Raw genomic sequence first — 48,650 nt, forward strand, 5'->3', positions numbered from 1 at the left:
GTCGAAGGATCCATCGCCGAGGACAGCTCCGGTGCGCTGCGGAGCGTGACGACCGTCCTCGCGGAAGTAGCCGTGGCCGACGTCGCCGGGCACCGGCGCGTCGAGCTCGACGTCGAGGAAGAAGGCCATGTCGTGACACGCCACCACGTCGGCAACCGAAGCAGGGCTGACGGTGAGGTCGCTGCCGGCACAGGTCACGTCTGCATCCACGTCCGGAAGGGACAGCTCGAACGTGGTCGGCAGCACCACGGTGGCGCCGAACCGAGGCGCGTAGGCCTCGACGACCTCGCGCGCGATGGGACGGTCGGCGGCCCAGGCGCTGCCTCCGGCGACCACCAGCGTCAGGTCGCCCACTGCGTGTCCGCCGACACCCTCAGTCACCGCGGAGGCGAGATCCTTGCGCCACACCTGCCGGTAGTCGATGTCGAAGGCGTCGAAGAACTGGAACGTCGCCACCCTGCCGATCGCTTCGCCCCAGTCGCCGGTGAAGGGTGCGTAGATCACGGGTCGTCCACGAGCCGAGGACCGGATCGTGTCGGCCAGGTCGGAGAAGCACGACTCCTCTCGCAGGTGCCGACTCGAGCGACGCACGTGTCCCACTTCCGTTCACGACCAGCACGACACGTGCGGATCCTCGGCCAGCGACGATACAGACCAACGCGGCGACCCGACCGACGACGCGCGCATCCGGGGCTCCGCAGGCGAGACTCGCAGCGGGGAGTGATGCGCGCCATGCTTGATCGTTCTTTCAGACGATCGGCCAGTTTCGAGTTAGTATTCTCAGGTTGATCTCAGATGGACCGGGGGACCATGCGCTGGACACGACCTGTCAGGCGAGCGCGTCAGCCTGCACGCGGCGTGGCTGCTGCCGCCCAGGTGCAGGGCAGCTCTGGTGACAGCCTTCCCTCGATCAGCGTCGTCGTCCCCGTCCACAATGTCGAGCGGTACCTGCTCGACGCGGTGCGCAGTGTGCAGCGCCAGACGTATCGAGACCTGCAGATCATCCTGGTCGACGACGGCTCGACCGACCGCTCCGGCTCGATCTGCGACGAGATCGCCGCCGAGGACGAGCGGGTCATGGTCATCCACCAGCCGAACGGTGGGCTCTCGCACGCGCGCAACGTCGGCCTGGCCGCGGCGACCGGCGAGTTCGTCGCCTTCGCCGACAGCGACGACCTGGTGCACCCCACGGCGTATGAGCGCATGCTCTCGACCTTGATGGTCAGCGAGTCGGAGTTCGCGACCGGCAACGTACGGCGGTTCAACTCCACCCGTAACTGGCAGGCCTGGAACCAGCGCGAGTCCCACCGTCGGCGGCGCCTCCGCACCAACCTGGCCCAGCATCCCGAGCTCGTCTACGACACCGTCGTCTGGAACAAGCTGTTCCGGCGCACGTTCATCGACCGCATCGACCTCGCGTTCCCCGTCGGGCGGCTGTACGAGGACATGGCGCCCATGTCGCGCGCCTACGTGCTCGCCGAGTCCGTGGACGTGCTCCCCCAGCCGGTGTACTCCTGGCGCGAGCGGGACGAGGGCGGTTCGATCACCCAGCGTCGCAACGAGCTGCCCAACATGCAGGCCAAGCTCGAGGCGATCGCCGAGATGCACCAGATCCTGCGGGCCGACCGCGAGACCTCGATCAGCGACCACCTCTTCCTCAAGCTGTTCCACGGAGACCTGTGGGTCTTCGCCCGCCACGTCGGTGACGCGGACGAGGCGTACTGCGACCTGTTCACCGAGGTGGTCCGCACCTACTGGGCCCGCACCTCCGAGCAGCTGCGCAACAGGATCCACGACGGGCACCGACTGTTCTTCTCCTCGACGGTGGCCTTCGGAGCAGCCACCGCCGCCGACATCTACGCCTGGTTCCTCGCCAGTGGCACCGAGCGGCTGACCGACGTGCGCAGCGGCGAGCTGGTGCTCAGCAGCGCCAACTACCCGTCCCGCCTGCCTCCGCTGTCCCGCCCCAGCCGCACGCTCATCAGCGGGTCGCAGGTCAAGCACAAGCTCACCGCCATGCGCTGGCGCGGCAACGTGCTCGAGATCGAGGGTTGGGCCTACGTTCCCTACACCGTCGACGCCGGTCAGCAGACCCTCGAGATCAGCGCCCTGAACGTCGCCGACGGCACCCGGGTCGAGCTGCCGCACAGCCGACGCACCGACCACTCCGTCGACGTGCTGGCCAAGGACGCCATGCGCACCTACGCCGACTCCGCCTTCACCGCCGTCCTCGACCTGGACGATCCCCACGTGGCCGAGGCCATGAGCTCGGGACGTTGGGTCCTGGTGGCCACCGTGGTCGCCGGCGAGGTGAAGCGGTCGACCGAGCTGGTCGAGCAGGACCGGAACGGCACCCTGCGCACCGTCGCCGCCCACGAGGTCGGCGCCGGCCTCGTGGTCGACCCGCTCGTGGAGCCGCGCCAACCCGTCACGCTCGTGCTGCGCCGCCCCAAGGTGCGCGCCACGCGCGTGCAGCTGTCGCACCGCCGACTCACGGTCGACCTGAGCTCCACCCTCACGTCGCCGCTGGTGGCGGCGTGGCTCGACCACCCGCACCCGGTGGAGCGCAGCGAGGCCACGCTCACCCAGCGCATCACCCGTGGCTACCGCCTCCGCGTCGACGTCCCCCCGCCCACCACCCGCGGCAACCTGGTGCGCGGCCTCAAGGTCCGCACCGCCGCGGGGCGGGTCCTGCCCGTGGACCTGCCCGAGCACCTGGTCACCGCGCAGGACGACGTGACCACGAGCGTCATGCGCACCCGCCGCGGCATGATCGCGGTGAGCGACGAGCGCAGCTCGGCCACCATCGAGGCGCTCGACGTGGTCAGCGCCACGAGGGTGCGCCTGTCGGGCACGACCCCTGGGTCGCGACTCCAGCTGGCGGTGCACCGGGCCGAGAACCAGCCGAGCGCCTGGAAGGACCTCGAGGTGGACGGTTCGCGCTTCTCGACCACGGTCGACCTCGGCTTCACCGACTGGTACGGACGCCGCAGGCCGCTGCCCGCGGGCCGCTACTCCCTCACGCTGCGCGATGCCGAGACGAAGGAGCCGTGGACCCTGCGCACGGCGCTGCCCATCGTCGAGACCTACCCGATCCAGCGCGATGACTTCGACGCGCACCTCACGGTCAAGGCCACCACCACCGGTCGGCTCAGCCTGATCCTCGACGCTCCCGTGCCGGAGCCGGACCGCAGCGTCTACAGCCGGCGCCAGTCGCGCATCGCCTTCGGCGAGGACGCCCAGGTCGAGCCGGAGGAGGCGGTGTTCTTCTACGTCGACCTGGGGTCGAACGCCTGCGACAGCGCCCTGGCCATCCACCGCGAGCTCCTGCGCCGCGACACGCACCTCACGCTCTACTGGGGCGTCGACGACCACTCCGTCCAGGTCCCGCCCGGCGGCGTCCCCATCGTCAAGCACAGCACCCAGTGGTACGAGAAGCTGGCCGCGGCCCGGTTCCTGGTCAACAACTACGGCGGCATCGACGGCTACGCCCCCCGCGAGCACCAGCGCTACCTGCAGACCTGGCACGGCACGCCCTACAAGTACGTGGGCCGGTCCCAGGTCGAGCACCAGCGGATGAGCGCCGAGGAAGCAACCGTGCGCCGCGCCGAGGGCGGACACTGGCACGCGATGATCTCGCCCAGCCCCTACTTCACCGACCTGGTCCCCCGGGAGTTCTCCTACGACGGGACGGTTCTCGAGACCGGCTACCCCCGCAACGACGCCCTGGTCGACACCACCCTCGACGAGCGCCTGCGACTGCGCGAGGAGTTGGGCATCCCGCAGGACAAGAAGGTGCTGCTGTACGCGCCCACCTTCCGTGACCTGAACCGCGAGGGCTGGACCGCTTCCCTGTTCACCGGGCTCGACCTGTCGGCGCTCACCCGTCACCTCGGCGACGACTGGGTGGTGCTGCTGCGCGGCCACAGCTTCAACGCCCGGCACGACCTGAGCGACCGGTCCACCGCCCAGGTCATCGACGTCACCCATCACCACGACATCAACCACCTGTACCTCAGCGCCGACGCCCTGCTCACCGACTACTCCTCGGCCATGTTCGACTTCTGCCTGACCGGTCGGCCGATCCTCTACTTCGTGCCCGACTTCGCCCAGTACGTGCGGGCCCGGGGTGTCTACTTCGACCTCGAGCCGATCGCGCCCGGGCCGTGGTGCAGCACCCAGCCGCAGCTGTTCGCCGCGCTCGACGCCCTCGAGTCCTACGACCAGGAGTACGGCGCGCGCTACGCCTCGTTCAAGGAGCGCTTCGCTCCGTGGGACGACGGCAAGGCGGCGCGACGGGTCGTCGACCAGTTCTTCCTCGACTGAACGCTGCTGCTACTCCAGCAGGGAGCGCAGCTCCTCGGGGAGCGCGTCCGACGAGAGCTGCCACTGACCGTCGGCGAGGCCGTAACCGTCGTCCCACCCGAGCTTGCGGGTGTAGCCGGACGACTGGGTGCCGTTGAAGGCCCACCACGCGAAGCCGATACCGGTGGTCTCGAGGTTCGACGACATGCGGGACAGGAACTTCGCGCGGGAGGGATCGCAGTCGGGCTCGCCAGGATGCTGCACGCACGACCCGAACTCGGTCAGCAGCACCGGAGCAGCGAAGTCGTTGCGTGCGTCGTTCATCCCGCCCCAGCGGGTCTGGATGCGTCGGTTGAACAGCGACTGGCTGCTGAGCGCCTCGTCGGAGTGGCGCCAGGCGTAGTCGTGCACGGCGTACACCAGCTTGTCCTGGCGCGGGATCTCCAGCGGGTCGCGGAACTGCTCGATCAGCTTGGAGTTGTGCTCCAGGCCGCCGACCACCACGAGCAGGCGGGGTGCCACCGAGTGCACGGCCTCGACGCCTAGCGTTGCCGCACGCTTCCAGTCCGTCTCCTCGTCACCGCTCCCCCAGGTGGGCATGCGGTCGGTCTTCACGTCGAACCGGATCTCGTTGCGCAGCTCGGCCGCGATCACGGCCGGCTGGTCCTCGTACCGCTTCGCCATGAGCGTCCAGTGCTCGAGCCACTCGCTCTCGGGGTGCTCGGCGGTGTACCAGAGACCGTTCCCGTCGCGGATGTTGCAGCACCAGTCGGCGGTGGAGTGGTGGTTGTCGAGGATGATCCTGAGGTCGGCGTCGGCCAGTGCCTCCACGACCGCGTCGTACACCTCGAGCGCGGTCTTGCCCTGGAGCTCCGGGTTGGCAGCGACCCGCGACTGGTCCGGCACCTCGTCGTCGCGCACCATCTCGTTCGACCACGGCAGCCGCACCGTGTTGAAGCCGGCGTCGGCGATCTCCTCGGCCATGTCGGCCAGCGGGCGACGGTCCAGCCCTCCGGCCACCTGGTCCGCCGTCTCTGCGCCGTACCAGTTGACCGCACGGACCGAGAACTGCGTGCCGTCCTCCTCGACGATGCGCATGCGGCCCTCGATCTCGGCGGCGCGGAGTCCACCCACAGGTGGGAGGGTCGGCGTCGGGGACGCGCTGGGGGTGGACGTCGTCTCCGCTGGTGCGGCGACGTCGCGGTACGGGCCGACGTCGAGAAAGCGGGCCCCCACCACGCCCACCAGCGCCACGATGAGGAGCGCCACCACGGCCACGAGGCCCTTCCACGTGGTGGAAGGGCCTCGACGGCGATGGGGAGAGGTCACGCGAGTCTCACTGCCGCGCCGGCCAGGTGATGCCACTGCACGAGCCGGACTTCTTCCAGATGTTGATCCAGTCGGCCTTGTACTTGTTGTAGACACCGGCGTCGTTGCGGATCCGCAGCGTGGTCTCGTCGCTGATGTTGAAGCCGGACCAGTCGAGGTTGCGCGGGCCGGTCCAGACCGAGTAGTTCGTGTCGCCCCGCGACGTTGCCTGGTCGAAGAGGATGTTCTTCGTGTGGATGTAGGAGCCGCAGCGCAGGTACGTCGTCCCGCCGAGCTGCTTCTTGAGCCCGTCGTACGTCGGCTTGTCCGTGCCGAAGACGTGACCGCCGGACGGGATCGGTCGGCTCATCACCACGTAGACCTTGCAGCCCTTGGACTTCAGGTCCTTGACGGTGTCGACCCACTTGTCCCCGACCGTGCTCTGACCGAGCAGCACGGCGAAGCGCACGACACCGGCGTTCTCCGTGCACGAATAGCTGTTCAGGCGGTCGAGGATCGGGTCGTAGCCGGACGTCGGCGAGAACGAGATCGAGGTCTTGGCCGACCCTTCGGTGTTGGACCCTGCCGACTCGTTGTTCGCCACCGTGGGAACCCAGAGGCCGGTCGTGCCCGTCGTGGTCAGGCGAATGGCGTCGTTCCCGGAGTTGTTGGGCCAGGCCTGCGAGGTCGACGTACGGGTCGCCGCAGCGATCATCTGGTTGAGCCGTCCGCTCGCCCGCGCGTAGACCGCGTCGTCGCTCCACAGCGCTGTGGTGGAGTTCCAGTAGTCGCGCAGCTGCCAGTACGACCAGTTGGAGGTGGAGACGACGGTGACCGGCTTGCCTGTCTTGCCTGCCTTGCTGATCGTCATCAGCTTCTGGTGGTTGTCGCCGAGGAGGTTGTTGTCTCCCTGCAGCTCCCGCTCGTTGAGGCAGGCGTCCTTGCACTGGTAGTAGCCGCCCTCGTTGCGGGCGGCGATCTGCTTGAGCCACTCCGTCGTGTAGGCCTGCTTGCCGGTGCTGTCGTCGACCACCATGCTGACCTTCACCTTGCGGGTCGCGCTCACGTAGTCGAGCGCGCGCAGGATCGGGTTCACCATCTCGGGAGGGTTCTTGTAGAGCCCATCGTCGTCGATGTGCCACATGGCCAGCTTCAGCTCGGCGCCGGTGTCGGCGGCGCAGATGGTCTTGACCAGCTGGTCGCGCAGCGCCTTGGACCGCTTGGTCCTGTCGGCCGTGGAGTACGCGCCGGGGTTGGAGAACGCGGGCTGGATGCCCGCAGGGCGCGAGGGGTAGGTGGTGCAGCTGACCACGTGCACGGCGGGAGTGGTGGAGTACCCGATGGCGTAGAGGCCGACCAGCTTGGTCGACACGCGGTACTGCCACCGGCCGGGGGGCGTGGAGACGGACCCGAAGCTGACGGTCCGGTTGGCACCGGTGGAAACGGTCGTGGCGGTCTTGACCGTGGCCCACTGGGTGCCGGTGATCTTGCCCGACGAGCTGCGGGTGGGCACCCGTCGCTGCAGGTAGGCCGGGTTGCCCTTGACGCCGTACGACAGGACGGCCGAGAAGGTGATGCCGCTGCGGCTGTAGATCTCCTCGTTCGTCGCCACGGCGGTCTTCTTGCCGCTGATCGTCTTGCTCAGCGAGACCGACACGGGCCGGTAGGAGTTGACCTGCCGGGCGGCCGACTGGGTCGAGCCGACGCGGACGCGATAGTTGCGGAAGCCGTCGACGTACTTCTTCCCGTCGGCTGCGCGCTCGGCCGAGACGATCGTGATCTTCCAGGTTCCGCTCGAGGTGGCCTTGGTGGTGGCCGCGGGCAGTGGGACCTTGGTGCTGGCCGTGGTGCTGGGCGTCGGGATCTTGTGTGCCCCCTGGTAGAGCTGCACCGTGGAGCCGGCGGGCGCCTTGCCGGAGAACTCCACCGGCGAGCCCTCCCGGACCTTGGTGAGGTTCGACGTGATGGTCACCGTGACGGCCGAAGCCGGGGCGGCGACCAGCAGTCCGCCGAGCAGCGCGAGCAGCGGTGCGAGCACGGCTGCGCGCATGAGTGAGCGGACAGACACAGGGGTACGACCTTCCAAGCCCGAGACGAAGTCTGGATGATCGTACCAAGATGACCGCCGCGCACCGACCGGTTCGCGCACATCTCCCCTGCCCTTCAGGGCGGTCGACCGTCGGACTTGCCGGTCCCCACCTGGTTGCCATGCTGGGGGTTGTGGCTGCGGAGCGCCGACCATCGCGCAGCTCCCGCCCCGACCGACCCTCCCCACGAACAGGAGCACACCATGACCGTGCGTGACATCGCCCTGAACGACGGAACCACCATCCCCCAGCTGGGGTTCGGCGTGTTCCAGATCGATCCCGCCGAGACCCAGGCGGCCGTCGAGAAGGCCCTCGAGGTCGGCTACCGCCACATCGACACCGCCAAGATCTACGGCAACGAGGAGGGCGTCGGCGCGGCGCTCGAGGCCACGGGTCTGGCCGACGAGGTCTTCGTGACCACCAAACTGTGGAACGACGACCAGGGACACGAGTCCACCCTGCGGGCCTTCGACGCCAGCATGGGCCGGCTCGGTCTCGACGTGCTCGACCTCTACCTCATCCACTGGCCCACGCCGGAGAAGGACCGCTTCGTCGACACCTGGAAGGCGTTCGAGCAGCTGAAGGCCGACGGCCGTGTGCGGTCCATCGGCGTCTCGAACTTCCGCGTCCAGGACCTGCAGCGCCTGGCCGACGAGGGCCTGACCACCCCGTCGGTCAACCAGGTCGAGCTGCACCCCGCCCTCACGCAGGACGTGCTGCGGGCGTTCCACTCCGAGCACGGCATCGTGACCGAGGCCTGGAGCCCGCTGGCCCAGGGCGCCGTGCTCAGCGAGCCCGCCGTCGTCGAGATCGCCGAGGCGCACGACGCCACGCCCGGTCAGGTCGTCCTGGCCTGGCAGCTGGCGCTCGAGAACGTCGTGTTCCCCAAGTCGGTCACGCCCGAGCGCATCGCCGAGAACTTCGGCGCCACCGAGGTGCAGCTGAGCGACGACGAGCTCCAGCGCATCAGCGCCATCAACCGCGACGAGCGCACCGGACCCGATCCGTCCGAGTTCAACTGACGATGTCGGTCGTCGGGCCGGTCCAGGCCCGGCGGCCGGTCCGTCAGCCGGCGATCTTCGAGACCCGCAGGAAGTCGTCGGCCAGCTTGGTGTTGCCGAGCGCGTTCGGGTGGGTCTTGTCCAGCGTGAACAGGTCGTCGAGGAAGCGGACCGTCACGTAGGTGAAGCCACGCTTCTCGGCCTCGCGCTTCTGCGCCTTCCACATCCAGGAGTGGACGCTGCGTCCGTCGGTGCCCCACGGCGTGGTCACGTAGACCTCGTTCGCCGGGATCCCCTCGGCCTTGCGCGCCTTGTCCAGCTTGGTCATGTAGTTGCTGATCGCCAGCTCCACCTGGGCGCGGGGACTCGTGACGTAGCCCTGCCCCTGACCCCCGCGGCAACGGTGGTAGTCGTTGCGGCCGGTGGCCACGATGATCTTGGCCGGCTTGATGCGCGCGATCTCCGAGAGCCGCTGGTCGAAGCGGGTGCCACCGCACTTGTTGCCGCGGGCCCACATGCCCGAGCCCGACTCGGCCGAGAGCACGGCCCGCATGTCGGCCTTGGCCGCGACCTTGGACCACCAGCCCTGCGACGGCGACCCGGGCTGGTCGGAGAACCAGGCGCTGGTGGAGTCACCGAACACCAGGAGCGGCTCGCCCGGCGCCGGCGCCGAGGCGGCCCTGGCAGCCTTGCTGGCGGTGGCGGTGGCGGTGGGGGTCGGGCTCGGCTTCGGCGCACTCGTGGTGGGCGCGGGGGTCGGCGTCGGCTCCGCAGTGGGCTCCGGCTCCGCGGACGGCTCGACCTCGGTCGTCGGCGCGGGCGCCGAGACGGCCGCCGACGGCGTGGGGTCGGCCGTCGGCTCGTCGGAGATGGCGGGCACCGTCATGACGGTGAACAGACCTGCGGTGACTGCGCCGACGGCAATCAGGTTCTTCGTGAGCGCGCGCGCGTCGAGCATGTGTCTTTCCCAACCCCGAGATGATCGTGACGGTCAAGGGTCACACATGCTCGCTCGTGCGCGTCGGGGAGCACACGAAGATGGTTCGATCGGACTAGTAGGCGTCGGGGCGCAGGTGCCCAGACGCGACGAGACCCTGGCCATCCCCCCGAACGGCCAGGGTCTCGTCGTGTGTGATGGACCATCCCCCCGAGATGCTCCACCGTCCGGCCCGTCCCCCGACAGGCCGGAAGTCTCAGTGCGTCATGCGGCCGCCACCGCGGTGAGGGGCTGGATGCCGTCGGTGTCGAGCGGCTGGATGCCGTCGGTGTCGAGCGGCTGGATGCCCTGGGTGACGAGCGGCTGGATGCCGGCCTGGGGCGCTGCCTGCGCGGTGGCCGGCACGAGCACCAGCGACGCGGTGGCCGCGAGCACGGCGACGCTCGAGGCGATCAACCTGCGCGTGCGGATCGTCGTCACTCCGGAGTCCTTTCGTCCATCCCCTTGGTCACAGGAGACTACACGGAACTAGTTCTTTAGGACTAGACCTGACTAGTCACTCTTTTGTCCGGTCCCGTGTCGGGACCTTCGGCGCCCGGAACCGGGCACGGCGGCGACTCGCCCGGACCGGTGGCGTCCGTCACGTCTCGTAGGGTGGACCGGTGACCACCGCCGAACTCGCCCGCGCAGCCGCGGAAGCCCTCGCCGACCGCACCGACGGAGCGACCCACGACGTCGCCCTCGTGATGGGATCGGGCTGGCTGCCCGCCGCCGACGCCCTCGGGACCCCTGACCACGAGATCGCCCTGGCCGACCTGCCCGGATTCAGTGCACCGGCGGTCGCCGGCCACGGCGGCACGGTGCGCTCGGTCAAGATCGGAGAACGCCGCGCCCTCGTGTTCCTCGGGCGCACGCACTTCTACGAGGGCAAGGGCGTGGCGGCCGTCGTCCACGGCGTCCGGACCGCGGCAGCAGCCGGCGTCCGCACCGTCGTGCTCACCAACGGCTGCGGCGGGCTCGACCCCAGCTGGACGCCCGGCACCCCCGTGCTCATCAGCGACCACATCAACCTCACCGCCACCTCACCGATCGAGGGCGCGAACTTCGTCGACCTCACCGACCTCTACTCCGCGCGCCTGCGGGCCCTGTGCCGCGAGGTCGACCCCTCGCTCGACGAGGGCGTGTACGTGCAGTTCCCCGGCCCGCACTACGAGACGCCCGCCGAGATCGCCATGGTGCGTGCCATCGGCGGCACCCTCGTCGGGATGTCGACCACGCTCGAGGCGATCGCGGCACGCGAGGCCGGCATGGAGGTGCTCGGACTCTCGCTCGTGACCAACCTCGCCGCCGGCATCTCCGGCGAGCCCCTCAACCACGAGGAGGTCCTCGAGGCCGGCAAGGCGGCCGCGAGCCGCATGGGCGCCCTGCTCGCCGACGTCATCCCCCGGATCTAGTCGGCGCCCCACCCGACCTGCACCGCTCCCACCAGCACCGCCCGCCAGGAGGCACCATGCCCGTCGTCGACCTCGCCCTCGACTGGATCGACCAGGATCCTGACCCGGTCACCCGTGCCGAGCTGCAGGCTCTCGTCGACGCCGACGACCTGGACGCGCTGCACGACCGCTTCGACGAGCGGCTGCAGTTCGGTACGGCCGGGCTGCGCGGCGCACTCGGCGGTGGGCCGAACCGGATGAACCGGGTCATCGTGGCCAAGGCGGCGGCGGGTCTCGCGGCCTACCTGCTGCGCGAGACGCCCGACGACCCGTCGGTCGTCGTCGGCTACGACGCCCGTCACAACTCCGACGTGTTCGCCCGCGACACCGCCGAGATCATGCACGCGGCGGGCGTGCGGGCCTACCTGCTGCCCACCCACTTGCCGACCCCCGTGCTGGCCCACGCGATCCTGCACCTCGGCTGCTCGGCGGGTGTCATGGTCACGGCCTCGCACAACCCGCCCCAGGACAACGGCTACAAGGTCTACCTCGGCGACTCCAGCCAGATCGTCCCTCCCGCCGACACCGACATCTCCGCCCTCATCGACGCCGTCGGGCGGGTCGACGAGCTCCCGCGCAGCGACGACTACACGACGGTGGGCCCCGAGGTGGCCGAGGCGTACGTGCAGGCCGTCGTCGACCTCGCGCACGACGGGCCGCGCGACGTGGTGGCCGTCTACACCCCGATGCACGGCGTCGGCCGGGACACGCTGGTCGAGGTCGTGCGCCGTGCCGGCTTCGCACCGCTCCACGTGGTCCGCGAGCAGGGCGACCCCGACCCCGACTTCCCCACCGTCGCGTTCCCGAACCCCGAGGAGCCCGGCGCCATGGACCTGGCGCTCAAGCTCGCGTCGGAGGTGCAGGCCGACGTGATCGTGGCCAACGACCCCGACGCCGACCGCTGCGCCGTCGGCGTCCGCGACGGCGAGGGGTTCCGCATGCTCACCGGAGACCAGACGGGCGTGCTGCTCGCCGAGCTGCTGCTGCGGCGTGGCGCGATGGGCACGTACGGGTCGTCGATCGTGTCGTCGGACATGCTCGGCCGCCAGGCTGCCGCGCACGACCGCCGCTGGCAGCAGACGCTCACGGGCTTCAAGTGGCTGGGCAAGATCGACGACCTCGTGTTCGGCTACGAGGAGGCGCTGGGCTACAGCGTCGCCCCGCACGTGGCCCGCGACAAGGACGGCGTCTCGGCGATCCTCGCGGTGCTCGAGCTCGCCGCCGAGCTGAAGGCCGAGGGCCGGACGCTGCTCGACCTCCTCGACGACCTGTACCGCGAGCACGGTCTGCACGCCACGGGCCAGCTCTCGGTCCGCGTGGAGGACCTGTCGATCATCGCGACGGCCATGAGCACGCTGCGCAGCACCCCGCCCCGCCTGCTCGCTGGGCTCGAGGTGACGTCCGTCGACGACCTGGCCGACGGGTACGCCGGCCTGCCCCCCACCGACGGCATCCGCCTGGGCCTCGGCGACGCCGCGCGCATCATCTGCCGTCCCTCGGGCACCGAGCCGAAGCTCAAGTGCTACGTCGAGGTGGTCGTGCCGGTCACCGACTCGGTCGAGGTCGCCCGCGAGGAGGCGTCGGCCACGCTCGAGGCCGTCAAGACGGACCTCGCCGTCGCTCTCGGCCTCGCCTGATCCACCCGCCCGACCCCACCCATCGGTGGATCCTCAACCGCAGGGGCACTGCTGCGGTTGACGATCCACCGATGCGGGGCTCCGGACCTGGTCAGCGGGTGCGGTAGAGGGTGACCCCGGGCTTCACGCGGCGGTCGCCGGAGTAGACGAGGGTCAGGGTCCGCTTGCCCTTGCCGACCCCGGAGAGCCGCACCGAGGCCGTGCCGCCCACGACCTTCGCGACACCCACCGGGCGCCAGCCGTCGAGCACGAGCAGCACGCCGCCGTCGGCCTTCACGTCACCTCCGGCCACCGTGGCCGTGAGCGTGACCTTGGGCGGTGCGGTGTAGCCGGTCACGGCGATGCGCGTGGGGCCGACCTGCGGCTCCTTCTGCTTCGCCGTGAAGCCGACGATCGCCGGGTCGTGGTCGCTGGCGCGGTAGGGGCTCGTGTCGTACAGGCGCGTGACGTTGTTGTCGTAGCGGCTGTACTCACGCCCCAGCGACTCGTCGGCGTTGATGTCCCACACGTCGGCACCGGTGACCTTGTCCACCGCGGCCGGCGAGGCGAACACGTGGTCGAGCGAGCCGAGCAGGCCACCGAACTGGTACGTGGTCTTGTCGGTGTACTTCGCGGGGACGTTCACGTAGCCGGCGTCCTCGAGGACCGCGATCGGGTCCTCCTTGCTGTAGCTGTTGAAGTCGCCGGTCAGGAACACCGTCTCGGTGCCGGCCTCGGCCTTCTGCTCGTCGGCGAACGCGACCAGCGCGGTGGCCTGGCGGACGCGCGACGCGTTCGACGCACCCTGGCCGTCGCCGGTGTCGGCGTCCTCTCCGGAGCCCGAGCCCTTGGACTTGAAGTGGTTCACGACCACCAGGAAGTCGTCGCGCTCCGTGCCGCCGACGGGGCGGAACTCCTGCGACAGCGGGTCACGGGCGTTGTCGAACGCGGGGTCGTCGTCGATGACGGACTCCCCCACCGGCTCGACGACACCGACGCGGTGGATGAACGCCGTGCGGATCACGTCCTCGCGCTCGGGCACCCGGGTGGGCGACGCGACGGCCGCCCACTCCTCGCGGCCGGCCTTCTCGTTGAGCGCCGCCACGAGGGCACGCAGCGCGGTGTCGCGGTCCATGCCGAAGGCGGCGGAGTTCTCGATCTCCTCCAACGAGACGACGTCGGCACCGAGGGCGTCGATGGCGTTGACGATCTTGGCCTGCTGACGCTGCAGGTTCGCGTCGTCGGCAGCGCCGCGGGGGCCGTCGTTGGTACAGGAGTTGACGGTGACCCGGTTGCCGTTGCGGTCCGAGTAGTAGGTGCACGTGCCGGCACCGGACTTCTCGTACGCCTCCCCGGTGAGGGTGAAGTAGTTGAGCACGTTGAACGACGCGATCTTGACGTCGCCGCCCACGTCCTTCGGAGCGGCGACCCGCGTGCTGCCGATGCTGATCGGCTCGTCGCCGTCGGCGGTCAGCTGCTGGGTGGGCTGGAGCCGCCACAGGCTGAACCGGTAGTCGAGCACCAGGTCGTCGCCGGTGAACGTGACCGGGGCACCGGCGCGCACCTCGTTGTCGGGACGCAGCCACGGCACCGGCGTGTTCTTGCCGCCGCTCGTGAAGTTGATGCCTGCGCCGTCGTCGACGGTGATGAGGCGCTGCGCGTTCTCGGCCACGACGGCGTCGTACTCCGCCGATCCCGGGCGGGCGACGTCGGTGGGCTGCGGCAAGCCGGTGTCGCCGGCGGCGAGACCGATCTCGCCGAACGTGTTGGTGCCGAAGTTGTTGGTGATCGTGTAGCGACCCTCGGGCGCCACGAGCATGCCCTCCAGGCTCTCGCGCTGCGCCTCGCCCAGCGGCAGGGTGAGCGGCGTGGGCTTCACGGCCTGGGCCGGGTCGGCGAGCTGCTTCCAGCCACCGGCCCCGGGCGACACCTGGGTGAGCCCGAAGCTCTCGGCCACCGTGCCGGTGACCTCGACGTGGTCGCCGATCTCGACGTCGGCCGCCATGGCGGCCGACGCGACGAAGACCCCGTCCGAAGCCGTCCGGTCCGCGGGAGCGGTGCCGCCCGTGCCCTCGGTCTGGAGGTAGAGCCCGTCGAAGCCGCCCGACGGGTAGGCGGCGGTGACCACGCCGCTGGTGGTGACGGTCCGACCGACCAGCGGGCTGGCGGAGCCGGTGCCCTGGATCTCGGCGATCGTGACGTCGACCGGAGGCTCGGGCGGCGTGCCGCTCCCGTCGCAGTCGGTGCCACAGGCCTGCGGCGTCGGCGCACCGCCGCGCAGGTCGGCCGCGTTGTCGTCGGTGTCCTGCGCGTCCGTGCGCTGCAACGACGAGGTGACCGAGTACCCCGAGGGGGCCGGACCGCTCCCCTCGTAGGTGGCGGACGCGCCGTAGCCGACGAGGTCGACGAGCTGGTCGGAGCCGAGCACGCTCGCTCGGTCGCCGCTCAGCGCCGACGTGGAGCGGACGAGCGCCAGGGTGCCGCCGTTGGCGTTGCCCGAGAACGCGATCGCCGACGTGACGTCGGGCGTGGGCAGCGCCTGGCCGTTCGAGGCGTTGGCGTTGCCCGAGACCAGCAGCGTGCCGCCGGGCTCCACGTGGTGGTCGCCGAGGGCGATGACGCCGGTGAACGCGCCGGTCGAGGAGTACGAGCGGTACTGCAACGACCAGCCGGACACGTCGATCGGCTCGTCGGTGGGGTTCTCGATCTCGACGAACTTGTTGAGGTAGGTGGCCCCGCTGCTGCCACCGTTCAGGTAGGCCTCGCCGATCACCAGACCGTCGCCGTCGGGTGCGGCCTGGACCGGCGAGGCGGCCATCAGGCCGGCGACCAGTGCGGCGCCCGCCGTCAGGACGGCGCCGGCGCGCACGCCGCGCATCAGCGCTTCTTCTTCGCGACGACGGTGACCTTCAGGTCACGCTCGACCGGGGCGTAGGTGTCGTCGCCGCTGTAGGCAGCCGTGAGCACCTGTGACCCCGCCGGCAGCCGTCGGGTGTCGAGCAGCAGGACGGCGACGCCGCTGCGGGTCAGCCTGGCCGACCCGAGCTTCGTGCCTGCGGCGTCGGTGACCGTCAGGCTTCCGGTCGGGCGTCCCTCGCCGCCCTTGACGCGGGCCACCAGCAGCGACGGCGAGCCCTGCTTGACGAGGGGAAGGGTGACGACGTCGAGCCTGGCGTCGGCGCCGGACTCCTCGATCGAGAACGGCGGCAGGACCGCCGTGGTCCCCGTCGGGGTCGCCTCGACCTCGACGCGCACGTCGCCCGTGACGCCGTCCGGCAGGGTGCGCTCGACGGTGACGGCGCCGTCGCTGACCGGGAACTCGCCCAGGTCGTACGGGGTGTCGCCGGAGTAGAGCGTGGCGGTGACGCTGCGGGTCTGCGGGCTGCCGAGCGACGTCAGGTCGAGCTTCGGCAGCGTGAACGAGACCGTGCCGCCCTCCTCGTAGGAGGACTGGAGTCCCTCCACCTGCACGGCGTGCCGGGCGAAGCTGGGGGCGACGGGGCTGTTCTCGCCCAGGTAGTCGATCCAGACCTCGTAGTCGAGCAGTCCGGTGTCGACCGCCGTGCCCTCGGCGAAGGTCCGGAAGTTGTCACCGCCGGAGGCCAGGAACGACGGCACCGCGACCTTGTACGTCGTGTCGGCACCGACCTGCTCGCCGTCGACGCGCAGCGACGTGATGCGCTCGCCCTCGGGCCGGGTCGGGTCGAAGGTGTAGGCGACGTTGCTCGAGGTGCCGAGCTGCAGGTAGGGGCGCGAGGGCACGTTGCCCGCGGCGTCGCGCTGCCACTGCTCCTCGAAGACCTGCGTCAGCTGGGCCCCCGTGAGGCTGACCGAGCTGAGGTTGTTGGTGAAGGGCAGCACCGCGTTGGCCTCGGCGAACGTGACCACGCCGTCGGCGTTGGAGCCGCCGGTGCCCTTGAACACCAGGTCGCTGCGCAGGCCGCCGGGGTTGACGACGGACAGGTCGGCGCCGGCCGGGGTGTCCTTCACGCCGGCGAGCTGGGCGTCGGCGACCAGGTTGCCGAGGGTGGACTCGCTGGAGCGGTCGTCCCGGTTGCCGCCGGCGTAGGCCGTGGTGACGTCGGCCGTCACCTCGGCGACGGGCTTGCTGCCGACCTCCTGGGCGTTGGCGAGCGCGGCGTCGACGATGGTCTTGACCTCGGCCACGCGCGGGAACCGGCTCACCAGGGTGGCGTCGTCGGTGGTGGTGCGTGCTGCGTTGGTGGCGGTGCTGGTGACGTCGCCGGTGTCGCCGTCGACGGTCAGGTCGATGCTGCCGATGAACTCGCCGTAGCTGCCGGTCTGCAGCACCGGGCGGGTCTTGCCGGCCTCGCCGGGCACCGGGGCCTGCCAGGCGTACTGCTTGTGGGTGTGGCCGGTGAAGATCGCGTCGACCTCGGCGTCGGTCTTCTGCACGATGTCGGCGAAGGCGCCGCCTGCGGCCACCTCCTGCTCCAGGGTCGCGCCGTCGGGCGTCCCGGCCCCGGCTCCCTCGTGGTACGCCGCGACCACGACGTCGGGCGGGGTAGCCGACGCCTCGAGCTCGGCGACGGTGTCGTTGACCGCCTCGACCGGGTCGGTGAACTCGATGTCGGAGATGCCCGACGGCGAGACGAGCGAGGGCGTCTCCTCGGTGACCGCTCCGACGACGGCGACGTCGAGCCCGCCGACCTCGAAGGTCTCGTACGCGGGGAGCGCCGGCTCGCCGGTGGCCTTGGAGACGACGTTGGCGCCCAGGTAGGAGAAGTCCGCCCGGTCGGCGACCCGGCCGGTGAGGTCGGCGAACCCGCGGTCGAACTCGTGGTTGCCGACGGTCGAGACCTTCAGGTCGAGAGCGTTCAGCACGTCGATGGTGGGCGCGTCCTGCTGCGTGGCGGACGCGAACAGCGAGGCGCCGATGTTGTCGCCGGCCGACATGAAGAGCGTGTTCGCCTCGCCCGCCTCGGCTCGCAGCTGCTCGACGGTGCCGGCGAACTTCACCGTGTTGGCGTCGATACGACCGTGGTAGTCGTTGATGTCGAGCAGCCGGATGGTGACGTCGTCGGCGGCCTGGGCCGGGGCCGCGGCGATGACGCCTGCTCCGAGCGCGAGGGTGGTGCCGAGGGCGAGAGCGGGTGCGGCCGCAGCGCGGCGCAGACGTGTCTTCACGTGAGAGCGGTCCTTCGGGTCGTCGAGTCGGCCCCCCGATGGCACGACTGCGCCCGGACCAGCTCTGGAACGTGCCTCGATTCCACCCGACGACCACCTGTGGCGTCAACGCCCCTCACGTGACGAATGGGTGAAGTCGCGGTGTGGGCGCCTGCGTCGGCGTCTCGTAGGCTCACCCCTCGTGGGCGTCGTGATCGTGGCCGGGCCGTCGGGTGTCGGGAAGTCCCACCTCGGGCAGGTGCTGGGGTGGTCGGTGCTGCGCCTCGACGACTTCTACCGCGAGGGCCACGACCCCGACCTGCCGCGGTCGAGCCTGGGCATCCCGGACTGGGACCACCCCGGCTCGTGGGACCCCGTCGCCGCCGTCGGCGCCATCGCCGAGCTGTGCGCGAGCGGCGAGGCGGACGTGCCCGTCTACGACCTCGCCTCGAGCGCCCGTACCGGCACGCAGCACCTCGTGGTGGGCGACCAGTTCATCGCCGAGGGCCTGTTCGCCCCTCAGGTCGTGTCCGCCTGTCGCGAGGCGGGCCTGCTCGACGCGGCCATCTGCCTGCGTCGGCACCGGCTGGTCACCTTCGCGCTGCGCCTGGCACGGGACCTGCGCGAGGGCCGCAAGAGCCCCTGGGTGCTCGTGCGGCGCGGCTGGCGCCTGAAGAACGACGACGACCGCGTCGTCGCGCAGGCCGTGGCCGCCGGCTGCGAGCCGATGACCCCCCGCCAGGCCCGGCGGATGCTCCGCTCTCCCACCTGAAAACCCGGCGAGACCGTCCGACCTCGTCAGGTCGGAGGTAGGTGACGCACCTCATCGCGTCCGGATGAGGTGCGAGACCTACCTCCGACGGCGTCGTTCGGTGCGAGACCTACCTCCGACGGCGTCGTTCGGTGCGAGACCTACCTCTGACGGCCCGGGGCCGCCGGTGGGGGCGGGGGCGGGGGTGGGTCAGAGCGCGGCGTAGCGCGGCTTGATGACGTCGTCGATGAGGGCGAGGCGCTCGTCGAAGGGGAGGAAGGCGCTCTTCATGGCGTTGACGGTGAACCAGCGCAGGTCGTCGGCGTCGTAGCCGAACGCGTCGACGAGCAGCTGCATCTCGCGGCTCATCGACGTGCCGCTCATGAGCCGGTTGTCGCAGTTGACCGTCACCCGGAAGCCGAGCTCCTTGAGCAGGCCGATCGGGTGGTCGGCGATGGAGCGCATGCCGGGCACCGCCGACGTCTGCAGGTTCGACGACGGGCACATCTCGAGCGGGATGCGCTTGTCGCGGATGTAGGCCGCCAGCCGGCCCAGCCGCGGGCCGCCCTCGGCCGCGAGGTCGATGTCGTCGATGATCCGGACGCCGTGGCCGAGCCGGTCGGCGCCACAGCGCTGGATGGCCTGCCAGATGGACGGCAGGCCGAACGCCTCGCCCGCGTGGATGGTGAAGTGCGCGTTCTCGCGGCGCAGGTACTCGAACGCCTCGAGGTGCAGGATCGGCGGGAAGCCGTCCTCCGCACCGGCGATGTCGAACCCGCAGACGCCACGGTCGCGGTACTCGACGACCAGCTCGGCGATCTCGAGCCCGTGCTGGGCGTGCCGCATGGCGGTGAGCAGCTGGCCGACGACGATCGGCGTGCCCTCGGCCGCGGCCTCGGCCCGGCCCTCGTCGATGCCGGCCTGGACGGCCTCGACGGTCTCCGACAGGCTCATCCCGCCGCGCAGGTGCTGCTCGGGCGCCCAGCGCAGCTCGGCGTACACGACGCCGTCGGCCGCGAGGTCGAGGACGGACTCGCGGGCCACACGGGCCAGGTCCTGCGGCCGCTGCATGACGGCCACGGTGTGCTCGAACGTCTCGAGGTAGCGCGGCAGCGAGCCCGAGCTGGCGGCGTCGGCGAACCACAGTCCCAGCTGGTCCGCGGGCGCGGGGAGCGCGTGGCCGACCTCCTCGGCGATGGCGGCGACGGTGGCGGGTCGGACGCCGCCGTCGAGGTGCTCGTGCAGCGCCACCTTGGGCGCGCGTCGGATCTGGTCGGCGGTGAGGGTCACGAACCCATCGTGGCACGCGCCACGGACCGGGCTCGCGAACACGCCCTTGACACGTCCTGATCCTGTGACTACGGTCACTGTCATCGATAACACTGTTATCGATGACAGTTTGGTTCCGAGCTCGACGAACCACCGACGGAAGACAGGTCATGGCCAACATCCAGGACGTCGCGCGGGCGGCCGGTGTCTCCACCGCCTCGGTGACCCGCTACCTCGCGGGTCAGCGCATCCGCAGCGAGGAGGCCGTCCGCCGTGCCATCGACGAGCTGGGCTACCGACCGAGCCAGGTGGCGCGCAGCCTCAAGTCCGGCCGCCACCACTCCATCGGCGTGATCGTCCCCGACATCGCGAACCCGTTCTTCGCCGGACTCGTCAAGGGCATCGAGCGCGAGGTCCGCCCGCACGGCCTGCAGGTCATCCTCGGCAACAGCGACGAGGACGCCGAGCACGAGGAGGCGTTGGTGCGCGAGCTCTCGCAGCGGACCGACGGCCTCATCATGGCGCCGCTCTCGGAGAACGACCAGATCCCGAACCTGCTCGGCGAGCACGGCATCCCGCTCGTGTTCGTCGACCGCGAGACGTCCACCGGCCCCGACGTCGACCGCGTCCTCGTCGACAACGCCGCCGGCATCCGGCAGGCCGTCGACCACCTCGTCGACCTCGGCCACACGCGGATCGCCACGATCAGCGGTCGACTCGACTCGACCCCGGGCCGGATGCGCCACGAGGCGTTCCTCGCGGCTCTCGCCGAGCACGGCATCGCCGTCGAGGACGGGCTCGTGCGGTACGGCGACTTCCGCGAGGAGAGCGGCCGCGAGCAGATGACGGCGCTCTGGCGGCACGCCGCTCCCCCGACCGCCGTCGTGATCGCCAACAACCTCATGACCGCCGGCGCGCTCGTCGCCCTGGGCGACCTCGGCGTCCGCGTGCCCGACGAGCTGTCCGTCGTCGGCTTCGACGACCTCCCCCTCGCCACCCTGCTGGACCCGCCGCTCACCGTCGTGTCCCGCCCCGACGTGGAGGAGGGCGCCGCCGCGGCGCGCCTCCTCGTCGCACGGCTCACCTCCACCGAGCCGATGCCCACCGCGCACCTGACGCTCCCCGTCGAGCTCGTCGTGCGCGGCTCCACCTCCACCCCTCCCAGGAGCATCGCCACCCCATGAGCCCGTCCACCCCGTCCGGCGTCCTCGTCATCGGCAGCATCACCGCCGACGTGACGACCTTCTCGCAGCGCCTGCCCCGTCCCGGCGAGACGATCCTCGGTGACGACCTCACCCTCGTCCTCGGCGGCAAGGGCGCCAACCAGGCCGTGGCGGCCGCGCTCGCCGGCGCCGACACGCAGATGGTCGGCTGCGTGGGCACCGACGCGTTCACCGAGCTGACCCGGGGCGGTCTGGAGTCCTACGGCGTCGACGTGTCGGCCGTCCGGGTCGTCGACGGGCCCACGGGCGTCGCGCACATCCGCGTCGACGCCTCCGGCGAGAACGACATCGTCATGGTGCCGCTCGCCAACGCCCACCTCGGCGTCGCCGACGTCGACGCCGGGGTGCAGGCCGCTGCCGGTCGCGCCTCGGTGCTCCTCACCCAGCTCGAGACCCCCGTCGACGTCATGGTCCGCGCCACCCGAGCCGCCCGCGCCGCCGGGATGATCGCCATGCTCGACCCGGCTCCGGCTGCGCCGCTCGACGACGCCGTGTGGGCCGAGCTCGACGTGGTGACGCCCAACGAGACCGAGGCCACGACGCTCACCGGCATCCCCGTCACCGACATCGCCTCCGCCGAGCGCGCCGGCCGCTGGTTCGTCGAGCGCGGGGTCGCCCACGCCGTCGTCACGCTCGCGAGCAAGGGCGTGGTGGTCGTCGACGCCGACGGCGCGCGCCACTTCCCCGCGACGGCGGTCGAGGCGATCGACACGACCGCAGCCGGCGACGCGTTCGCCGGCTACCTCGGGGCGGGTCTCGCCTCGGGGCTCTCGCTCGACGCCGCACTCCCCCGCGCCATGGCCGCCGGCGCGCTCGCGGTCACCCGACGCGGCGCCTCGCCCAGCCTTCCGGCCGGCGCCGACGTCGACGCCTTCCTCACCTCGAACACCACCACGACCCGGGAGCTGACCCACTGATGCGCAAGAACTCCGCCACCCTCAACGGCCAGCTCTCGCGGGTGATCTCCGAGACCGGCCACACCGACCTCGTCGTGGTCACCGACGCCGGCCTGCCGATCCCGCTCGGCGTCGAGCGCGTCGACCTCGCCGTGCGCCCCGGCCTGCCGGCCTTCCTCGACGTGCTCGACACGGTCCTCGACGAGATGGTCGTGGAGGGCGCCACGATCTCCGAGGAGATCCGCGACCACAGCCCCGACCTGCTGGCCGCGCTCGAGGAGCGGTTCGCGGCGCTGGACGTGCCGATCACGCTGGTGCCGCACGTGGAGCTCAAGGCCCGCAGCCACGAGGCCCGCGCCGCCGTGCGCTCGGGGGAGTTCACCCCCTACGCCAACGTCATCCTGCACGCCGGCGTGGCGTACTGAGGCCGGCCATGCGCATCCAGCTGCACGACATCCACAAGAGCTTCGGCGAGACCGAGGTGCTGCGCGGCATCGACCTGACCGTCGAGGGCGGTGAGGTGCTGGCCCTCGTCGGCGAGAACGGCGCCGGCAAGTCCACGCTCACCCGCATCGTCTCGGGCGCCTACCGTCCCGACGCCGGCCGCATCGTGGTCGACGGCGAGGAGGCCTCCTTCGGCGGGCCGCAGGACGCGATGGCCCACGGCATCCAGGTGATCTACCAGGAGTTCCGGCAGAACATCTTCCCGCACCTGACAGTGGCCGAGAACCTGTTCACGCTCGACGAGCAGGCCGAGTTCGGCCGCCTGTTCGTCAACAAGCGGAAGATGGCCGCGAAGGCACGCGAGCTGCTCGACCTCATCGGGCTCGACGTGGACCCGAGCACGACCGTCGACCGGCTGTCCGTCGCCCAGATGCAGATGCTCGAGATGGCCAAGACGGCCGGGCACGACGCCCGTCTGCTGATCCTGGACGAGCCGACGGCCGCGCTCGACGAGCACGAGTCCGACCTGCTCTTCGCCCAGATCGAGCGGCTGCGCGCCTCCGGGGTGGCGATCGTCTACATCAGCCACCGCCTCGAGGAGGTCTTCCGGCTGTCGCAGCGCGTGGTCGTGCTCCGCAACGGTGCCGTGGCGCTGGAGTCGGCCACCGCCGAGCTCACCGAGCACGACGTCGTGACCGCCATGGTCGGCCGCACCATCGACGACTTCTACCCCAAGGAGACGCACACCCGCGACGAGGTCGTGCTGAGCGTGCGCAACCTCGCGGGACCGGACTTCTCCGACGTCTCCTTCGACGTGAGGGCCGGCGAGGTGCTCGGCATCGGCGGCGTGTTCGGCTGCGGCAAGGGCAGCGTGCTGCGGGCCCTGTTCGGCCTCGTGCCGGCCGACGCCGAGACCGTGAGCGTCGGCTCGGCCGCCTACCGGCCGTCCGCGCCCCAGACCGCCATCGACGCCGGGATCGGCTACGTGCCGCCGGACCGTCAGGCCGAGGGCCTGTGCCTTCAGCAGTCGGTCTCCGACAACATCTCGATGGCGAGCCTCTCGCGCTACACGACCGGCCCCTACGTGAACCGCGGCCGCGAGCGCGCCGAGACCTCGCGCATCATCGAGCAGCTGTCGATCCGCACCGCCTCGCCGGCGGCTCCCGTGGGCAGCCTGTCGGGCGGGAACCAGCAGAAGGCACTGTTCGGCGGCTGGGTCCTGACCCACCCGAAGGTGCTGATGATGGAGGAGCCCACCCGCGGCGTCGACGTCGGCGCCAAGGCCGAGATCTACCGGATCATCAACGAGCAGGCCGCGGCCGGAGTCGCCGTCGTGCTCGTCTCGTCCGACCTCCCCGAGCTGGTCGCCATGTCCGACCGGCTCCTGGTGATGCGACAGGGCCACGTGGTGGCCGAGCTCACCGACGACGACCTCACCCAGCAGAAGCTGCTCGAGCACGCATTGGAGAGTGCAGCATGAAGACGATCACCTCGGGGCTCACGTCCCTGAACCGAGAGCTGCGGGCGGTCTGGATGCTCCTGTTCGTCGGCCTCATCCTGTTCATCGCCACCCCGTTGTTCCTCACCGGCGACAACCTGCTGAACGTGCTGCTGGCCGCGTCGGTCACGGCCCTGCTCGCCGCCGGCCAGACCTACGTGATCATCCTCGCCGAGATCGACCTCTCGGTCGGCGCCGTGCTCGGCATCTCGAGCATCGTCACCGCCTTCACCCTGCAGGACCAGCCACTCGTGGTCGGGCTGCTGGTCGGCTGGGGCGTCGGCGCCGCGGCGGGCCTCGTGAACGGCCTGCTCGTCACCAAGCTGAGGATGCCGTCGTTCATCGCCACCCTCGCGATGATGTCGGTGCTCGCGGGCCTCACCCTGCAGCTGAGCCAGGGCAACCCCGTCTCCATCAACAACGACGCGTTCCTCGCGATCGGCCAGTCGAGCATCCTCGGCGTGCCGAACCCGGTGTGGATCATGCTCGCCGCGTTCCTCGTCTTCGGGCTCCTGCTCTCCCGCTCGCGCTACGGCCGCCACGTCTACGCCGTCGGCGACAACGAGGACGCGGCGCGCCTGGCCGGCATCGAGGTGCACCGCGTCAAGATCCTCGCGTTCGTCATCAGCGGCCTGCTCGCCTCGACGGCCGGGTTCATCCTGGCCGCGCGGCTCGGAACCGCCCAGCCCACGGCCGGCAGCGGGCTCGAGCTCGCCGCCATCGCCGCCGTCATCATCGGCGGGACGAGCCTGGCCGGCGGACGCGGAGCCCTCGTCGGCACGCTCATCGGCGCCCTCCTGCTGGGCGTCATCGACAACGGCCTCAACCTGCTCGACGTCTCCCCGTTCCTGCAGGGCGTCGTCAAGGGTCTCGTGATCCTGCTCGCGATCTTCCTGGATCGCAACTCCGATCGTGTCCGGGCGCTCACGCGTCTGGTCCGTCCCCGACGGCCTGGCTCGGGCGCCGACGCGGACACCGCCTCACCCACCACCACTGGAGGAACCCCGTGAACACCTGGAAGAAGACTGCCGCCCTCACCGCGGCGCTCGCGCTGACGACGTCGCTCGGAGCCTGCGGGCGAGGCGGCGACGCCGCCGGCGAGGAGTCGGTCAAGGCCACGCTCGTCATCAGCACGCTCAACAACCCGTTCTTCGTGTCCGTCGTCGACGGCGCCAAGGAGGCCGCGAAGGACTCCGGTGTCGACCTCGACGTCCAGAACGCCAACAACAGCGACCAGACCGCGCTGAACGCCACCACCACGGCGCTCACCAAGAAGCCGTCCGTGCTGATCATCGACCCGGTGGGCAGCGAGTCCGGCGGCACGATGACCGAGGCGGCCAACAAGGCCGAGGTGCCCGTCGTGGCCTTCGACCGCGCACCCGACAGCGGCGAGCTGGAGAGCTTCATCGGCTACGACGCCGTGCAGGCCGGCAAGGAGGCCGCGAAGTCCCTCGCGGAGTCCATCGGCGAGAAGGGCAAGGTCGTGGAGATCCAGGGCATCCTGGGCACCAACGTCGCCCAGGACCGCAGCAAGGGCTTCAACGAGGGCATCAAGGCCTACCCCGACATCGAGGTCGTGGCCAAGCAGTCGGCCGACTTCGACCGCGGCAAGGCGCTCGACGTCATGACCAACGTGCTCCAGGGCAACTCCGACATCGACGGCGTCTACGCCGCGAACGACGAGATGGCGCTCGGCGTCGTCGCCGCCCTCAAGGCGCGCAGCCTCGCGGGCAAGGTCAAGGTCGTCGGCAACGACGGCATCGGTGACGCCCTCAAGGCGATCGAGGACGGCACCATGTACTCCACGCACGCCGAGTCGCCGTTCGTCCTCGGCAAGGAGGTGCTCGGCATCAGCCTGAAGGTCGCGAACGGTGAGACCGTGGAGAAGGACACCGTCCTGCAGGGCCGTCTGGTCACCAAGGACCAGGTGGCAGACTTCTGCTCGTTCCTCGCCGACGAGGGCGACGACGACACCTGCAAGGACATCGGCTGACCGCTGGCCCCTCGGGCGGTGGTGGTCACGTCGAGGTGACCACCACCGCCCCATCCCTGTCGCACCCCCGCTGTCGCACCCGCACCACCGTCCGGAAGGACACCTCATGACCCCGACGTCCACCACCGACGCGCCGACCGCCCCCGACTCCCCGAGCACGCTGCGCGCAGCCGTCGGGCTCGGCGGCACCGACACCGCGGCGCTGCGCACGTTCCTGGACGGCCTGCCCGCCGTCGACCCCGTCGGCGTCGAGGCGCGGGCCGCCCAGCTGGCCACGCGCTCCATCAAGAAGGACACCAAGCGGGCCCTGATCGACCTCGCCATCTCGATGGTCGACCTGACCACGCTCGAGGGCGCGGACACCCCGGGCAAGGTCCGGGCCCTGTGCCGCAAGGCCGTGAACCCCGACCGCGAGGTCGAGGGCACGCCGTCGACCGCGGCCGTGTGCGTGTACCCCGACATGGTCGCCGTCGCGGCCGAGGCGGTCGCCGGCACCGGCGTCAAGGTCGCGTCGGTGGCCACGGCGTTCCCGGCGGGGCGTTCGTCGATCGAGGTCAAGCTCGCCGACACCCGCCTGGCCGTCGAGGCCGGCGCCGACGAGATCGACATGGTCATCGACCGTGGTGCGTTCCTCGCCGGCGACTACGGCCTGGTGTTCGACCAGATCGCCCGGGTGAAGGAGGCCGCCGGCTCGGCGCGGCTCAAGGTGATCCTCGAGACCGGCGAGCTCGCCACCTACGACAACGTGCGTCGTGCGTCGTGGCTGGCCCTGATGGCCGGTGGCGACTTCATCAAGACCTCGACGGGCAAGATCTCCCCCGCCGCCACCCTGCCCGTCACCCACGTGATGCTGCAGGCCGTGCGCGACCTGCACGACCTCACCGGCGCCCAGCGCGCCGTCAAGCCCGCGGGCGGCATCCGCACCACCAAGGACGCGATCGCCTACCTCGTCGCCGTCCACGAGGTCGCCGGCCCGCAGTGGCTCGACCCGCACTGGTTCCGCTTCGGCGCCTCCGGCGTCGTCAACGACCTGCTGATGCAGCGCCGCACCCAGACCAACGGCCACTACAGCGGCCCCCGCTACGTGAGCGTCGACTGACCATGCGTCCGTCCGCCGCCCAGCACCACCCGAAGAGATGAGCAGCCCCATGGATCTCGACCTGACCTACGCCCCGGCCCCGGAGTCGGCGGCGATCGCCGCGATCAAGCCGCGGTACCAGATGTTCGTCGCCGGCGAGTTCGTCGACGGCGGCGGCGACGACCTGACGTCGCTCAACCCCGCCACCCGCGAGCCGCTGACCACCGTCAGCACGGCGACGGCGGCCGACGTCGACCGCGCGGTGGCCGCAGCCCGCAAGGCCTACGACGGCCCCTGGTCGCGCATGGGCGGGGCCGAGCGCGGCAAGTACCTGTTCCGCATCGCCCGCGCCATCGCCGAGCGTGCGCGCGAGCTGGCCGTGGCCGAGTCGCTCGACAACGGCAAGCCGATCCGCGAGACCCGCGACTTCGACGTCCCGACCGCCGCCCAGCACTTCTTCCACCACGCCGGCTGGGCCGACAAGCTCGGTCACCTCGGGCTCGGTCCCGCCCCGCGCCCGCTCGGCGTGGCCGGCCAGGTCATCCCGTGGAACTTCCCGCTGCTCATGGCCGCGTGGAAGATCGCCCCTGCGCTGGCCGCCGGCAACACCGTCGTGCTCAAGCCGGCCGAGACGACGCCCGTCACGGCACTCATCCTCGCCGAGATCCTCGCGGACGCCGAGCTGCCGCCCGGCGTCGTCAACATCGTCCCCGGTGCCGGCGACGTGGGCAGCGCCATCGTCAACCACCCCGGCGTCGACAAGGTCGCGTTCACGGGCTCCACGCCCGTCGGCAAGCGCATCCAGTCCGAGCTGGCCGGCACCGGCAAGAAGCTCACCCTCGAGCTCGGCGGCAAGGGCGCGAACATCGTGTTCGCCGACGCCGCCGTGGACCAGGCCGTCGACGGCATCGTGTCGGGCATCTTCTTCAACCAGGGCCAGGTCTGCTGCGCCGGCTCACGCCTGCTCGTGCAGGAGTCCGTGGCCGACGAGGTCGTCGAGAAGCTCAAGAGGCGCATCGAGACGCTGCGCGTCGGTGACCCGCTCGACAAGAACACCGACGTGGGCGCCGTGAACTCCCAGATGCAGTACGACAAGATCACGAACCTCGCCCAGGTCGGCGCCGACGAGGGCGCCACGGTGTGGACGAGCAGCTGCGCGCTCCCGGAGAAGGGCTGGTTCGTGGCCCCCACGGTGTTCACCGACGCCACCGCGTCGATGCGCGTGGCCCGCGAGGAGATCTTCGGCCCGGTGCTCACGACGCTGACCTTCCGCACGCCCGAGGAGGCGCTCGCGAAGGCCAACAACACGCCGTACGGCCTGTCGGCCGGCGTCTGGACCGAGAAGGGCTCGCGCGCCATGGGCATGGCGGCAGGCCTGAAGGCCGGCGTCGTCTGGGACAACACGTTCAACAAGTTCGACCCCACCGCCTCGTTCGGCGGCTACGGCGAGTCCGGCTTCGGACGCGAGGGCGGCACCGCCGGCATGGCGGCCTACCTCGACACCGACGACGAGGGAGCACTCTGATGGCACGACTGTCCGTCGCCAAGACCTACAAGCTGTACATCGGTGGCGCGTTCCCGCGCTCGGAGTCCGGCCGTACCTACCAGGTGCACGACCAGAAGGGGTCGCTCATGGCCAACGCCGCCCTCGCCTCCCGCAAGGACGCCCGCAACGCCGTCGTCGCCGCCCGGTCCGGGTTCTCGAAGTGGGCCGGCGCCACGCCCTACAACCGCGGCCAGGTGCTGTACCGCGTGGCCGAGATGCTCGAGGCCCGCCGGGCCGAGCTCGTCGACCTCATCGTCCAGAGCCGTGGCGCGACCGCGGCCCAGGCGCGCGCCGAGGTCGACGCGTCGATCGACCGCGTCGTGCACTTCGCCGGCTGGACCGACAAGCTGCCCGCCGTCTTCGGTGGCGCCAACGCTGTGTCGGGCCCGTACTTCAGCTACTCCGCACCCGAGCCCACCGGCGTCGTGGCCATCGCGGCGTCGCCGACGTCGGCCCTGCTGCCCCTCGTGGCGGCCGTGCTGCCCGTGCTCGCCGGCGGCAACAGCGTGGTCGTCGTGGCGTCCGAGGCCGACCCGACGGTCGCCGTCACCTTCGCCGAGGTCCTCGCCACGAGCGACGTGCCCGCCGGCGTCGTGAACGTGCTCACCGGCCGGGCTGCCGAGATGATGCCCTGGCTCGCGAGCCACGCCGACGTCAACGGTCTCGACCTCACCGGCATGACGGCCGACGACCGTGTGGAGCTGGAGCGGTCGGCGTCGGGCACCGTGAAGCGGGTCTACTCCCCCCGCCGCGAGCCCGACTTCACCGCCGCCCCCGGCACCGCCCGCCTGCGCGCGTTCCTGGAGATCAAGACCGTCTGGCACCCCGTGGGCGCCGTGTCGCTGGCGGGTGGGTCGGCGTACTGACGTTCGTCGCGTCCTCCGGCTGAGTCCTGACCGGGGCTGCGCGGCCTCGTTCGGGCTTCCGCCTGCTGGTGCGTCGCTGCCGGTGGGCCTTCACTCGCTGCTGCGTCGCTGTGGCTCGCGTCGGGGTGATCTCCGAAAGGGCCTCGACCGGAGCGGTCTCGTCCCGGCTGGGTCTGCGGTGCGCGGCCACGATTCTCCATCTGCGCGTGATCCACCCACGATGCTTCCTTCTCGTGGACCGTGCCTCACGAAGGAAGCATCGTGGCGACGAAAAGGACCCTGTACGGGCAGTAATTCTCCCTTCTCGTGGACCGTCCCACGCAAAGGGAGAATCCCTGCCCACCCGACGCACGAGATGCCCCCTGCGGACGCAGGATTCTGCCTTCACGTGCAGAAACCCGAACGATGCTGCGTTCACCACGGGATCCGACCACCAACGCAGCATCCTTCGCCCCTTCATGCACCAACGCAGAATCCTGCGTCCCCCGGGCCACCCCCCGAGAGCCCACCCGAACCCGGACCCATCCGCCGGTCGAGGCCCTTTCGGAACGCAGGTCCAGTCGCAGCCACAGCGACGCAGCACCGAGCGAAGGCCCAGCCGAGCCAGCGCAGCACCGATCGAACGCCCAGACGAGTCAGCACAACACGCAGCGAAGCTCAGACCGAGTCAGCGCAGCACCGAGCGAACGCCCAACCGAAGCGACGCAGCAGCCGCCCCACGGCCCCCGTGCGGACGACCGCTCAGGCGCCGTTGGCCTCGATGAGGACGGTGACGGTCTCGGCGACGCACGCCGGCTTGTCCTTGCCCTTGATCTCGATCTGGTGGCGCAGGGTCACCTGCTGGCCGCGCTCGACGTCCTGGACGTCCAGCACCGTCACGCGGTTGCGCAGCTTCGAGCCGACGACCACCGGCGTCATGAACCGCACCTTGTTGAGGCCGTAGTTCACCCGCGCGACGTCGCCGGCGAAGGCGTAGACCTGGGCGCCCAGGAAGGGCAGCAGCGACAACGTCAGGTAGCCGTGGGCGATCGTGGTGCCGAACGGTCCCTCGGCCGCCCGCTCGGGATCGACGTGGATCCACTGACGGTCGCCGGTCGCGTCGGCGAAGAGGTCGATCCGCTCCTGGGAGATCTGGACCCACTCGCTCACGCCCAGCTCGTCACCCACGGACCCGGCGACCTCGTGACGGTCGTTGAGCACACGCATGCAGTCGACCCTAACCAATCCGGTCGATGACCACATCCGCGGACGCGCCGCCGACGCCCGACGCGGTGGCCTCGACCCGCACCGCGCCCTCGAGCGCCTCGAGCGCGCGCTCGAAGCGTTCGGGCGTGTCGGTGTGCAGGGTCATCAGGGGCGCACCGGCACGAACCTCGTCGCCCGGCTTGGCGTGCAGCTCGATGCCGGCACCGGCCTGCACGTCCTCCCCCGGACGGGACCGACCCGCGCCGAGACGCCACGCCGAGACGCCGACGCCGAACGCGTCCAGGGTCGTGAGGACGCCGTCGGACTCGGCAGTCACCACGTGCGTCTCGCGGGCCGTGGGGAGCGGAGCGTCGGGGTCGCCACCTTGGGCGGAGATCATGCGCCGCCAGGCGTCCATCGCGCGACCGTCGGCCAGGGCGTCGGCCGGGTCGACGTCGGTGCGTCCGGCCGCCGCCAGCATCTCGCGGGCCAGGGCGAGCGTGAGGTCCACGACGTCGGAAGGCCCGCCCCCGGCGAGGACCTCGACCGACTCGCGGACCTCGAGCGCGTTGCCCGCGGTGAGGCCGAGCGGGGTGGACATGTCGGTCAGCAGCGCCACGGTGGTCACGCCTGCGTCGGTGCCCAGCGCCACCATCGTCTCGGCCAGCTCGCGCGCGTTCTCCTCGGTCTTCATGAACGCGCCCGACCCGACCTTCACGTCGAGCACGAGCGCGCCGGTGCCCTCGGCGATCTTCTTGCTCATGATCGAGCTGGCGATGAGCGGGATCGCCTCGACGGTGCCGGTCACGTCGCGCAGGGCGTAGAGCTTCTTGTCCGCGGGCGCCAGGCCCGTGCCGGCCGCGCAGATGACGGCGCCGACGTCCTCCAGCTGCGCGAGCATCTCCTCGTTGCTGAGCGCGGCGCGCCATCCGGGGATCGACTCGAGCTTGTCGAGCGTGCCGCCGGTGTGCCCGAGCCCGCGGCCCGAGAGCTGCGGCACGGCCACGCCGCACGCCGCGACGAGCGGGGCGAGCGGGAGGGTGATCTTGTCCCCCACACCGCCCGTGGAGTGCTTGTCCGCGGTCGGACGGCTGAGGGACGAGAAGTCCATCCGCTCGCCGCTGGCGATCATGGCGTTCGTCCATCGGGCGATCTCGCGCCGGTCCATGCCGTTCAGCAGGATCGCCATGGCCAGGGCCGACATCTGCTCCGGTGCCACCACCCCGCGGGTGTAGGCGTCGACCACCCAGTCGATCTGCTCGTCGGTGAGGGCGTGCCGGTCGCGCTTGGCCGCGATGACCGCAGGGGCGTCGAAGCGCTCGGTGCCGGAGGGGGGCGGGGTCTGGCTCATGTCAGGGTCACCTCGAGGGACTCGTAGCCGCGCAGCACCCAGGTGGGCCGCCGCGGGGCGACGCCGGTGAGCGCGATCGTGGGGAAGCGCTCGAGGAGCCGTCGGACGGTGATCTCGAGCTCGACGCGCGCGAGCGGCGCGCCCAGGCAGAAGTGCAGGCCCATGCCGAAGCCGACGTGGGGGTTGGGGTCGCGCGCGACGTCGAAGTCGTCGGCCCGCTCGAACACGTCGGCGTCGCGGTTGGCCGAGCCCATGAGGCAGGCCACCGTCTCACCCGCACGGACGGTCACGCCCGCGACCTCGACGTCGGTGGTGGCCGTCCGCTCGAACATCTGCAGAGGGGCGTCGTAGCGGATGAGCTCCTCGAGCGCGGTGGCCACGCTGACCTCACCCCCGGTGACCCGGGCCAGCTGGTCGCGGTGCGACAGCAGCGCGTGCATGCCGTTGCCGAACACGTTGACCGACGCCTCGTGGCCGGCGTTGAGCAGGAGGACCACGGTCGCCACGAGCTCGTCGTCGCTGAAGCCCTTCCCGTCCTGCCGCTCCCTGACCAGGTCGCTGACGAGGTCGTCGCCCGGCTCCCGGCGGCGCAGCTCGACGACCTCGCGCACGTAGGCGGCGAACTCGCTGCTGGCCGTCACGGCCGCGGCGCGGACGTCGTCGCCGACACCCTGCTCGTACATGTGCACGATGGCCTGGGACCAGTCGCGCAGCCGCTCGTGGTCCTCACGCGGCACACCGAGCAGGTCGGCTATGACGAACACCGGCATGGGCTCGGCGTAGCGCGCCAGCAGGTCGACGGGCCGACCCGCACGGAGGTCGTCGGCGAGGTCGTCGAGCATCTCGTCGGCGAGCACCTCGATGCGCGGGCCCATCCGCTCCACGTGGCCGCGGGAGAACGCACCGGCCAGCAGCCGACGCATGCGGGTGTGCTCCGGGGGCTCGTTCTCCATGAGCTGGTTGCGGTGCAGCGTGTTGAACGGCTCCATCTGCTCGGAGGGCTCCCAGTCCGTCCAGAGCCGACCGAGGCTGCGGTTGCGCAGCACGGCGCTCACCGCCGCGTGGGTGGTGGCCACCCATCGACCCTCCCGCTCCGACCGCAGCATCGGCCCGGCGGCGCGCCACCGGGCCAGCAACGGGTACGGGTCGTCGAGCAGGTCGGGGCTGGTGAGGTCGGGGACGACCGTCACTCCTCGCCCCCCTGACCGGGAGCGCGGTCGTCGGCCCCCTCGCCGGAGGCGAGATCATCAGCACCGAACGCATCGGGCAGGACCTCGTCCATGGTCCGCACGCCCGAGGCGGTGAGCAGTTGCATGGCCGGACCTCCGTTCTCCCACAGGAGCTGACGGCACCGGCCGCACGGCATGAGCGGACGGCCCTCGCCGTCCACGCACGCGACCGCGACCAGACGGCCACCGCCCGTGGCGTGCAGCGCGGAGACCATGCCGCACTCGGCGCACAGGGCCACGCCGTAGGCCGCGTTCTCGACGTTGCAGCCGAGCACCACCCGGCCGTCGTCGACCAGGCCGGCCACACCGACCTTGTAGTGCGAGTACGGGGCGTAGGCGCGCTGCATGACCTCGGTGGCGTACCTCGTGAGGGCGCCCCAGTCGACGGGGTCGTCGGCGGTGCTGATGCCGAGACCGAACGATTCGGCCACTAGCCCGCACTCCCCTTGCGGTACGGCTTGCCGTCCGCGGCCGGCATGCGCAGGCGTTGGGAGAACAGCGCCAGCACGAGCAGCGTGGTGAGGTACGGCGTCATGCCGGTGAGGTCCTCCGGGACCGAGCTGGTCAGGAAGTACCAGCCGGCCACGACGACGCCCAGGAGCGCCGCCACGAGGGACGACCGACGTCCGTGCTGGCGCCACTGCCAGATGGCCAGCGCCACGAGGCCGACGGCGACGAGCAGCAGCAGCCCGTGGATCGTGTCGCCACCGCCGCGCAGGCGCAGCGTGTCGGTGTAGCCGAACAGGCCGGCGCCGGCCAGCAGGCCGCCGGGACGCCAGTTGCCGAAGATCATGGCGGCCAGGCCGATGTAGCCGCGACCGCCGGTCTGTCCGTCGCGGAAGCCGTTGGCCGCCACGAGCGCCAGGAACCCGCCGGCCAGACCCGCGAACGCACCGGAGGTGACCACGGCGACGAACTTGTAGCGGATGACGTTCACGCCGAGCGACTCCGCCGCCGCCGGGCTCTCGCCCACCGAGCGCAGCCGCAGGCCGAACCGGGTCCGCCACAGCAGGTACCAGGTGAGCACGAACAGGGCGAGCGCGATGAGCGTGAGCACGTTGAGGTTCGACACGAGGGCACGCAGGAGCGCGGCCAGGTCGGACAGGAAGAACCAGTTCTTGGCCTCGAGGTCGCCGAGCGGGTCGGCGAGCGCACTGATGGTGATGCTCGGCAGGTCGTCGATGCGCGGCGACTGCGTCTGACCACCGCCGGGCACGCCCGTGAACGCGAGCACCGCGAGGTACTGCACGGCGCCGAGCGCGATGATGTTGATCGCGACGCCGGAGACGATGTGGTCGACGCCGAAGATGACGGTGGCCACGGCGTGCAGCAGCCCGCCCAGGGCGCCGAAGCCGATGGCACCCAGCACGCCCCACCAGGGACCCACGAAGTAGCCGTAGTAGCCGGCGCCGAAGGTGCCGAGGATCATCATGCCCTCGAGGCCGATGTTCACCACGCCCGCGCGCTCGGCCCACAGGCCGCCCAGGCCGGCCAGACCGATCGGCACCGCTGCCACGAGGGTCGCGCGCAGCGTGCCCGAGGAGTTGAGGTCGTCGGCTCCGGTGATCACCCGCAGCGCGGAGAACAGCAGCAGCAGACCCGCGATGCCGAGCAGCACCACCGGGAACGTGATCCGCGACCTCGTCGCGGGAGCCGTCGGCGCGCCGCCGACCGGTGGAGTCGCGATGCTCATCGACTCACTCCTTCCGTCGTGGGGCCGGTCGGTCTGTCGTCGTCGAGGGTCGCGGCCACCTGGCGCTGCTCGAGGCGCACACCGTAGCGACGCACCACCTCGTAGGCGATGACGACGGTCAGCACGATCGTCCCCTGCGTGATCTTGACGATGTCGGGCGAGACGTCGAGCAGGATCTGCAGCGGGTTGGACTGCTCGTCCAGGAAGGCGAACAGCAGTGCGCCGAGCGCGATGCCGATCGGGTGGTTGCGACCCAGCAGCGCGATCGCGATGCCCGCGAAGCCGAGGCCCGACTGGAAGGTCGAGCCGTACGCGAAGGCCTCGCCGAACAGGATCGGCAGACCCACGAGGCCCGCCGCCGCACCGGACAGCAGCATCGAGACGAGGACCATCTTCTTGACGTCGATGCCGGAGGCCACCGCGGCGCTCTCGGAGAGGCCGGTGGCCCGCAGGTCGAAGCCGAACCGGGTCTTGTTGATGACGAGCCAGTACGCGACACCCACGAGGATCGCGAGGAACACGAACCCGTAGACCTGGTTCGGCGCCCCGGGGAAGAGCGTGAAGCCGGGGATCCGGCTGCGCTCCGGGATCTCCTTGGTGGCCACGATGTTGGAGCCCGGGTCGCTCACGGCCGCCTTGCGCAACATGAAGGCCACGAGGGCGGTCGCGATCGCGTTGAGCATGATCGTGGAGATCACCTCCGAGACGCCGCGCGTGACGCGCAGGAGCCCGGCGATGCCGGCCCAGGCCGCACCCACCAGCATCGCGGCGAGGATCGCGGCGGCCGTGTTGAGCCAGCCGGGCAGCCACGCCTCGCCGGCCACGACCGCGGCGGCGAACGACGCCACGCGGTACTGGCCGTCGACGCCGATGTTGAACAGGTTCATCCGGAAGCCGATGGCCACCGCCACGCCCGACAGGTAGTAGACGGTGGCCGCGTTGACGATGTTGGTGAGCCCGCGTGCCTCGGGCACGCTGAGGATCTGGCCCCACACACCACCGACGGAGTCGCCGGCCACGACGAGCACCAGGCTCGTGATGAGGAACGCCGCCACGAGGGCGAGGACGGGCGCGGCCGCCGCGAGGGCGATGCGCTTGAGTCGCTGGTCGGTCATGCCGGACCTCCTTCGTCGGCACCGGTCATGGCCGAGCCCAGCTGCTGGGGGGTGACGGTGGCGGGGTCGAACGTGCCGACCAGGCGACCGCGCAGGATCACCCGGATGGTGTCCGAGAGGCCGATCAGCTCGTCGAGGTCGGCCGAGATCAGCAGCACCGCCAGACCGTCGCGCCGTGCCTGCTTGATGTGGTCCCAGATCGCCGCCTGGGCGCCGACGTCGACGCCGCGGGTGGGGTGCGAGGCGACGAGCAGGCTCGGCTCGCCCGTCATCTCGCGACCGATGATGAGCTTCTGCTGGTTGCCGCCGGACAGGGCGCGGGCCAGCGTGTCGATGCCAGGGGTGCGGACGTCGTAGGCGTCGACGATGCGCTGGGTGTCCTGACGGGCACCGGCGCGGTCGATGAACGGACCCTTGACGTTGGGCTCGCGCGTCTGGTGGCCGAGCACCCGGTTCTCCCACAGCGGGGCGTCGAGCAGGAGCCCGTGCCGGTGCCGGTCCTCGGGGATGTAGCCGATGCCGGCCTCGCGGCGCAGCCGCGTGGACCGGCCGGCCAGGTCGTCACCGTTGAGCGCGATGCTGCCGGTGGCACCCGGACGCATGCCCATGACGGCCTCGACCAGCTCGGCCTGGCCGTTGCCCTCCACGCCTGCGATGCCGAGGATCTCGCCGCGGTGGATCGTCAGGTCGATGTCGGCCAGGAGCGGCCTACCCGACCCCGCCGGCGCGGGAAGTCCGAGGTCGCGGACCTCCAGGACCGGCTGGTCGGTCACGGTGGACGTCTCGGTGCTGGGGCTCGGCAGCTCCGAGCCGACCATGAGCTCGGCCAGCTGACGCGACGTGACGCCGGCGGCCGGACGCGTCTCGACGGTGGTGCCCCGACGGACGACGGTGACCGTGTCGGCGACCGACAGCACCTCGTCGAGCTTGTGGGAGATGAAGATGACCGCGAGGCCCTCCGCCTTGAGCTCGCGCAGGTTCTCGAACAGCTCGTCGACCTCCTGCGGCACGAGGACGGCGGTCGGCTCGTCGAGGATGATCACGGAGGCGCCGCGGTACAGCACCTTGAGGATCTCGATGCGCTGGCGTGCACCGACGCCGAGGTCCTCCACGAGGGCGTCGGGGTCGACGTCGAGCCCGTAGGCCTCGGAGATGCGCCGGATCTCCGCGCGTGCGGCGTCGCCGATGCCGTGCAGCTTCTCCGCGCCCAGCACGACGTTCTCGAGCACGGTGAAGTTGTCGGCGAGCATGAAGTGCTGGAACACCATGCCCACGCCGGCGGCGATCGCGTCGGACGGGGACGAGAGCTCGACCGGCTTGCCGTGCACCTCGATCGTCCCGGAGTCCGGCTTCTGGACGCCGTAGAGGATCTTCATGAGCGTCGACTTGCCGGCACCGTTCTCGCCGACGATCGCGTGCACGGTCCCCCGTCGCACGTCGATGTCGATGTCGTGGTTGGCGATGACACCGGGGAACGTCTTGCCGATGCCGCGCAGCCGGACGACGACGTCGCCCGCCCCGGGATCGAGGTCGGTGGTCTCGTCGGGGACGGACGTGGTCACGCAGCACTCCTCAGAGGCGGGTCCGGCCGCGGGGCCGGAGGGATGGAGCAGGTCACACAGGCAACGGCCCGGCCCCACGCTCGCGCGCAGGGCCGGACCGCGTCAAGGATGCGAGGTCCCTGGACGTCCGTTCACTCGCTCGGGACGGTGATCTCGCCGTCCACGATCTGCTGCTTGTACTCGTCGAGCTTGTCGGCGATGTCGTCGACCTGACCGCCGGTGGTGGAGTAGCCCACACCGTCGACCTTGAGGTCGTAGACCGTCGGGCCCGTGGGAGCGGCGCCGTCGGCGACACCCTTCAGGTACGCGAACACGGCGACGTCGATGTTCTTCAGCATCGACGTCAGGATCACGTCGCGGACGGACTCGTCGGCCGTCAGCGCCTGGTCGGAGTCGACGCCGATGGCCTTGGCGTCGGCGGCCGAGGCGGCCTCGAACACACCGCCACCGGAACCGCCGGCAGCGTGGTAGACCACGTCGGCGCCCTTGTCGTACATGCCCTCGGCGGCCGTCTTGCCCTTGGCCGGGTCACCGAAGCCGCTGAAGTCCGGCGGCTGCGTGAGGTAGCGGGCCTGGATCTCGATGTCGGGGTTCACGGCCTTCGCGCCGGCCTCGTAGCCGACCTCGAACTTCTTGATCAGCGGCGTCTCGACACCACCGACGAAGCCGATGTTGCCGGACTCGGACTTGAGCGCGGCAGCGGCGCCCACGAGGAAGGAGCCCTGCTCCTCGGCGAAGAGGAGGTTGGCGACGTTCTCGCCCTCGACACCGTCGTCGATGATCGCGAAGTCGACGTCGGGGTTGGCCTTGGCGACCTTGCCGACGGCCTGCGAGTAGGCGAAGCCCACGGCGATGACCGGGTTGTAGTCGGCGTCGACGAGCTGCTGGAGGCGACCCTCACGGGCGGACTCGGGCTCGCCGTCCTGCGCCTCGGCGGTCTGGACCTCGAAGCCCAGCTCGCACTCGGCCTTGTCGAGGCCCTTGGCGGCGGAGTCGTTGAACGACTGGTCGCCACGTCCACCGACGTCGAAGGCCATGCCGACCTTCGTGTCGACCTTCTCGACGCAGTCGTCACCGGAAGCGGTGTCGTCGTCGTTGCTCGAGCTGTTGTTCGCGCAGCCCGCACCGGCGAGCACGAGTGCGGCCACGCCGGCGACGGCGGTGACCTTGGTGAGTCGACGCAAAGTTCCTCCTTGAGACATCGCCGGAGAGCCCGGCACGCCTGCACCCTAGCCGCGCCCGGGGGTCCTTCGGGAGGTCCTGCGCCCGATTGCGACGGGCCGTAACCGATTCGTCACCTTCGGGGGCGCCGCTAGAGCAGGGCGGAGCAGGCGAGCACCTTGGCGCCCACGGCGATGGCGCGCTCGTCGGGCCGGAAGTTCCCCTGGTGCAGGTCGTAGGTGGGCCCGTCGGGCGTGCGTGTGCCGAGTCGACCCATCGCTCCGGGGACCGCCTCGACGTACCACGCGAAGTCCTCGCCGCCGAGGCTCTGCGTGGTGGTGGCCACCGCGGCGGGCCCGATGGCGTCGGAGACCGCGCGGCGGAGCAGCTCGGTGACCCCGAAGTCGTTGACCACGGGCGGGACGCCGCGCACGTAGGTGACGTCGGCGCTCACGCCGAACGGCTCGATGATGTCGGCGATGAGCCCACGCACCAGGTGCTCGGCCTGGTGCCAGGCCGCGGAGTCGAGCATGCGCAGCGTGCCGCTGAGCTCGCCGGTGGAGGGGATCACGTTGGCGGCGTTGCCGGCTCGCACCGACCCCCACACCAGGCTGGCGCCCGAGCGAGGGTCGAAGCGGCGCGACAGCACGGCCGGCAGCTGCGTCACGAGGCTCGCGAGCGCGTAGGTGAGGTCCTCGGTGAGGTGCGGTCGCGACGTGTGCCCGCCGCGACCGGAGAGCGTGACCTGGATGCGGTCCGACGCTCCCGTGATCGGTCCCTCGCGCAGGCCCACCTGGCCGACGTCGAGCGACGGGTCGCAGTGCAGTGCCACGATGCGCGAGACCCCGCGCAGGACACCGGCCGAGAGCAGGCGCAGCGCACCGCCGGGCATGACCTCCTCCGCGGGCTGGAAGATCAGGCGGACCCGGCGCGGCAGGCCGCCGGCCACGTGCAGCTCCTGCAGCGCCACGGCGGCCCCCACGAGCGCCGACACGTGGACGTCGTGGCCGCAGGCGTGGGCGACGCCGGGCGACGTCGAGCGCCACGGGTCGGAGGTGGTGTCGTCGATCGGGAGGGCGTCGAGGTCGGCCCGCAGGGCCACGATCGGCCCCTCCTCGGGTCCGATCTCGGCCACGAGCCCGGTGCCCTCGAAGCGCTCGTAGGAGACGCCCAGCTTGTCCATCCACGCGGCGACCACGTCGGTGGTGCGCTCCTCGTGCCAGGACAACTCGGGGCTCGCGTGCAGGTCACGCCGCAGCTCGATGAGATCGGGCGTCACGACCTCGATCGAGCGGGAGACGGCGTCGATGGACATTCCTCCAGGGTATCCCCGGCCGGCGATCGGCGCGGACGCCGTCCAGGACCGCCGACGCCGTCATCGTCCTACGGTCGGCCGAGGGCGCGCTGGATCTGCTCGATCGTCTCGTCGGCGAGCCTCTCGATCGGCCGCTTGAGCACGAGGGGCGCGAGGGCGTGCAGCAGGAACGGGAACTCGAACTGGGCCCGGTAGTGGACCTGCGTGCCCCCGCCCTCCACGCTGTCGTCGGGCGTGAACGTCATGACGTCGGTGGCCGTCGTGCGCCCGTTGACCCCACGGCAGGCGAAGAACGTGGGCGGGTCGTAGCCGACGGTCTCGTACTCGAGCGCCACCGTGCGCCCCATGAAGCGGGAGCGGTTCGCGTACCGGGTGCCCATGCCGCCGTCACCCGACAGGCGCGTCGTCTCGATCGTGCCGGGGTCCCAGTGCTCGGTGTTCTCGAAGTCGCTGAGGTAGGCGAAGACCTCCTCGACCGGCCGCGGCAGGTGGAAGGTGCGCTCGACGTCCATGCTGCGAGCGTAGGCGAGTCGCGATGGCGTGGAGCTCCTGCCGGTCGATCTGGCGACGGTGCGCGTACCAGAGCAGCGCCAGGGCGACCCCGACCAGCGAGAGCGCGCCGCCGCCGACGAGCGTCCACCGGGCCCCGAAGGTCTCACCGACCCAGCCGATGAACGGCGACCCGAGCGGCGTGCCACCCATGAAGATCATCAGGTAGAGCGCCGCCACCCGGCCACGCATGACCGGCTCGGTGGNNCACCAGCGCGTACGAGAGGTAGCCGGGCATGAGACCGGCGACGATCTCGACGACGCCGAAGGCGATGGCGGCGCCCACCACGAAACGCAGGCGTGGGCGCTCACGTCGGGCGGCGAGCAGGGCCCCGGCCAGGGAGCCGATCGCCATGATGGAGCCGAGGATCCCGTACTCCCCCGCCCCCTTCTCGAAGACGTCGGTGGCCATCAGGGCACTGGTCATCTGGAAGTTCAGGCCGAAGGTGCCGACGGCGAACACGATCGTCAGCACGAGGACGAGGTCGGGTCGGGACCGGACGTAACGCACCCCGTCGCGGACCGCCCCCTTGCGCGAGCCCATGACGGGCGCCGGGGCGAGGCGTGCCGGGTCGAGCTTCTGCAGCGACGCGATGACGGCGAGGTAGCTGACGGCGTTGGCGAGGATGACCCAGCCGGTCGCCTCGACCCCGGAACCGCCGGCCGCGATGAGCAGGCCGGCGAGCGCCGGGCCGACCATGCGGGCGGAGTTGAACGAGGCGGAGTTGAGGCCCACCGCGTTGGACAGGTCCTCCGGTCCGACCATCTCGACCACGAACGACTGGCGTGCGGGGGCGTCGAACGCGGTGCCGACGCCGAAGACGAACGCCAGCAGGTAGACGTGCCAGACCTCGACGGCACCCGTGATCGCCAGCACGCCCAGGACGGCGGCGGGGATCGCCATGGCCACCTGGGTGCAGCGCAGCACCGTCCGCTTGGGGAACCGGTCGGCCACCACCCCGGCCACGGGCGACAGCAGCAGCGCCGGGAGGAACTGCAGCCCGGTGGTGATGCCGAGCGCGGTGCCGCTCGACGTCAGCTGGAGGACCAGCCAGTCCTGGGCGACGCGCTGCATCCACGTGCCGATGTTGGAGACGATGGCACCGGCGGCGTAGACGCGGAAGTTGCGGACGTGCAGGGCGCGGAAGGTGGGACTCACGAGTCCACCTCCGCCCTCATGAGTCGGTGATCCGCGTGAGGATCGCCGCCGCCTCGCGCAGGACGGCGCGCTCGCGGGCATCGAGGCTCGTGAGCCGCTGGTGCAGCCACGCGTCGCGTCGCTTCCGCTCCTCCGCCAGGGTCTTCTCGCCGAGGTCGGAGAGGCTGACGACGACCTGTCGACCGTCCTGGGGGTGCGGTGCGCGCTCGACGAGTCCGTCCTCGGCGAGGCAGTTCAGGGTGCGGGTCACGCTGGGGGCGCTCACGCGCTCACGGGCGGCGATCGACGACGGCGACGTCGGGCCCATCTGGCGCAGCGTGCCCAGCACGGACATCTGCGTCGGGGTCAGGTCGGAGTGCCGCTCCTGCCGGAGCCTGCGGTTGAGTCGGGCCACCGCCAGCGCGAGGTTCTGGGAGTCGGTAGGCATGTCCTTAGCCTAGGTCATTAACCATGCTAATTCAAATCTGCAACGATCTCGGCGTCCTGCGGCTGCGCTGCAGCGGGTCGGCCTCGACCTGCGGCTGCGCTGCTGCAGTTGGGCTCGACCTGCGGCTGCGCTGCTGCAGTTGGGCTCGACCTGCGGCTGCGCTGCTGCGGGTCGTCGTGGGTGCGGCCCCCGAAAGGCCTCGACGGAACAGAGGCTCTCGGCGCGGTCGAGCTCGCCGTCCTTCGCCCCCCATCGGTGGATCCTCAACCTCAGGGACGGTGCCGCGGTCGACGATCCACCCATGACCGGCGGGTCATCCCCATCGGTGGATCCTCAACCGCAGAAAGCGTCCTGCGGTTGACGATCCACCGATGACGAGTCCGGACCGGCTCGGGTGGTGGATCCTCAACATCAGGAAGCGTGCTGCGGTTGAGAATCCACCGATGACGGCCCGCGCGGTGCGTTCTCCACCGGTTCCCCGCCCGAGCGGTGCGTTCTCCCCCGATTCCCCGTCCGGGCGGTGAGTTCTCCACCGTCTCGGCGCCGAGACGGTGGAATCTGCACCGCGCAGCCCTGCCGGTCGGTCCATTCGGTGGAGAAGTCACCGCTCGAGGGGGAACAGCGCAGAAGACGGCCCGCAGGATCGGCCGAGGCGCTGGGAGTCGCCCGGTCGAGGCCCTTTCGGAGCCCGACCCCGAGACGGCCGAGCGGACGCAGCCCCTACCCGAGCACCCCCGCCACCGACGCTGGCCGGACGCGAGATCCATCGCACGCGGCGACGCTGCCCCACCCCACGACGACCACCCCGCAGCCCGCCCCCACGACGCACGACCGCCCGCCACCGGAGCGGTGACGGGCGGTCAGGGTGGTGCTGGAGCGTGCTCAGGCGTTGCCGGCGGCGAGGGCGCCGAGCAGGTCGCGGTTGAGCCGCGAGATGACGTCGAGCGGGATGCCCTTGGGGCAGGCTGCCGTGCACTCACCGATGTTGGTGCAGGAGCCGAAGCCCTCGGCGTCGTGCTGGGCGACCATGTCGAGCACGCGGGACTCGCGCTCGGGCTGGCCCTGCGGGAGCAGGCCCAGGTGGGTCACCTTCGCCGCGGTGAACAGCATGGCCGAACCGTTCGGGCAGGCCGCCACGCAGGCGCCGCAGCCGATGCAGGTGGCCGCCGCGAACGCGTGGTCGGCGTCCTCCTTCGGCACGGGCAGGTTGTTGGCCTCCGGCGCCGAGCCGGTGTTGACGCTGATGTAGCCGCCGGCCTGGATGATCCGGTCGAAGGCGCCGCGGTCGACGACGAGGTCCTTGACGATCGGGAACGCGCCCGCCCGCCACGGCTCGATGTCGATGACGTCGCCGTCCTTGAACGAGCGCATGTGCAGCTGGCACGTGGTCGTGACCTCGGGGCCGTGCGCGATGCCGTTGATGACCACGCCGCACGATCCACAGATGCCCTCGCGGCAGTCGTGGTCGAAGGCGACCGGCTCCTCGCCGGCGAGCGTCAGCTGCTCGTTGAGCACGTCGAGCATCTCGAGGAACGACATGTCCTCGGAGACGTCGTCGAGCCCGTAGCCGACCATCTGGCCCTTCGTCTCGGCATTCTTCTGGCGCCAGACGTTGACGGTGATCTTCACTTGCAGCTCCCGTTCACTTGTAGGACCGAGCCTTCATCTCGACGTACTCGTACTCGAGGGGTTCCTTGTGCAGGATCGGCTTCTGGCCGCCCTCGGCGCCGTTGAACTCCCACGCCGCCACGTAGGCGAACTGGTCGTCGTGGCGCAGGGCCTCGCCGTCCTCGGTCTGGCTCTCGGCGCGGAAGTGGCCGCCGCACGACTCCTCGCGGTTCAGCGCGTCGATGCACATCAGCTCGCCGAGCTCGAAGAAGTCCACGACCCGGCCGGCACGCTCGAGCGTCTGGTTGAGCTCCTCGGCCTCGCCGGTGACCTTCACGTTCTTCCAGAAGTCGTCGCGCAGCTCGCGGATGAGGCCGATCGCCTTGATCAGGCCCTCCTCGCTGCGCTCCATGCCGCAGTACTCCCACATGATGTGGCCCAGCTCCTTGTGGTAGCTGTCCACGGTGCGGTTGCCGTCGACGGCCAGCAGTGCGGAGATGCGCTCCTCGACGGCCTCGCGCGCCTCGGTGACGGCCGGGTGGTCGTCGCCCACGGGCTCGAAGGGGCCGTCCGCGAGGTAGTTCGCGATGGTGGTCGGCAGCACGAAGTAGCCGTCGGCCAGGCCCTGCATCAGCGCGGAGGCACCGAGTCGGTTGGCGCCCTGGTCGGAGAAGTTGGCCTCGCCGGTGACGAAGAGGCCCTCGAGGTTGCTCTGCAGGTCGTAGTCGACCCACAGCCCGCCCATGACGTAGTGCACGGCCGGGTAGATGCGCATCGGCTCGTTGTACGGGTCCTCGCCGGTGATCCGGGCGTACATGTCGAACAGGTTCCCGTACTTGGCCTCGACCGCCGGGCGGCCCATGCGCTCGATCGCGTCGGCGAAGTCGAGGTAGACCCCGAGCCCGCCCGGACCGACGCCCTTGCCGTCGTCGCACTGGTACTTGGCCGCACGCGAGGCGATGTCGCGCGGCACCAGGTTGCCGAACGCCGGGTAGATGCGCTCCAGGTAGTAGTCGCGCTCGTCCTCGGGGATGTCGCGCGGGTGGCGGTCGTCGCCGGCCTTCTTGGGCACCCAGATGCGGCCGTCGTTGCGCAGCGACTCGCTCATCAGCGTCAGCTTGGACTGGTAGTCGCCCGAGACGGGGATGCAGGTCGGGTGGATCTGCGTGTAGCAGGGGTTGCCGAAGTAGGCGCCGCGACGGTGCGCGCGCCAGGTGGCGGTCACGTTGCAGCCCATGGCGTTCGTCGACAGGAAGTAGACGTTGCCGTAGCCGCCGCTCGCCAGCACGACGGCGTCGGCGGTGTGCGACTCGATCTCGCCGGTCACCATGTCGCGGACGATGACGCCGCGCGCCTTGCCGTCGACCATGACGAGGTCGAGCATCTCGTGGCGGGTGTGCACGTCGACCGTGCCGGCGGCGACCTGCCGCTCGAGCGCCTGGTAGGCACCGATCAGCAGCTGCTGGCCGGTCTGGCCGCGGGCGTAGAACGTGCGGGAGACCTGCACGCCACCGAAGGAACGGTTGTCGAGCAGGCCGCCGTACTCACGCGCGAACGGCACGCCCTGCGCCACGCACTGGTCGATGATGTTCACCGACACCTGGGCGAGGCGGTAGGAGTTGGACTCGCGCGAGCGGAAGTCGCCGCCCTTGACCGTGTCGTAGAACAGCCGGTACACCGAGTCGCCGTCGTTGCGGTAGTTCTTGGCGGCGTTGATGCCGCCCTGGGCGGCGATCGAGTGGGCGCGGCGCGGGCTGTCCTGGTAGCAGAAGCTCGTGACGTGGTAGCCGGCCTCGCCGAGGGTGGCGGCGGCGGACGCACCGGCAAGACCGGTGCCCACGACGATGACCTTGATCTTGCGTCGGTTCGCGGCGTTGACCAGCTTGGCGTCGAACTGACGCTGCTCCCAGCGACGCTCGATGGGGCCGCTCGGCGCCTTGGCGTCGGCGATGGGGTCGCCGTGCTCGATGAACTGCTCGGCCGCCCCGGTGGGGGTGAAGGTGTCGGTCATCAGGAACCAGCTCCGAAGAAGAAGATCGCGAACGGGACGACGAGGAAGCCGCCGGCGATGACCACCGACAGCACCCAGGACGCGATGGTGATCGTCGAGTCCTTGCGGGTGCTGCTGCGGTTCTGGCCGAGCGTGGTGAGGGCGCTCCAGAAGCCGTGCCACAGGTGGAAGCCGACCGCGACCAGGCCGATCGTGTACAGCAGCACGACCCACCAGATCTCGAAGCCGTTGACCACGCGCTCGTACTTGCTGTCGGACGCGCCGCCCGGGGACAGCCAGTTCGGCAGCATCTGCGCGAGGTGGCCGATGATGAACAGCAGCAGGATCACGCCGCCCCAGCGCATCGTGAACGAGGCGTAGGAGCGCTGGATGCCCGTGCGGTTCTGCTTGGAGTGGTAGCGCGTGGTGCCGGTGTAGCCGGCCGCGACCTTGTTGCGACGCCACAGCGTGATCGCGCAGTACACGTGCGCGACGAGCGCGACGAGCAGCACGACCCGCAGGATCCACAGCGCCCCGCCGTGCGGCAGGTAGGGATAGAAGATGTTCTCCAGTCCCTCGAGGTAGGAGTCGAAGTACTCCTTGCCCTGGAAGAACTTGAGGTTGCCGTACATGTGGACGAGCAGGTAGCCGAGCATGATCAGCCCGGACACGGCCATCGTGTACTTGAGCACGACGGTCGACCTGCGCGCCGACGCGCGAGTCAGAGTAGTGGCCACGCACGCACCGTAACCCTGAAGCACACCTGAGCGCTAAGTCATGATGAGGGCAACCTTCATAGCCTCCGGCTATCACGTTGTAGGCTCGGCCTGTGCAGTTCCAGCAGCTCTCCTACTTCGTGGCGGTGGCGCGCACGCGCAACTTCACGCGCGCTGCCGAGCTGGTCGGGGTGGCACAGCCCAGCCTCTCCAAGCAGGTCCGCGTCCTGGAGAACTCCCTGGGCACGCCGCTGTTCGTCCGCCAGCCCGGCGGCATCGAGCTCACGAGCGCCGGCGAGGCGCTCCTGCCCCATGCCGAGCGCATCCTCATCGACGTCGAGTCGGCGCAGCGTGCGGTGCACGAGGTCGCCGGTCTGCGGCGCGGACGGGTGCGGCTCGGCGCCACCCCGTCGATCTGCGACGGGCTCCTGCCGGAGGTGCTCACACGGTTCCACGAGACCCACCCCCTCATCGAGCTCGAGGTCCACGAAGGGGGTTCACGGGTCCTGACGCACGAGCTGGCGCAGGGGCGGCTCGACCTTGCCCTGCTCATCACGCCGCTGTCCGAGACCCGCCCCGACATCGAGACGGTGCCCCTGCGGCGCGACCGGCTGGTGCTCGCCGCACCCTCCGACGAAACCGCCGACGACGCGCTCCCGTCCGCGGTCGACGTCGCGGCCCTGCGGGACCTGCCCCTCGTCATGTTCCGGACCGGCTACGACCTGCGCGAGACGACGCTGACGGCGTGCGCGCAGGCGGGCTTCTCCCCGCACATCTCCGTCGAGGGTGGCGAGATGCTGTCGGTCCTGCGGTTCGTGGAGTCCGGTCTCGGCTACGCGGTCGTCCCCGAGATGGTGCTGGCCAACCGACCGGGCCTGCGGCCCGTGGCGCTGCGCAACCCGTCCCTGTCGCGCCAGATCGCCCTGGCCCACCGCCGCGACACCCTCCAGCTTGCCGCGCTGGCCTTCCACGACGAGCTGCTGCTGTCGCTGCAGCAACCCGGCTGACGCTCGCCCGCCCACGGGCGGCGGTCAGTCCTGCGAACCGGTGAGCGGGAAGGACAGGTACGTCGACCAGCCCGCGTCCGGCTCGTGGAGGTACAGCGCGATCTCGCCCACCGTGAAGGTGCACGCGAAGTGCTCGAGCGTGGCGTAGGCGCGGTCGAGCGCCGCGTCGTCGAGGTGGTGGGCGACGGTGACGTGCGGGTGGTACGGGAACTCCGGCTCTGGCGCCGCGAGGGCCTCGCGCAGCTCCGCGACCAGCAGCTCGGCCTCGGAGATGCCTCGGCTCACCGCCACGAAGACCACGGGCGAGACCGGCCGGAAGGTGCCCGTGCCCTTGAGGTCGACCTCGAACGGAACCGTCCGGGCGGCCACCGCGGAGAGCCGACCGGCGAGTCGGTCCAGCTCGTCACCGGCCACGACGTCGGGCGGCAGCAGCGTGATGTGGCTCGGGATCTGCTCCGCGAGCGGATCGCCGAACGCGGCCCGGTGCGCGCGCAGCTCCTCGCCGTGCGGCTCCGGGACCGAGATCGCGACCCCGAACGTGCGCGACGCGCCCGCCCCGCCCCGCTCAGGCACCGCGGACGAGCCCGACCTTGTCGTACACGTCGGCCACCACGGGCGCCGCCACCTCACGCGCCCGCGCCGCGCCCCGGGCCAGCTCCCGGTCCAGCTCGGCCGGGTCGTCCAGGTACGCCCGCGTGCGCTCGCCGAAGCCGGCCACGAAGTCGGCCACCACGTCCGCGAGGGCCACCTTGAGGTGTCCGTACTGGCGACCCTCGAACTCGGCGACGACGTCGTCGACCGACGTGCCGGTCACGGCCGAGTACAGGGTGAGCAGGTTGGACACGCCGGGCTTGCCCTCGGGGTCGAACCGGATCTCGTCGCCGGAGTCGGTGACGGCCGAGCGGATCTTCTTCGCCGCCCTCTTCGGGTCGTCGAGCAGGTCGACGATCCCGTTGGGCGAGGAGCCGGACTTGCTCATCTTCGCGGTCGGGTCCTGCAGGTCGCCGATCTTGGCGGCGTCCTTGAGGATGTACGGCTCGGGCTGGCGGAACGTCTCGCCGTAGTGATGGTTGAACCGCTGCGCGAGGTTGCGGGAGAGCTCGAGGTGCTGGCGCTGGTCCTCACCCACGGGCACGTGGTGGGGG

Annotated in this window: 39 protein-coding genes and 2 pseudogenes; 16 read left to right on the forward strand and 25 right to left on the reverse strand. The window is 70.8% G+C overall.

Translation table 11 applies throughout. The features are described 5' to 3' along the window. Positions 1-504 (reverse strand): hypothetical protein (locus ASF38_RS06600; protein ID WP_162237312.1); only part of this gene is annotated, 504 nt, incomplete at its 3' end. A 354-nt stretch (positions 505-858) separates the two neighbouring features. Here ASF38_RS06600 and ASF38_RS06605 point away from each other — a divergent pair. After that, a complete protein-coding gene (locus tag ASF38_RS06605) occupies positions 859-4,326 on the forward strand; it encodes a CDP-glycerol glycerophosphotransferase family protein (protein ID WP_056574553.1) in 3,468 nt (1,155 codons plus the stop codon). Positions 4,327-4,335: 9 nt separating this feature from the next. Here ASF38_RS06605 and ASF38_RS06610 read toward each other — a convergent pair whose 3' ends face one another. Both ASF38_RS06610 and ASF38_RS06615 read right to left on the reverse strand, forming a co-directional pair. After that, a complete protein-coding gene (locus tag ASF38_RS06610; protein ID WP_156366826.1) occupies positions 4,336-5,634 on the reverse strand; it encodes a glycoside hydrolase family 5 protein in 1,299 nt (432 codons plus the stop codon). 7 nt (positions 5,635-5,641) lie between these two features. Further along, positions 5,642-7,663 carry a hypothetical protein gene (locus tag ASF38_RS06615; RefSeq protein ID WP_056574560.1) on the reverse strand — a complete coding sequence of 674 codons (2,022 nt, stop codon included), beginning with the start codon at positions 7,661-7,663 and terminating at the stop codon, positions 5,642-5,644. A 240-nt stretch (positions 7,664-7,903) separates the two neighbouring features. Between ASF38_RS06615 and ASF38_RS06620 the strand changes: the two genes are divergently transcribed. Next, positions 7,904-8,722: an aldo/keto reductase gene (locus ASF38_RS06620; protein WP_056574563.1), complete on the forward strand. Its 819-nt coding sequence runs from the start codon at positions 7,904-7,906 to the stop codon at positions 8,720-8,722. 43 nt (positions 8,723-8,765) lie between these two features. On the opposite strand, the gene ASF38_RS06625 is transcribed toward ASF38_RS06620, so the two are convergent. Further along, the gene (locus ASF38_RS06625) at positions 8,766-9,659 is read right to left on the reverse strand and encodes an SGNH/GDSL hydrolase family protein (protein WP_056574566.1); all 894 of its coding nucleotides are present in this window, start codon (positions 9,657-9,659) and stop codon (positions 8,766-8,768) included. A 243-nt stretch (positions 9,660-9,902) separates the two neighbouring features. Beyond that, positions 9,903-10,118: a hypothetical protein gene (locus tag ASF38_RS06630; RefSeq protein WP_056574568.1), complete on the reverse strand. Its 216-nt coding sequence runs from the start codon at positions 10,116-10,118 to the stop codon at positions 9,903-9,905. A gap of 182 nt (positions 10,119-10,300) precedes the next feature. Here ASF38_RS06630 and ASF38_RS06635 point away from each other — a divergent pair, with 182 nt between their 5' ends. Both ASF38_RS06635 and ASF38_RS06640 read left to right on the forward strand, forming a co-directional pair. Beyond that, positions 10,301-11,092: a purine-nucleoside phosphorylase gene (locus tag ASF38_RS06635; protein ID WP_056574570.1), complete on the forward strand. Its 792-nt coding sequence runs from the start codon at positions 10,301-10,303 to the stop codon at positions 11,090-11,092. 56 nt (positions 11,093-11,148) lie between these two features. Further along, positions 11,149-12,768 (forward strand): phospho-sugar mutase, encoded by a 1,620-nt coding sequence (locus ASF38_RS06640; RefSeq protein ID WP_056574573.1) that lies wholly within the window; start codon positions 11,149-11,151, stop codon positions 12,766-12,768. Positions 12,769-12,859: 91 nt separating this feature from the next. Here the strand turns inward: ASF38_RS06640 and ASF38_RS06645 are convergent, their stop codons facing one another. Both ASF38_RS06645 and ASF38_RS06650 read right to left on the reverse strand, forming a co-directional pair. Then, complete coding sequence (locus ASF38_RS06645) at positions 12,860-15,625, reverse strand: ExeM/NucH family extracellular endonuclease (RefSeq protein ID WP_056574576.1); 2,766 nt, start codon at positions 15,623-15,625, stop codon at positions 12,860-12,862. Continuing rightward, positions 15,625-17,895: a 5'-nucleotidase C-terminal domain-containing protein gene (locus ASF38_RS06650; RefSeq protein ID WP_056574579.1), complete on the reverse strand. Its 2,271-nt coding sequence runs from the start codon at positions 17,893-17,895 to the stop codon at positions 15,625-15,627. The genes ASF38_RS06645 and ASF38_RS06650 overlap by 1 nt, the downstream gene beginning before the upstream one ends. Positions 17,896-18,076: 181 nt before the next feature. On the opposite strand from ASF38_RS06650, the gene ASF38_RS06655 reads away from it, so the two are divergent. Beyond that, positions 18,077-18,646 carry a hypothetical protein gene (locus ASF38_RS06655; protein ID WP_056574582.1) on the forward strand — a complete coding sequence of 190 codons (570 nt, stop codon included), beginning with the start codon at positions 18,077-18,079 and terminating at the stop codon, positions 18,644-18,646. A 189-nt stretch (positions 18,647-18,835) separates the two neighbouring features. On the opposite strand, the gene ASF38_RS06660 is transcribed toward ASF38_RS06655, so the two are convergent. Continuing rightward, complete coding sequence (locus ASF38_RS06660) at positions 18,836-19,915, reverse strand: adenosine deaminase (protein WP_055969240.1); 1,080 nt, start codon at positions 19,913-19,915, stop codon at positions 18,836-18,838. Positions 19,916-20,064: 149 nt separating this feature from the next. Between ASF38_RS06660 and ASF38_RS06665 the strand changes: the two genes are divergently transcribed. From ASF38_RS06665 to ASF38_RS06705, 9 genes are all read left to right on the forward strand, one after another. Continuing rightward, positions 20,065-21,078: a LacI family DNA-binding transcriptional regulator gene (locus tag ASF38_RS06665; protein WP_056574585.1), complete on the forward strand. Its 1,014-nt coding sequence runs from the start codon at positions 20,065-20,067 to the stop codon at positions 21,076-21,078. After that, complete coding sequence (locus ASF38_RS06670; RefSeq protein WP_056574588.1) at positions 21,075-22,034, forward strand: ribokinase; 960 nt, start codon at positions 21,075-21,077, stop codon at positions 22,032-22,034. The genes ASF38_RS06665 and ASF38_RS06670 overlap by 4 nt, the downstream gene beginning before the upstream one ends. After that, positions 22,034-22,438, forward strand: coding sequence for a D-ribose pyranase (gene rbsD / locus ASF38_RS06675; RefSeq protein WP_056574591.1), 405 nt, complete (start codon positions 22,034-22,036; stop codon positions 22,436-22,438). The genes ASF38_RS06670 and rbsD overlap by 1 nt, the downstream gene beginning before the upstream one ends. Before the next feature lie 8 nt (positions 22,439-22,446). Continuing rightward, positions 22,447-23,937: a sugar ABC transporter ATP-binding protein gene (locus ASF38_RS06680; protein ID WP_082480519.1), complete on the forward strand. Its 1,491-nt coding sequence runs from the start codon at positions 22,447-22,449 to the stop codon at positions 23,935-23,937. Continuing rightward, on the forward strand, positions 23,934-24,965 hold the full coding sequence (locus ASF38_RS06685) for an ABC transporter permease (RefSeq protein WP_164468832.1): 1,032 nt from the start codon (positions 23,934-23,936) through the stop codon (positions 24,963-24,965). Before ASF38_RS06680 ends, ASF38_RS06685 begins: the two co-directional genes overlap by 4 nt. Further along, positions 24,962-25,948, forward strand: a complete 987-nt coding sequence (locus ASF38_RS06690) for a substrate-binding domain-containing protein (protein WP_055969251.1) — start codon at positions 24,962-24,964, stop codon at positions 25,946-25,948. Before ASF38_RS06685 ends, ASF38_RS06690 begins: the two co-directional genes overlap by 4 nt. A gap of 106 nt (positions 25,949-26,054) precedes the next feature. Then, positions 26,055-27,047 (forward strand): deoxyribose-phosphate aldolase, encoded by a 993-nt coding sequence (gene deoC / locus ASF38_RS06695; protein WP_056574594.1) that lies wholly within the window; start codon positions 26,055-26,057, stop codon positions 27,045-27,047. 49 nt (positions 27,048-27,096) lie between these two features. After that, positions 27,097-28,551: an aldehyde dehydrogenase family protein gene (locus tag ASF38_RS06700; protein WP_056574597.1), complete on the forward strand. Its 1,455-nt coding sequence runs from the start codon at positions 27,097-27,099 to the stop codon at positions 28,549-28,551. Continuing rightward, positions 28,551-29,438, forward strand: coding sequence for an aldehyde dehydrogenase family protein (locus ASF38_RS06705; RefSeq protein WP_056574599.1), 888 nt, complete (start codon positions 28,551-28,553; stop codon positions 29,436-29,438). Before ASF38_RS06700 ends, ASF38_RS06705 begins: the two co-directional genes overlap by 1 nt. Positions 29,439-30,179: 741 nt before the next feature. On the opposite strand, the gene ASF38_RS06710 is transcribed toward ASF38_RS06705, so the two are convergent. The 10 genes from ASF38_RS06710 to ASF38_RS19070 all read right to left on the reverse strand — a co-directional run bounded on the left by ASF38_RS06710 (position 30,180) and on the right by ASF38_RS19070 (position 40,561). Continuing rightward, positions 30,180-30,644, reverse strand: a complete 465-nt coding sequence (locus tag ASF38_RS06710; RefSeq protein ID WP_056574602.1) for a MaoC family dehydratase — start codon at positions 30,642-30,644, stop codon at positions 30,180-30,182. Between the two features lie 10 nt (positions 30,645-30,654). Continuing rightward, a complete protein-coding gene (locus ASF38_RS06715) occupies positions 30,655-31,974 on the reverse strand; it encodes a thymidine phosphorylase (protein WP_056574605.1) in 1,320 nt (439 codons plus the stop codon). Beyond that, on the reverse strand, positions 31,971-33,164 hold the full coding sequence (locus tag ASF38_RS06720; RefSeq protein WP_235492866.1) for a cytochrome P450: 1,194 nt from the start codon (positions 33,162-33,164) through the stop codon (positions 31,971-31,973). The genes ASF38_RS06715 and ASF38_RS06720 overlap by 4 nt, the downstream gene beginning before the upstream one ends. Beyond that, positions 33,161-33,634 carry a cytidine deaminase gene (locus ASF38_RS17120; protein ID WP_156364670.1) on the reverse strand — a complete coding sequence of 158 codons (474 nt, stop codon included), beginning with the start codon at positions 33,632-33,634 and terminating at the stop codon, positions 33,161-33,163. Before ASF38_RS17120 ends, ASF38_RS06720 begins: the two co-directional genes overlap by 4 nt. Further along, positions 33,634-34,896, reverse strand: a complete 1,263-nt coding sequence (locus ASF38_RS06730) for an ABC transporter permease (protein ID WP_055969269.1) — start codon at positions 34,894-34,896, stop codon at positions 33,634-33,636. The genes ASF38_RS17120 and ASF38_RS06730 overlap by 1 nt, the downstream gene beginning before the upstream one ends. Continuing rightward, positions 34,893-36,011, reverse strand: coding sequence for an ABC transporter permease (locus ASF38_RS06735; protein ID WP_056574607.1), 1,119 nt, complete (start codon positions 36,009-36,011; stop codon positions 34,893-34,895). The genes ASF38_RS06730 and ASF38_RS06735 overlap by 4 nt, the downstream gene beginning before the upstream one ends. Then, on the reverse strand, positions 36,008-37,573 hold the full coding sequence (locus ASF38_RS06740; RefSeq protein ID WP_055969276.1) for an ABC transporter ATP-binding protein: 1,566 nt from the start codon (positions 37,571-37,573) through the stop codon (positions 36,008-36,010). The genes ASF38_RS06735 and ASF38_RS06740 overlap by 4 nt, the downstream gene beginning before the upstream one ends. A 131-nt stretch (positions 37,574-37,704) precedes the next feature. Further along, the gene (locus ASF38_RS06745; protein WP_055969280.1) at positions 37,705-38,757 is read right to left on the reverse strand and encodes a BMP family protein; all 1,053 of its coding nucleotides are present in this window, start codon (positions 38,755-38,757) and stop codon (positions 37,705-37,707) included. A gap of 128 nt (positions 38,758-38,885) precedes the next feature. After that, on the reverse strand, positions 38,886-40,049 hold the full coding sequence (locus ASF38_RS06750) for an amidohydrolase (RefSeq protein WP_056574610.1): 1,164 nt from the start codon (positions 40,047-40,049) through the stop codon (positions 38,886-38,888). 68 nt (positions 40,050-40,117) lie between these two features. Next, on the reverse strand, positions 40,118-40,561 hold the full coding sequence (locus ASF38_RS19070) for an SRPBCC family protein (protein ID WP_056574612.1): 444 nt from the start codon (positions 40,559-40,561) through the stop codon (positions 40,118-40,120). Positions 40,562-40,589: 28 nt separating this feature from the next. Between ASF38_RS19070 and ASF38_RS19690 the strand changes: the two genes are divergently transcribed. Beyond that, positions 40,590-40,804, forward strand: a 215-nt coding sequence (locus tag ASF38_RS19690; RefSeq protein ID WP_369815175.1) for a hypothetical protein, incomplete at its 3' end; no start/stop codon positions are given. A 2-nt stretch (positions 40,805-40,806) separates the two neighbouring features. On the opposite strand, the pseudogene ASF38_RS06760 reads toward ASF38_RS19690, so the two are convergent. From ASF38_RS06760 to ASF38_RS06780, 5 genes and pseudogenes are all read right to left on the reverse strand, one after another. After that, positions 40,807-41,838 (reverse strand): annotated as a pseudogene (locus ASF38_RS06760) (MFS transporter); the annotation flags it as partial. Next, positions 41,774-42,184: a MarR family winged helix-turn-helix transcriptional regulator gene (locus ASF38_RS06765; RefSeq protein WP_055969289.1), complete on the reverse strand. Its 411-nt coding sequence runs from the start codon at positions 42,182-42,184 to the stop codon at positions 41,774-41,776. The gene ASF38_RS06765 and the pseudogene ASF38_RS06760, both read right to left, overlap by 65 nt. Positions 42,185-43,066: 882 nt before the next feature. Next, the gene (locus tag ASF38_RS06770; RefSeq protein ID WP_056552602.1) at positions 43,067-43,813 is read right to left on the reverse strand and encodes a succinate dehydrogenase/fumarate reductase iron-sulfur subunit; all 747 of its coding nucleotides are present in this window, start codon (positions 43,811-43,813) and stop codon (positions 43,067-43,069) included. 13 nt (positions 43,814-43,826) lie between these two features. Beyond that, on the reverse strand, positions 43,827-45,803 hold the full coding sequence (locus ASF38_RS06775) for a fumarate reductase/succinate dehydrogenase flavoprotein subunit (protein ID WP_055969294.1): 1,977 nt from the start codon (positions 45,801-45,803) through the stop codon (positions 43,827-43,829). Next, positions 45,803-46,519: a succinate dehydrogenase cytochrome b subunit gene (locus ASF38_RS06780; protein WP_055969297.1), complete on the reverse strand. Its 717-nt coding sequence runs from the start codon at positions 46,517-46,519 to the stop codon at positions 45,803-45,805. Before ASF38_RS06780 ends, ASF38_RS06775 begins: the two co-directional genes overlap by 1 nt. 92 nt (positions 46,520-46,611) lie before the next feature. Between ASF38_RS06780 and ASF38_RS06785 the strand changes: the two genes are divergently transcribed. Continuing rightward, a complete protein-coding gene (locus ASF38_RS06785; RefSeq protein WP_055969299.1) occupies positions 46,612-47,505 on the forward strand; it encodes a LysR family transcriptional regulator in 894 nt (297 codons plus the stop codon). 24 nt (positions 47,506-47,529) lie between these two features. On the opposite strand, the gene ASF38_RS06790 is transcribed toward ASF38_RS06785, so the two are convergent. After that, a complete protein-coding gene (locus ASF38_RS06790) occupies positions 47,530-48,078 on the reverse strand; it encodes a 2'-5' RNA ligase family protein (protein ID WP_056574619.1) in 549 nt (182 codons plus the stop codon). Then, positions 48,071-48,650, reverse strand: a pseudogene (locus ASF38_RS19080) (tryptophan--tRNA ligase); the annotation flags it as partial. The pseudogene ASF38_RS19080 and the gene ASF38_RS06790, both read right to left, overlap by 8 nt.

It is taken from the genome of Aeromicrobium sp. Leaf272, from assembly GCF_001422865.1.
GTDB lineage: Bacteria > Actinomycetota > Actinomycetes > Propionibacteriales > Nocardioidaceae > Aeromicrobium.

Coding starts and splice junctions, on each gene's coding strand:
- ASF38_RS06615 (WP_056574560.1), bottom strand. CDS start 7,663: ATGCGCGCAGCCGTGCTCGCACCGCTGCTCGCGCTGCTCGGCGGACTG.
- ASF38_RS06620 (WP_056574563.1), top strand. CDS start 7,904: ATGACCGTGCGTGACATCGCCCTGAACGACGGAACCACCATCCCCCAG.
- ASF38_RS06625 (WP_056574566.1), bottom strand. CDS start 9,659: ATGCTCGACGCGCGCGCGCTCACGAAGAACCTGATTGCCGTCGGCGCA.
- ASF38_RS06640 (WP_056574573.1), top strand. CDS start 11,149: ATGCCCGTCGTCGACCTCGCCCTCGACTGGATCGACCAGGATCCTGAC.
- ASF38_RS06645 (WP_056574576.1), bottom strand. CDS start 15,625: ATGCGCGGCGTGCGCGCCGGCGCCGTCCTGACGGCGGGCGCCGCACTG.
- ASF38_RS06665 (WP_056574585.1), top strand. CDS start 20,065: ATGGCCAACATCCAGGACGTCGCGCGGGCGGCCGGTGTCTCCACCGCC.
- ASF38_RS06670 (WP_056574588.1), top strand. CDS start 21,075: ATGAGCCCGTCCACCCCGTCCGGCGTCCTCGTCATCGGCAGCATCACC.
- rbsD (WP_056574591.1), top strand. CDS start 22,034: ATGCGCAAGAACTCCGCCACCCTCAACGGCCAGCTCTCGCGGGTGATC.
- ASF38_RS06680 (WP_082480519.1), top strand. CDS start 22,447: ATGCGCATCCAGCTGCACGACATCCACAAGAGCTTCGGCGAGACCGAG.
- ASF38_RS06685 (WP_164468832.1), top strand. CDS start 23,934: ATGAAGACGATCACCTCGGGGCTCACGTCCCTGAACCGAGAGCTGCGG.
- deoC (WP_056574594.1), top strand. CDS start 26,055: ATGACCCCGACGTCCACCACCGACGCGCCGACCGCCCCCGACTCCCCG.
- ASF38_RS06700 (WP_056574597.1), top strand. CDS start 27,097: ATGGATCTCGACCTGACCTACGCCCCGGCCCCGGAGTCGGCGGCGATC.
- ASF38_RS06705 (WP_056574599.1), top strand. CDS start 28,551: ATGGCACGACTGTCCGTCGCCAAGACCTACAAGCTGTACATCGGTGGC.
- ASF38_RS06710 (WP_056574602.1), bottom strand. CDS start 30,644: ATGCGTGTGCTCAACGACCGTCACGAGGTCGCCGGGTCCGTGGGTGAC.
- ASF38_RS06715 (WP_056574605.1), bottom strand. CDS start 31,974: ATGAGCCAGACCCCGCCCCCCTCCGGCACCGAGCGCTTCGACGCCCCT.
- ASF38_RS06730 (WP_055969269.1), bottom strand. CDS start 34,896: ATGAGCATCGCGACTCCACCGGTCGGCGGCGCGCCGACGGCTCCCGCG.
- ASF38_RS06735 (WP_056574607.1), bottom strand. CDS start 36,011: ATGACCGACCAGCGACTCAAGCGCATCGCCCTCGCGGCGGCCGCGCCC.
- ASF38_RS06750 (WP_056574610.1), bottom strand. CDS start 40,049: ATGTCCATCGACGCCGTCTCCCGCTCGATCGAGGTCGTGACGCCCGAT.
- ASF38_RS19070 (WP_056574612.1), bottom strand. CDS start 40,561: ATGGACGTCGAGCGCACCTTCCACCTGCCGCGGCCGGTCGAGGAGGTC.
- ASF38_RS06765 (WP_055969289.1), bottom strand. CDS start 42,184: ATGCCTACCGACTCCCAGAACCTCGCGCTGGCGGTGGCCCGACTCAAC.
- ASF38_RS06775 (WP_055969294.1), bottom strand. CDS start 45,803: ATGACCGACACCTTCACCCCCACCGGGGCGGCCGAGCAGTTCATCGAG.